This is a genomic window from Georgenia sp. Z1344 (genome assembly GCF_049856295.1).
In the GTDB taxonomy this organism is placed as follows: Bacteria; Actinomycetota; Actinomycetes; order Actinomycetales; family Actinomycetaceae; genus JB111.
Genome location: NZ_JBNDMZ010000005.1, coordinates 205514 through 263184, shown reverse-complemented (window position 1 = coordinate 263184; position 57671 = coordinate 205514). Strand labels below are relative to the sequence as shown.

53 protein-coding genes and 1 tRNA gene (1 of these 54 cut by a window edge) are annotated in these 57671 nt (G+C 74.2%); 36 read left to right on the top strand and 18 right to left on the bottom strand.

The features are described from left to right. On the bottom strand, positions 1-34 hold the start of the coding sequence (locus ACPYO6_RS07515; protein WP_425714235.1) for a S8 family serine peptidase. 3356 nt of this gene lie to the left of the window's left edge; 34 of the gene's 3390 nt are visible here — the first part of the coding sequence; the start codon lies at positions 32-34; the stop codon falls past the left edge of the window. 218 nt (positions 35-252) lie between these two features. Between ACPYO6_RS07515 and ACPYO6_RS07510 the strand changes: the two genes are divergently transcribed. Continuing rightward, positions 253-1569: a M20/M25/M40 family metallo-hydrolase gene (locus ACPYO6_RS07510; RefSeq protein ID WP_425714234.1), complete on the top strand. Its 1317-nt coding sequence runs from the start codon at positions 253-255 to the stop codon at positions 1567-1569. A 36-nt stretch (positions 1570-1605) separates the two neighbouring features. Here ACPYO6_RS07510 and ACPYO6_RS07505 read toward each other — a convergent pair whose 3' ends face one another. Continuing rightward, on the bottom strand, positions 1606-1830 hold the full coding sequence (locus ACPYO6_RS07505) for a DUF5703 family protein (protein ID WP_425714233.1): 225 nt from the start codon (positions 1828-1830) through the stop codon (positions 1606-1608). 99 nt (positions 1831-1929) lie between these two features. On the opposite strand from ACPYO6_RS07505, the gene ACPYO6_RS07500 reads away from it, so the two are divergent. Next, positions 1930-2232, top strand: a complete 303-nt coding sequence (locus ACPYO6_RS07500; RefSeq protein WP_425714232.1) for a DNA primase — start codon at positions 1930-1932, stop codon at positions 2230-2232. A 30-nt stretch (positions 2233-2262) separates the two neighbouring features. Here the strand turns inward: ACPYO6_RS07500 and ACPYO6_RS07495 are convergent, their stop codons facing one another. Further along, on the bottom strand, positions 2263-3231 hold the full coding sequence (locus ACPYO6_RS07495) for an aldo/keto reductase (RefSeq protein ID WP_425714231.1): 969 nt from the start codon (positions 3229-3231) through the stop codon (positions 2263-2265). Between the two features lie 57 nt (positions 3232-3288). On the opposite strand from ACPYO6_RS07495, the gene ACPYO6_RS07490 reads away from it, so the two are divergent. The 3 genes from ACPYO6_RS07490 (at position 3289) to ACPYO6_RS07480 (ending at position 6447) form a co-directional block, all read left to right on the top strand. Continuing rightward, positions 3289-4152 carry an undecaprenyl-diphosphate phosphatase gene (locus tag ACPYO6_RS07490; RefSeq protein WP_425714230.1) on the top strand — a complete coding sequence of 288 codons (864 nt, stop codon included), beginning with the start codon at positions 3289-3291 and terminating at the stop codon, positions 4150-4152. Positions 4153-4219: 67 nt separating this feature from the next. Then, entirely contained in the window at positions 4220-5500 is a 1281-nt protein-coding gene (mshC, locus tag ACPYO6_RS07485; protein WP_425714229.1) for a cysteine--1-D-myo-inosityl 2-amino-2-deoxy-alpha-D-glucopyranoside ligase, read from the top strand. 74 nt (positions 5501-5574) lie between these two features. Then, positions 5575-6447 (top strand): VOC family protein, encoded by an 873-nt coding sequence (locus ACPYO6_RS07480; RefSeq protein ID WP_425714240.1) that lies wholly within the window; start codon positions 5575-5577, stop codon positions 6445-6447. Between the two features lie 82 nt (positions 6448-6529). On the opposite strand, the gene ACPYO6_RS07475 is transcribed toward ACPYO6_RS07480, so the two are convergent. Further along, positions 6530-7432, bottom strand: coding sequence for a PAC2 family protein (locus tag ACPYO6_RS07475; protein ID WP_425714228.1), 903 nt, complete (start codon positions 7430-7432; stop codon positions 6530-6532). 49 nt (positions 7433-7481) lie between these two features. Here ACPYO6_RS07475 and ACPYO6_RS07470 point away from each other — a divergent pair, with 49 nt between their 5' ends. Continuing rightward, entirely contained in the window at positions 7482-8165 is a 684-nt protein-coding gene (locus ACPYO6_RS07470; RefSeq protein WP_425714227.1) for an HAD family hydrolase, read from the top strand. Positions 8166-8327: 162 nt separating this feature from the next. Here the strand turns inward: ACPYO6_RS07470 and ACPYO6_RS07465 are convergent, their stop codons facing one another. Continuing rightward, entirely contained in the window at positions 8328-9179 is an 852-nt protein-coding gene (locus tag ACPYO6_RS07465; RefSeq protein WP_425714226.1) for a RecB family exonuclease, read from the bottom strand. A gap of 80 nt (positions 9180-9259) precedes the next feature. Here ACPYO6_RS07465 and ACPYO6_RS07460 point away from each other — a divergent pair, with 80 nt between their 5' ends. The 7 genes from ACPYO6_RS07460 (at position 9260) to ACPYO6_RS07430 (ending at position 17567) form a co-directional block, all read left to right on the top strand. After that, positions 9260-10087: a site-2 protease family protein gene (locus tag ACPYO6_RS07460; RefSeq protein ID WP_425714225.1), complete on the top strand. Its 828-nt coding sequence runs from the start codon at positions 9260-9262 to the stop codon at positions 10085-10087. Between the two features lie 11 nt (positions 10088-10098). Then, a complete protein-coding gene (locus ACPYO6_RS07455; RefSeq protein ID WP_425714224.1) occupies positions 10099-11415 on the top strand; it encodes a tRNA (adenine-N1)-methyltransferase in 1317 nt (438 codons plus the stop codon). A gap of 64 nt (positions 11416-11479) precedes the next feature. Continuing rightward, positions 11480-13267, top strand: coding sequence for a proteasome ATPase (gene arc / locus ACPYO6_RS07450; RefSeq protein WP_425714223.1), 1788 nt, complete (start codon positions 11480-11482; stop codon positions 13265-13267). Between the two features lie 7 nt (positions 13268-13274). Continuing rightward, on the top strand, positions 13275-14849 hold the full coding sequence (gene dop, locus ACPYO6_RS07445) for a depupylase/deamidase Dop (RefSeq protein ID WP_425714222.1): 1575 nt from the start codon (positions 13275-13277) through the stop codon (positions 14847-14849). Between the two features lie 83 nt (positions 14850-14932). Then, complete coding sequence (locus tag ACPYO6_RS07440) at positions 14933-15121, top strand: ubiquitin-like protein Pup (RefSeq protein WP_425714221.1); 189 nt, start codon at positions 14933-14935, stop codon at positions 15119-15121. Next, a complete protein-coding gene (pafA, locus tag ACPYO6_RS07435) occupies positions 15118-16527 on the top strand; it encodes a Pup--protein ligase (protein ID WP_425714220.1) in 1410 nt (469 codons plus the stop codon). Before ACPYO6_RS07440 ends, pafA begins: the two co-directional genes overlap by 4 nt. Then, entirely contained in the window at positions 16524-17567 is a 1044-nt protein-coding gene (locus tag ACPYO6_RS07430) for an FKBP-type peptidyl-prolyl cis-trans isomerase (protein WP_425714219.1), read from the top strand. Before pafA ends, ACPYO6_RS07430 begins: the two co-directional genes overlap by 4 nt. An 89-nt stretch (positions 17568-17656) precedes the next feature. Here the strand turns inward: ACPYO6_RS07430 and ACPYO6_RS07425 are convergent, their stop codons facing one another. The 7 genes from ACPYO6_RS07425 to ACPYO6_RS07395 form a co-directional block, all read right to left on the bottom strand. After that, on the bottom strand, positions 17657-18175 hold the full coding sequence (locus tag ACPYO6_RS07425; RefSeq protein ID WP_425714218.1) for a DUF7507 domain-containing protein: 519 nt from the start codon (positions 18173-18175) through the stop codon (positions 17657-17659). 2 nt (positions 18176-18177) lie between these two features. Next, a complete protein-coding gene (locus ACPYO6_RS07420) occupies positions 18178-19158 on the bottom strand; it encodes a hypothetical protein (protein WP_425714217.1) in 981 nt (326 codons plus the stop codon). Beyond that, positions 19155-19943, bottom strand: coding sequence for a signal peptidase I (locus ACPYO6_RS07415; protein ID WP_425714216.1), 789 nt, complete (start codon positions 19941-19943; stop codon positions 19155-19157). Before ACPYO6_RS07415 ends, ACPYO6_RS07420 begins: the two co-directional genes overlap by 4 nt. Continuing rightward, positions 19940-20854, bottom strand: coding sequence for a hypothetical protein (locus ACPYO6_RS07410; protein WP_425714215.1), 915 nt, complete (start codon positions 20852-20854; stop codon positions 19940-19942). Before ACPYO6_RS07410 ends, ACPYO6_RS07415 begins: the two co-directional genes overlap by 4 nt. Beyond that, positions 20851-21462 (bottom strand): hypothetical protein, encoded by a 612-nt coding sequence (locus ACPYO6_RS07405; protein ID WP_425714214.1) that lies wholly within the window; start codon positions 21460-21462, stop codon positions 20851-20853. The genes ACPYO6_RS07410 and ACPYO6_RS07405 overlap by 4 nt, the downstream gene beginning before the upstream one ends. A gap of 87 nt (positions 21463-21549) precedes the next feature. Further along, positions 21550-22224 carry an alternate-type signal peptide domain-containing protein gene (locus tag ACPYO6_RS07400; protein ID WP_425714213.1) on the bottom strand — a complete coding sequence of 225 codons (675 nt, stop codon included), beginning with the start codon at positions 22222-22224 and terminating at the stop codon, positions 21550-21552. A 496-nt stretch (positions 22225-22720) separates the two neighbouring features. Continuing rightward, positions 22721-23323 (bottom strand): hypothetical protein, encoded by a 603-nt coding sequence (locus ACPYO6_RS07395; RefSeq protein WP_425714212.1) that lies wholly within the window; start codon positions 23321-23323, stop codon positions 22721-22723. A 153-nt stretch (positions 23324-23476) separates the two neighbouring features. Here ACPYO6_RS07395 and hisF point away from each other — a divergent pair, with 153 nt between their 5' ends. After that, entirely contained in the window at positions 23477-24247 is a 771-nt protein-coding gene (gene hisF, locus ACPYO6_RS07390; RefSeq protein ID WP_425714211.1) for an imidazole glycerol phosphate synthase subunit HisF, read from the top strand. 43 nt (positions 24248-24290) lie between these two features. On the opposite strand, the gene ACPYO6_RS07385 is transcribed toward hisF, so the two are convergent. From ACPYO6_RS07385 to ACPYO6_RS07375, 3 genes are all read right to left on the bottom strand, one after another. Next, entirely contained in the window at positions 24291-25085 is a 795-nt protein-coding gene (locus ACPYO6_RS07385; protein ID WP_425714210.1) for a ferritin-like domain-containing protein, read from the bottom strand. Between the two features lie 10 nt (positions 25086-25095). Further along, positions 25096-26067 (bottom strand): hypothetical protein, encoded by a 972-nt coding sequence (locus ACPYO6_RS07380; RefSeq protein ID WP_425714209.1) that lies wholly within the window; start codon positions 26065-26067, stop codon positions 25096-25098. 89 nt (positions 26068-26156) lie between these two features. Continuing rightward, positions 26157-26864 carry a TIGR03085 family metal-binding protein gene (locus tag ACPYO6_RS07375; protein WP_425714208.1) on the bottom strand — a complete coding sequence of 236 codons (708 nt, stop codon included), beginning with the start codon at positions 26862-26864 and terminating at the stop codon, positions 26157-26159. A 77-nt stretch (positions 26865-26941) separates the two neighbouring features. On the opposite strand from ACPYO6_RS07375, the gene hisI reads away from it, so the two are divergent. From hisI to ACPYO6_RS07310, 13 genes are all read left to right on the top strand, one after another. Beyond that, positions 26942-27343 (top strand): phosphoribosyl-AMP cyclohydrolase, encoded by a 402-nt coding sequence (gene hisI, locus ACPYO6_RS07370; RefSeq protein WP_425714207.1) that lies wholly within the window; start codon positions 26942-26944, stop codon positions 27341-27343. Then, positions 27340-28917, top strand: coding sequence for an anthranilate synthase component I (locus ACPYO6_RS07365; protein WP_425714206.1), 1578 nt, complete (start codon positions 27340-27342; stop codon positions 28915-28917). The genes hisI and ACPYO6_RS07365 overlap by 4 nt, the downstream gene beginning before the upstream one ends. Next, positions 28914-29735 (top strand): Trp biosynthesis-associated membrane protein, encoded by an 822-nt coding sequence (locus ACPYO6_RS07360; RefSeq protein ID WP_425714205.1) that lies wholly within the window; start codon positions 28914-28916, stop codon positions 29733-29735. The genes ACPYO6_RS07365 and ACPYO6_RS07360 overlap by 4 nt, the downstream gene beginning before the upstream one ends. A 42-nt stretch (positions 29736-29777) precedes the next feature. Continuing rightward, positions 29778-30140, top strand: coding sequence for an HGxxPAAW family protein (locus ACPYO6_RS07355; protein ID WP_425714204.1), 363 nt, complete (start codon positions 29778-29780; stop codon positions 30138-30140). Continuing rightward, entirely contained in the window at positions 30137-30949 is an 813-nt protein-coding gene (gene trpC, locus ACPYO6_RS07350; protein WP_425714203.1) for an indole-3-glycerol phosphate synthase TrpC, read from the top strand. Before ACPYO6_RS07355 ends, trpC begins: the two co-directional genes overlap by 4 nt. 107 nt (positions 30950-31056) lie before the next feature. Next, complete coding sequence (trpB, locus tag ACPYO6_RS07345; RefSeq protein WP_425714202.1) at positions 31057-32295, top strand: tryptophan synthase subunit beta; 1239 nt, start codon at positions 31057-31059, stop codon at positions 32293-32295. Further along, positions 32292-33098, top strand: a complete 807-nt coding sequence (gene trpA / locus ACPYO6_RS07340; RefSeq protein WP_425714201.1) for a tryptophan synthase subunit alpha — start codon at positions 32292-32294, stop codon at positions 33096-33098. The genes trpB and trpA overlap by 4 nt, the downstream gene beginning before the upstream one ends. Next, on the top strand, positions 33095-34138 hold the full coding sequence (gene lgt, locus ACPYO6_RS07335) for a prolipoprotein diacylglyceryl transferase (protein ID WP_425714200.1): 1044 nt from the start codon (positions 33095-33097) through the stop codon (positions 34136-34138). The genes trpA and lgt overlap by 4 nt, the downstream gene beginning before the upstream one ends. 294 nt (positions 34139-34432) lie before the next feature. After that, the gene (gltB, locus tag ACPYO6_RS07330; RefSeq protein ID WP_425714199.1) at positions 34433-38971 is read left to right on the top strand and encodes a glutamate synthase large subunit; all 4539 of its coding nucleotides are present in this window, start codon (positions 34433-34435) and stop codon (positions 38969-38971) included. After that, positions 38964-40457 (top strand): glutamate synthase subunit beta, encoded by a 1494-nt coding sequence (locus ACPYO6_RS07325; RefSeq protein WP_425714198.1) that lies wholly within the window; start codon positions 38964-38966, stop codon positions 40455-40457. Before gltB ends, ACPYO6_RS07325 begins: the two co-directional genes overlap by 8 nt. 167 nt (positions 40458-40624) lie before the next feature. Then, positions 40625-42055: a pyruvate kinase gene (pyk, locus tag ACPYO6_RS07320; RefSeq protein WP_425714197.1), complete on the top strand. Its 1431-nt coding sequence runs from the start codon at positions 40625-40627 to the stop codon at positions 42053-42055. Between the two features lie 93 nt (positions 42056-42148). Continuing rightward, positions 42149-42230, top strand: a tRNA-Leu gene (locus tag ACPYO6_RS07315). A 142-nt stretch (positions 42231-42372) separates the two neighbouring features. Then, positions 42373-43071 carry an ANTAR domain-containing response regulator gene (locus tag ACPYO6_RS07310; RefSeq protein ID WP_425714196.1) on the top strand — a complete coding sequence of 233 codons (699 nt, stop codon included), beginning with the start codon at positions 42373-42375 and terminating at the stop codon, positions 43069-43071. 78 nt (positions 43072-43149) lie between these two features. On the opposite strand, the gene ACPYO6_RS07305 is transcribed toward ACPYO6_RS07310, so the two are convergent. Next, a complete protein-coding gene (locus ACPYO6_RS07305) occupies positions 43150-43620 on the bottom strand; it encodes a hotdog fold thioesterase (RefSeq protein WP_425714195.1) in 471 nt (156 codons plus the stop codon). Continuing rightward, positions 43617-44966, bottom strand: a complete 1350-nt coding sequence (locus ACPYO6_RS07300) for an MFS transporter (protein WP_425714194.1) — start codon at positions 44964-44966, stop codon at positions 43617-43619. The genes ACPYO6_RS07305 and ACPYO6_RS07300 overlap by 4 nt, the downstream gene beginning before the upstream one ends. A gap of 88 nt (positions 44967-45054) precedes the next feature. Between ACPYO6_RS07300 and polA the strand changes: the two genes are divergently transcribed. Next, entirely contained in the window at positions 45055-47763 is a 2709-nt protein-coding gene (gene polA, locus ACPYO6_RS07295; protein ID WP_425714193.1) for a DNA polymerase I, read from the top strand. 5 nt (positions 47764-47768) lie between these two features. On the opposite strand, the gene ACPYO6_RS07290 is transcribed toward polA, so the two are convergent. Further along, positions 47769-48584 carry a class I SAM-dependent methyltransferase gene (locus tag ACPYO6_RS07290; protein WP_425714192.1) on the bottom strand — a complete coding sequence of 272 codons (816 nt, stop codon included), beginning with the start codon at positions 48582-48584 and terminating at the stop codon, positions 47769-47771. A gap of 122 nt (positions 48585-48706) precedes the next feature. Between ACPYO6_RS07290 and ACPYO6_RS07285 the strand changes: the two genes are divergently transcribed. The 8 genes from ACPYO6_RS07285 (at position 48707) to ACPYO6_RS07250 (ending at position 57561) form a co-directional block, all read left to right on the top strand. After that, a complete protein-coding gene (locus ACPYO6_RS07285) occupies positions 48707-49153 on the top strand; it encodes a hypothetical protein (RefSeq protein ID WP_425714191.1) in 447 nt (148 codons plus the stop codon). Positions 49154-49160: 7 nt separating this feature from the next. Beyond that, positions 49161-50903: a hypothetical protein gene (locus ACPYO6_RS07280; protein ID WP_425714190.1), complete on the top strand. Its 1743-nt coding sequence runs from the start codon at positions 49161-49163 to the stop codon at positions 50901-50903. Positions 50904-51134: 231 nt separating this feature from the next. Next, entirely contained in the window at positions 51135-52619 is a 1485-nt protein-coding gene (gene rpsA / locus ACPYO6_RS07275; protein ID WP_425714189.1) for a 30S ribosomal protein S1, read from the top strand. Positions 52620-52798: 179 nt separating this feature from the next. Continuing rightward, on the top strand, positions 52799-53422 hold the full coding sequence (locus tag ACPYO6_RS07270) for a hypothetical protein (protein ID WP_425714188.1): 624 nt from the start codon (positions 52799-52801) through the stop codon (positions 53420-53422). A 74-nt stretch (positions 53423-53496) separates the two neighbouring features. Continuing rightward, positions 53497-54096: a pyroglutamyl-peptidase I gene (locus tag ACPYO6_RS07265; RefSeq protein WP_425714187.1), complete on the top strand. Its 600-nt coding sequence runs from the start codon at positions 53497-53499 to the stop codon at positions 54094-54096. Positions 54097-54190: 94 nt separating this feature from the next. Further along, the gene (gene coaE, locus ACPYO6_RS07260) at positions 54191-55561 is read left to right on the top strand and encodes a dephospho-CoA kinase (RefSeq protein WP_425714186.1); all 1371 of its coding nucleotides are present in this window, start codon (positions 54191-54193) and stop codon (positions 55559-55561) included. Positions 55562-55824: 263 nt separating this feature from the next. Continuing rightward, positions 55825-56715, top strand: coding sequence for a hypothetical protein (locus tag ACPYO6_RS07255; RefSeq protein WP_425714185.1), 891 nt, complete (start codon positions 55825-55827; stop codon positions 56713-56715). Positions 56716-56823: 108 nt separating this feature from the next. After that, complete coding sequence (locus ACPYO6_RS07250) at positions 56824-57561, top strand: hypothetical protein (RefSeq protein ID WP_425714184.1); 738 nt, start codon at positions 56824-56826, stop codon at positions 57559-57561. The last annotated feature ends 110 nt before the right edge of the window (positions 57562-57671 follow it).

Below are 57671 nucleotides of genomic sequence, written 5' to 3'. Positions count from 1 at the left end.
GGAGCGCGGAGGAGGCCGCGGCCACACCCAACATCCGTCCACCTCCCCGTCGTGCTCTGGAAGCTGGAAGGGTGGACACGCGTTGAACCTCCGGTACATAGAGATGACGATCGACATCGACCGTCATGGTGCGCATCACATCATGCACCGTCCGCCGGAGGTCGTGTCACGAATCGGTCTCCGAGATCACCAGGGAAGGTTGCGAAATGGTCACGGCCGTCGCGCGGTGTCGTCGGAGGTAGGTTCGTCGGCATGACCGACCGCATCACGCCCGAGGACGAGGTCCTCGAGATCTGCCGCGACCTCATCCGCATCGACACCTCCAACTACGGCGACGGCTCCGGCCCCGGCGAGCGCGCGGCCGCCGAGCACGTGATGTCCCTGCTCACGGAGGTCGGGTTCGCCCCCGAGCTGGTCGAGTCGGCCCCGCGGCGCGCCAGCGTCCTCCTGCGCATCCCCGGCGAGGACCCCACCCGCGGTGCGCTGGTCCTCCACGGCCACACCGACGTCGTGCCGGCGGCGAAGGACGACTGGAGCGTCGACCCGTTCGGCGCCGAGGTGAAGGACGGGATGGTCTGGGGCCGCGGCGCGGTCGACATGAAGAACATGGACGCGATGATCCTGGCGGTCGTCCGCTCGATGGGTCGGGACGGCTGGCGTCCGCCGCGGGACCTCGTCGTCGGGCTCCTCGCGGACGAGGAGGCCGGCGGGAAGTTCGGCGCGCACTGGCTGGTCGACAACCGCCCGGACGTGTTCGAGGGGGCGACCGAGGCGATCAGCGAGGTCGGCGGCTTCTCCGCGCAGATCGCCGGGCAGCGCGTCTATCTCCTGCAGACCGCGGAGAAGGGGCTCGCCTGGCTCAGGCTCGTGGCCGAGGGGCGGGCCGGTCACGGCTCGCAGGTCAACGAGGACAACGCGGTCGCGCACCTCGCCGACGCGATCTCCCGCATCGGCCGCCACGAGTGGCCGCTGCACCTGACGAAGACGGTGCGCGCGCTGTTCGACGGCGTCGCCGACCTCACCGGGGCGACCTACGACCCCGAGGACCCCGCGAGCATCGACGCGATGGTCGAGCAGTTCGGTCCGGTCTCCCGGTTCGTCGGCTCGACGATCCGCACGTCGGCCCACCCCACCCAGCTCGACGCCGGGTACAAGGCGAACGTCATCCCCGGCACCGCGACGGCCGCGATGGACGTGCGCCCGCTGCCCGGGCACGAGGCGGAGGTGCGGGCCACGCTCGAGGAACTCGCGGGGGAGCGGGTGCGCATCGAGGATATCCACACCGACGTCGGACTCGAGGTGCCCTTCTCCGGCGGCCTCGTCGACTCGATGGTCGCGGCGATCGACGCCGAGGACCCGGGCTCGACGGTCCTGCCGTACATGCTCTCCGGCGGGACGGACAACAAGGCCCTGTCCCGGCTCGGCATCACCGGCTACGGGTTCGCCCCGCTCCGCCTCGACCCCGAGCTCGACTTCGCCGGCATGTTCCACGGCGTGGACGAGCGGGTCAACGTCGACGCCCTCACCTTCGGCGCCCGCGTGCTCGAGCGCGTCATCCGCACGAGCTGAGCTCTCCGCCCGCCTTGTCCTCGTCGAGAGTGCGGCTCAGCCCTCGGCGAGCGTCGAGGCCACCCGCATGGCGCGCCGACGCAGGACCACCTTGCGCAGGCCGCCCTCGTAGAGAACGGAGCGCGCGAGCTCCCAGCGGCCGTACTCGGCCTCCGCGGTGAGCAGGCGACGCGCGTCCGAACGCCCGACGTCCGGGGGGATCGTCACGGTCCGGAACTCGTAGAAGGTGTCGCTCGCGTAGGTCGAGCCCGCTCGGGCCATGCCGCCTCCTCGGTACGTCGGTGCCGCCCGGCCGTGCGACCGGTTCGACCATCCTGGCCCAGGCTGGCACTTCGCGCGCGCACCGCTAGGCTCGGTCTCATGGCAACCGACCCGCGTGCAGCCCTGGACCGTCTCGTCGCTGCGCTCGAGGAGCACCACCTCGCCGCCGCGGCGGCGCAGGACCCCGACTCCCCGCGCGTGGTCGCGGCCGCCTCGACGATCGCGGAGGTGTTCGTCACGTACGACGACGCCCTGTTCACCGCGTACGGCGTCGACCTGCCGTTCGACCTCTACGACGATGACGACGAGGACGACGACGACTACTACGACGACGACGAGGACGACGACCTCGAGGACATCGACGAGGACGACGACGAGCAGGACGACGACGACCGTCGGTAGCACCCCGCCGCCGCGGCATGGCCCCGGGCCTCAGAGGCGTTCGGGGTAGCCGACCTCGATCCCGCTGATCTCGTCGAGCGCGCGCTGGATCGAGTCCGGCAGGTCGAGCGCGGCGCCGGCCAGCGTCTGGCGCAGCTGGGCGATGCTCGAGGCCCCGACGAGCGAGACGTCGACCCCCGAGCGGACCGACCACGCGAGGGCCACCTCGGCGGCGGAGACCCCGAGGCCGTCGGCCGCCGTCGCGACCGCCTCCGCGATCGAGGCCGAGCGCGTGTCGAGGTACGGCTCGACGAAGCCGCGCAGGTGCGCGGAGGCCGCCCGGGACGACGGCGGGATGCTCGAGCGGTAGCGGCCCGCGAGCACGCCCCGGCCGAGCGACGACCAGGCGATGACCCCGATGCCGAGCGCCTGCGCGGCGGGCAGCAGCTCGCGCTCGATGCCGCGCTGGAGCAGCGAGTGCTCGACCTCGACGGCGGCCAGGTGCGGCGCGGGGAGCAGCTGCCTGGCGAGCGTGGCCGCGTGCGCGGTCGTCCACGCGGGGTGGTTGGCGAGGCCGACGTACCGGGCCCGCCCCGTGCGCACGGCGTGGTCGAGCGCGCCGAGCGTCTCCTCCAGGGTGGTCTCGGGGTCGGGGCGCTGGACGAGCCACAGGTCGACCCGGTCGGTGCCGAGCCGGGCGAGCGACGCGTCGAGCTCGGTGAGCAGGGCCGCCCGTGAGGCGTCGACCATACCGGTCCCGCCGCGGACCCGGGTGCCGGCCTTGGAGACGACCACCACGTCGTCGCGCACGTGCCGGCGCGCCAGCTGGTCGCCGAGGATCTCCTCGGCGACGCCGTCCGCGTAGGACGCCGCCGTGTCGATCACGGTCCCGCCCGCCTCGAGGAACGCATCGAGGTGCTCGGCGGCGTCGTGCTCGTCGGTGTCCCGTCCCCAGGTCATGGTCCCGAGGCCGACGGCGGACACGGCGAGGCCCGTGGCCCCGAGGCGGGAGGTGCGCATGGCGTCACGGTAGCCGCCGACCCGGGCGGTCCCCGGATGCGGATACCGTGTCCACCCGTGACATGGTGGGAGACGATCGTCCTCGGGATCGTGCAGGGACTCACGGAGTTCCTGCCGGTCTCGTCCTCGGCGCACATCCGGATCTTCGGCGAGCTCCTGCCGTCCGGGGTCGACCCGGGGGCCGCCTTCACCGCGATCAGCCAGCTCGGCACCGAGGCCGCGGTCGTCGTCTACTTCCGCAAGGACATCGCGCGGATCATCTCCCACTGGTTCCGGTCGCTGCCGGTCGGACCGTGGAAGCGGCAGCTGCCCGCGAGCGACCCGGACGCCCGGATGGGCTGGTTCGTCATCGTCGGCTCGATCCCCATCGGGGTCCTCGGCCTGCTGCTCGAGTCATGGATCGACACCACCTTCCGCCACCTGTTCATCACCGCGGCGATGCTCGCGCTGTTCGGCGTGCTGCTGCTGGTCGCGGACCGCACGGCGAAGCAGGTCAAGACGCTGGACCACCTGTCCTGGCGCGACGCGATCCTCCTCGGCCTCGCGCAGTCCCTCGCCCTCGTCCCGGGCGTCTCCCGCTCCGGCGCGACGATCACGATGGGGCTGTTCCTCGGCCTCACGCGCGAGACGGCGGCCCGGATCTCGTTCCTGCTGGCCATCCCGGCGGTCGTCGCCTCCGGCTTCTACAAGCTCGTCTCCGACGTCCTGCTGAGCGACGCCCCGCCGGCACCGGGGGAGCCGAGCCTGTTCGCCACGTTCCTCGCGACGGTCGTCGCCTTCGTCGTCGGCTACTGGGTCATCGTGTGGTTCCTCAAGCTCGTCTCCACGCGCACCTACCTGCCCTTCGTCGTCTACCGGATCCTCCTCGCCGTCGCGATCGTCGCCCTCGTCCTCGGCGGCGTCATCTCCGCGACCCCCTGAGCGCGGAGGGAACGCGCCCGCGCGGACGGGCACCGTCCGCCGGGCCGATCCGAACTAGGGTCGAACGGTGAGGTCCTGGTCCGCTCCCGTCGTCCCCGAGCTCCCCGACCGTGGCGGGGAGGTGCGCCTGACCCCCACCGTGGGACTGCCGCCCGGCGGCTCGCCCGAGCCGCAGGACGAGTCCACCCGTCGCCTCTACGTCTGCGGCATCACGCCCTACGACGCCACGCACCTCGGCCACGCCGCCACCTACGTCGGTTACGACCTGCTCGTGCGGGCGTGGCTCGACGCGGGCGTCGAGGTGGCCTACGTGCAGAACGTCACCGACGTCGACGACCCGCTCCTCGAGCGCGCCACCGCCACGGGCGTCGACTGGCGCGCCCTCGCCGAGGAGCAGACCGACCTGTTCCGCTCGGACATGACGGCTCTGCGGGTGGTCCCGCCGAGCGCGTACGTCGGCGCGGTGGAGTCGATCGACCTCGTCGTCGAGGCCGTGAGCCGCATGCTCGCCTCGGGTGCCGCCTACCGCGTGCCCACGCCCGACGCCCTCGACGACGACGCGGCCGGCGACGTGTACGCCGACCTCTCGGCCGACCCGAGCTTCGGGACCGTCTCCGGCATGTCCCGTGCGGAGATGCTCGAGGTGTTCGGCGAGCGCGGCGGCGACCCGGAGCGCCCCGGCAAGCGCGACGCCCTCGACCCGCTGCTGTGGCGGGTGGCGCGGGAGGGCGAGCCCGCGTGGGACGGCGCGGGGCTCGGCCGCGGTCGCCCCGGCTGGCACATCGAGTGCGCGTGCATCGCGGCCGTCCACCTCGGTCTCCCGATCGACGTCCAGGGCGGCGGCAGCGACCTGCTGTTCCCCCACCACGAGATGTCCGAGTCGCACCTGCGCGTCCTCGCCGACCGCCCCGGCGCGGTGCGGCTGCACGCCCACGGCGGGATGGTGGCCTACGAGGGCACGAAGATGAGCAAGTCGCTCGGCAACCTCGTGCTCGTCTCGCGCCTGGTCGAGGCGGGGGAGGAGCCTGCGGCCGTCCGGCTCGCGCTGCTTGCCGGGCACTACTCCGCGGACCGCGAGTACTCCGACCAGGTGCTCGAGCGGGCGAAGGAGCGGCTCGCCACGTGGCGCGCCGCGATCGCTGCGGCTTCGGCCGACGGCGCGCGGGAGCGTGCCGTGCTCGACGGTGTCCGGGCGGCGCTCCGCGACGACCTCGACTCCCCGCGTGCGCTCGGCGTGGTCGACGACTGGGCCCAGGAGGTGCTGAGCGGCGCCGGGGAGGACGGGGCGCCGGGGACGCTGGTCAGGGACGTCGTCGACGCCCTGCTGGGGGTCGACCTCGGCGTGTGAGGGGGACCCCACCCGCGATGTGGCGTGCGGCGCTGGAATAAGTTGATGCTTCAACTAGTTTTGCCGGTATGACGATGACCCGCCCCGAGCTCGAGCTCCTGCCCGCCACGACGACCATGGGGACCGTGCGCCTGCGTGTGCGCGACCTCGACGCCGTCGTGCGCTTCTACGAGGACGGCGCCGGTCTCGTCCGCGTGGGCGAGGGGCCCGGCAGTGTCCAGCTCGGCCTGCCGGCAACGGAGGCGTCGCCCGCAGAGGTCCTCATGGAGATCACGCACGCCCCCGACCTGCCGATGCGCGCGAGCGGTACCGCCGGGCTCTTCCACACGGCGATCCTCTACACCTCGCCCGCGGACCTCTCGGCGGCCGTCCTGCGGCTCGCCCGCGCCGGCGCCCGCTTCACCGGGTCGTCCGACCACCTCGTCTCCGAGGCGTTCTACTTCGACGACCCGGAGGGCAACGGGGTCGAGCTCTACGTCGACCGCCCGCGCGACCAGTGGACCTGGACGAACGGTCAGGTGGAGATGGCGACGATCTTCCTCGACCCCAACCAGTACCTCGCCCGCCACCTCGACCGCGAGGAGGGCGTCCCCGTCGGCGCGACCGTCGGCCACGTCCACCTCCAGGTCGGCGACACCGGCACCGCCCGCCGCTTCTACGTCGACACCCTCGGGTTCGAGGCGACCTTCGAGTTCCCCGGGCAGGCCCTCTTCGTCTCCGCCGGCGGCTACCACCACCACATGGCGATGAACGTGTGGGGGAGCCGCGGCGCCGGGTTCCGCGCCCCCGCGCTCGGTCTCGGCCGCTCGATCCTCGAGCTCGGCGACCCCGAGGCCGTCGGTGCGGCGGCCGAGCGGCTGCGCGCGGCCGGTCACCAGGTCGACGACGACGGGGCAGCCCTCGAGGTCGACGACCCGTGGGGCAACCGCCTGCGCCTCGTGGGCTGACCCGAGGACGACCGACGCCCGGCCGGCTCTGCCACGTGCGGTGCCGGTCGGCGCAGCGCCGTCGTGCCCTGGAGCGCCCCGGTCACATGCCGGTCGGCGGCGTCGTGCCCGTGCCCTTGCCCGGGCTGCCGCCGTCGCGCCGGCGCAGGTAGCGCTCGAACTCCCGCGCGATCGCCTCGCCGCTCGCCTCGGGCAGCTCGGCGGTGTCCTTGGACTCCTCGAGCATCTCGACGTACTCCGCGACGTCGGAGTCCTCCTGCGCGAGCTCGTCGACCGCCCGCTGCCACGCGACGGCGTCCTCGGCCAGGTCGCGCAGGGGCAGCGAGATCCCGACGAGGGTGTCGAGGGCCATGAGCAGCGCGAGGGTGGCCTTCGGCGAGGGCGGCTGCGAGACGTAGTGCGGGACGGCCGCCCACATCCCGACCGAGCGCAGCCCGCGCGCCTGGCCGAGCGCGCCGAGCACGCCGACGATCCCCGTGGGCCCCTCGTAGTCCGGGGCGGACAGCCCGAGCGACTCCTGCAGCTCGCGGTCGTCCGTGGCCGACTGGACCGGGATCGGGCGGGTGTGCGGGACGTCGGCCAGCAGGGCGCCGACGGTGACGAGCGTGCGCACGCCCGCCGCGTCGAGGGCGTCGAGGATCTCGGCGCAGTACCGCGACCACCGCATCGACGGCTCGACCCCCTGGACGAGCACGAGCTGCTCCCCGGTCGTCGGGGAGGTGGCGAGCACCACCTCGGTGACGGGGAAGGTGAGGGCCCGGAAGCCGTCGGGGCCGCGCTCGATCCTCGGCCGGTTGACCTGGAGGTCGTGGAACTCCTCCGGGTCGAGGACCGTGAGGGTCTCGGTCTCCCACTCCGTGGCGATGACGGAGAGCGCGGACGTGGCCGCGGAGCCCGCGTCGTTCCAGCCGTCGAACGCCGCGAGGGCGATGAGGCCGTCGCCCGGCGGCAGTGCGTCGTCGGGCCGTGTCGTGTCGTCCTGCATACGGCCCAGGGTAGGTCTCCCGCGCGGGAGCGCCGGGTAGGGTCGGTCCGTGACGATCCCCGATCTTCCCGAGGCCGTCCTGTGGGACATGGACGGCACCATCATCGACTCCGAGCCCGTGTGGTTCGTCCATCAGAAGGCGCTCATCGAGGAGCTAGGCGGGCGGTGGAGCGACGAACGGTCGCAGGAGCTCCTCGGGCTCAACCTCGAGGACGCCGCGCGGGTGATGATCGACGAGGGCGGGATCGACGCCGAGCCGGCCACGTTCCTCGACGAGCTCGTCGGGCGCGTGGTCGCGCACGTGCGTGCCGAGGGCGTCGACCGGCGCCCCGGCGCGTTCGAGCTCATCGCGCAGCTGCGCGAGGCGCGCGTGCCGCAGGCGCTCGTCACCGCCTCCTACGCGCCGTTCGCCGAGACCGTCGCGGAGCTCGCGGGCGGCTTCGACGTCGTCGTGCCCGGTGACCGGGTCGAGCGCGGCAAGCCGGACCCGGAGGGCTACCTCCTCGCCGCGCGACTGCTGGGCGCGGACATCGAGCGCTGCGTCGCGATCGAGGACTCGCCGAACGGGCTGCGGGCCGCGCGCGCGTCGGGCGCCCGCTGCCTCGGGGTCCCGCACATGTCGACGATCCCCCACGCCGCCGGGCTCTCGCGCGTCGCCAGCCTCGCGGACGTCGACCTCGAGACGATCCGGGACATCGGGCTCGGCCGGGCGGTCGACCTGCTCGCCGCCTGACGCGCCGGCACCTCCGCCGGGGCCGGCAGGACCGCGAGGTCCGCTCCCGCGGCAGGACCGTGAGGTCCGCACCCGCGGCAGGACCGTGAGGTCCGCACCCGCGGGAGGACGTGTGAGATCTGCGCCCTCGGGAGGACGTGCGAGGTCCGTGCCCGCGGGCACTCAGGCGCGGCGGACGGTCAGCAGCCGCTCGATCCCGGTGGCCGGGAGCTCGGGCGGCTCGCCCCCGAACTGCGGGCACCGGTCCTGGAACGAGCACCACGGGCACAGCTTGGACGGGCGGGGCGGGAACACGCCGCTGACGGCGGCCTCCTCGATCCGCCCCCAGATCTGCTCGATCCGCTCCTCGGCGGCGAGCAGGTCCCGCTCCTCGGGGTCCACGGTCAGCGTGCGGCCGTCGGCGAGGTAGACGATCTGCAGGCGGCTCGGCGCCACGCCGGTCGAGCGCCACAGCACGAGCCCGTAGAACATCAGCTGGAACGTGGCCTCGCCCGCGAACCGCGCCGACGGCGACTTGCCCGTCTTGTAGTCCACCACCCGGGTCGCGCCCGCCGGGGAGCGGTCGAGCCGGTCGACGATGCCGCGCAGCAGCACCCCGGAGCCGAGCTCGGCCTCGACGTGCATCTCGCGGCCCGCCGGTTCGAGGCGGCGCGGGTTCTCCATCCGGAAGTACTGGGAGACGAGCGCGCGGACCTGGTCCATCCACGCGTCGGCGTCCTCCGGCGATGTGAACAGCGAGTCGAGCCGCGAGTCCGCCGTGCGGATGTCCTGCCACGCCGGGTCGACGAGCGAGAGCGCCACCGGCTCGGTGCGCTCGGGCGCCGGCTGGTCGTAGAGGCGCTCGAGGACCGAGTGGACGACCGTGCCGCGGGTCGCGGCCGGCGAGGGCGGCTCGGGCAGGCGGTCGACGACGCGCAGGCGGAACATGAGCGGGCACTGCTCGAAGTCCTTGGCCCGCGACGGGGACAGCGCGGCCCGGGTGGGGGTGCGGCGGGGGGCCGGGGAGGTGGGCATGTCCGCAGGCTAACGACCGGGGCCGACACCGCCGTGGACCGGGCGACGCGCCTGTGGAGAAGGTGTGGTGGGCTGGTGCTGTGGACCCCGAGCCCCGCCGCACGCCCGGCCTCGTCGTCGCCCGGGTCGCGGGCGCCCCGGTCGTCCTCACGTGGAGCTGGCTCGGGCTCGTCGCCGTCGTCGCGCTCGTCTACGGACGGATCCTCGCCCGCCCCGAGCAGTCCGGGCTCGTCATGGGGCTGCTCGCCGCCCTCGCCGTCACGATCGCGGTCCTCGTCCACGAGCTCGGGCACGGGCTGACCGGCGCGGCGGTGGGGATGCGGCCGCGCGAGTTCGTCCTCACCTTCGTCGGCGGCCACACGTCCTTCGACGGGACCGGGCGTGGGCCGTGGGCGTCCGCGGCCGTCACCGCCGCCGGTCCGGCCGGGAACCTGCTCCTCGCCGGCGTGGGGTACCTCCTCGCGCCGCTGGCCGAGGGGAGCTCGCCGTGGGAGGCCGCCCTCGACGTCGGCGTCGTGATGAACGTGGTCCTCGCCGTGTTCAACCTCGTCCCGGCCCTCCCGCTCGACGGCGGCCGGCTCTGGCTCGAGGTCGGCGAGGGGCTGACCGGGCGGCCGCTCGCCGGCCTGCGGGCGCTCGGCGTGCTCGGCTGCCTGCTGGCCGTCGCGGTCGTCGGTGTCGCGGTGCTGATGTTCGCCCGGTTCGGCGGCTGGGCGGGGCTCGTCGTCGTCGCGGCCGCCGCCTCGGCCGGGGCCACCCTGTGGTCGGGCGGGGCGCGGGCGGTGCGGGACGCCGGCCGGCTGAGGCGCGAGCGCAGGGACGCCGGCGAGCACGACCTCGCCCACGAGCACGACGACCCCCACGGTGACACCACCGGCCACGACCTCCCCCCGGGGGACCGCACGTAGACTGCCCCGCCGTGACCACCGAGCCCGAGACCACGCCCGAGAGCGCCGACCGGCCCGCCGGACCGGGGCACCGCCGCGGCCCGTTCCGGGCGGGGGAGCGGGTCCAGCTCACCGACGTCAAGGGTCGCCACCACACCGTGCACCTCACGCACGACGGCTACTTCCAGTCCCAGCGCGGCTCCTTCCACCACCGCGACCTCATCGGCCGCGACGAGGGCACCGTCCTCGCCACCCCCACCGGCCACGACCTGCTCGCGCTGCGGCCCCTGCTGTCCGACTACGTCATGTCGATGCCGCGCGGCGCCGCCGTGGTCTACCCCAAGGACGCCGGGCAGATCGTCCAGATGGGCGACATCTACCCGGGCGCCCGCGTGGTCGAGGCCGGCGTGGGCTCGGGCGCGCTCAGCATGTCGCTGCTGTCCGCGATCGGCGAGACCGGCACCCTCCACTCGGTCGAGCGGCGCCCGGAGTTCGCCGAGATCGCCGAGGCCAACGTCGACTCCTGGTTCGGGGGCCGCCACCCCGCCTGGACCGTGACCGTCGGCGACCTCGCGGACGTGCTGCTCGACGCCGAGCCCGGCAGCGTCGACCGGATCGTCCTCGACATGCTCGCCCCCTGGGAGAACATCGGTCCGGCCGCCCACGCGCTCGCGCCCGGCGGCCTGCTCATCGCCTACGTCGCGACCACCACCCAGCTCAGCCGGGTGGTCGAGGACCTTCGGGGCAGCGGCCGCTTCACCGAGCCGCGGCCGTGGGAGGCGATGGTGCGCGGATGGCACGTCGAGGGGCTCTCCGTGCGCCCCGACCACCGCATGGTCGCCCACACCGGCTTCCTCGTCACCGCCCGCGCGCTCGCCGACGGGTCCGCCCCGCCGCAGCGCACGCGTCGCCCGGCGAAGGGGGCCGGGCCGCTCGGCGCCGGCGCGCACGGCCACGCGGCCGACCTTGCCTCGGGGGCCGGTCCCCGCCCGGCCTCCGACGACGAGACCCGCGACACCACGCCCGACGACGCCGCACCCCCGGCCGTCGACCCGCCCCGCACGTCGACCCATGCCCGGACCTCCCGCCACGCCCCGCCCGTGGGCGTGGACTCCGGGGCGCCCGAGGGCGACGCCAAGGGCTGGGCCGCCGCGCTGTCCGCGGGCGAGCGCACGATCTCGGTGAAGAAGCTCCGGCGGGTCGGCAGGGACGTCCGGCGTCGTGCCGAGATCGAGGAGTCCGGCTACGCGTCCCGTCCCGCCGCACCCGAGGAGAACACGACGGCCGGGACCGGCGCCGACGACGCTGCAACCCACGCCCCGGACGAGGGTGCGACGACCGAGGAGTGACCTGCACCCTGGCGACCTGGGCCGTTCGGCATACGCTGGATGTCTGCCACGTGACGGGAGCGGAATGACGCAGGAGATGTACTCAGAGGCGCGGGCGCGCGAGCTCGAGCAGCAGGCGATCTCGCTCGCCGGCAAGAACGAGCGGCTCTCGGAGTCCCTCGGCAAGGCGCGCCAGCGCCTCATCGAGCTCCAGGAGCAGGTGGACTCGCTCACGGCGCCGCCGAGCACCTACGGCACGGTCGTCGAGGTCCAGCCGGTCGACCGGTTGGCCGACGTGCTCGTGGGCGGCCGCCTCATGCGGCTCACCGTGTCCACGGTCGTGCCCGTCGGGGCGCTCCTGCCGGGCCAGCGCGTCGTCCTCAACGACCAGCTCGCGATCGTCGCCGCCGCCGGCTACGAGCCCAACGGCGACGTCCTGTCGGTCAAGGAGGTCCTCCCGGAGCACCGGGTCCTCGTCGTCGGACGGGGGGAGGACGAGCGCGTCCTGTCCGTCGGCGGCGTGCTGCGCGAGACGCGGCTGCGCCCCGGGGACCTCGTCCGCGCCGACCTGCGCACCGGTTTCGTCCTCGAGCTCGTCCCGCGCGCCGAGGTCGAGGACCTGCTCCTCGAGGAGGACCCGGACACCGAGTACGCGGACATCGGCGGGCTCGGCCCGCAGATCGAGCGCATCCGCGAGGCCGTCGAGATGCCGTTCAACCACCCCGAGCTCTACGCCGAGCACGGGCTGCGCGCCCCGCGCGGCGTGCTGCTCTACGGCCCGCCCGGGAACGGCAAGACCCTCGTCGCCCGCGCCGTGGCCACCTCGCTCGCGCGGTCCGCGGCCGAGGACTCCGGCGCCGGCCGCGCCCACTCCTACTTCCTGTCCGTCAAGGGGCCGGAGCTGCTCACCCGCTACGTGGGCGAGACCGAGCGGCAGATCCGTGTGATCTTCTCGCGCGCCCGGGAGAAGGCCCGCACCGGCGTGCCGGTCATCGTCTTCTTCGACGAGATGGAGGCCCTGTTCCGCACGCGCGGCTCGGGCGTCTCGTCCGACGTCGAGACGACGATCGTGCCCCAGCTGCTCGCCGAGATCGACGGCGTCGAGGCCCTCGGCAACGTCATCATCATCGGCGCCTCCAACCGCGAGGACATGATCGACCCGGCGATCCTGCGCCCGGGCCGCCTCGACGTGAAGATCCGCATCGGTCGCCCCGACGCGGCCGGCGCCCGCGAGATCGTCTCGAAGCACCTGACCCCGGACCTGCCGATCCACGACGACGAGCTCGCCGCGCACGGCACGCCCGAGGCCGCGGTCGAGGCGATGGGGTCCGCGATGGTCGACGCGATGTACCTGCGGGACGAGTCCACCGCGGTGATGGAGCTGACCTACGCCTCCGGGGGCACGCGCGTCCTGCACGTCGGCGACCTCACCTCGGGCGCCATGCTCGCCTCGGTGGTCGACCGGGCGAAGAAGCACGCGATCCAGGACCTCGTGGCCGGTCGCGGCCGCGGGCTGCGCACCGAGCACCTGCTCGCCGGCCTGCGCACCGAGATCGGCGAGAACGAGGCCCTGCGCACGGCCATCAAGCCCGCCGACTGGGCGCGCGTGTCCGGCGCCGACTCCGAGCCCGTCACCGCGATCCGCCAGCTCCCGGGGCGGCGCAGGGGCGCCGCCGCGGAGGGCGGCGGTGCCGTGGAGGGCGGTGCTCCCGTCGTCGTCGGCCCGGACGGAGCCACGAGCCAGGGCCCGACGACGAACGGCCCCGCGCCGACCGTCGCCCGTCCGGAGTACCCGGATGCGGCCGAGGCCACGGCGCGGCGGGGGAGCGGACGCCCGATCGACGACGTGCCCACCACCGGCGGCTACCTGTGAGCGCGTCATGACCGTCCGCCGCGTCATCGGCACCGAGACCGAGTTCGGCGTCCTCGACCACACCGACCTCGGCGCGAACGCCGTCGCCCTGTCCACCCGCGTGGTCCTCGCCTACCGCGGCGCGGACGGCACGGCGGCCCACCCGAGCGCCCGGTGGGACTACGTCACCGAGGACCCGCTCAACGACCTGCGCGGGCACCGGATGCGCCGCGCGTCGGCCCACCCCTCGCTGCTGACGGACGACCCGGACCGGCCCGCGCCGGCCGGCCCGGCCCAGCAGGTCGAGCGGCCGAGCGCCGAGGAGCTCGACCTCCCGGTCGCGAGCAACGCCCTGCTGACGAACGGCGCCCGCCTCTACGTCGACCACGCCCACCCCGAGTACTCCGGCCCCGAGACCGTGGGCCCGCTCGAGGCGCTCGTCCACGACCGCGCCGGCGAGCGCGTGGCGGTGCGCGCGATGCACGCCGACGGCCGCGAGGGCCTCACGCTGTACAAGAACAACGTCGACGGCAAGGGCGCCAGCTACGGCACCCACGAGAACTACCTGCTCGCCCGCGACGTCGACCTCGGCGACCTCGTCCGGTACCTCACGCCGCTGCTCGTCACCCGCCAGGTCGTGGCCGGCGCGGGCCGGGTCGGCCTCGGGCAGCGCAGCGAGCGGCCCGGCTTCCAGATCGCCCAGCGCTCGGACTACGTCGAGAACGACGTCGGGCTCGAGACGACGTTCAACCGCCCGATCGTCAACACGCGCGACGAGCCGCACGCCGACGCCGGCCGGTACCGGCGCCTGCACGTCATCGGCGGCGACGCCAACCTCTTCGACGTCCCGTTCGTGCTGCGCACGGGCACCGTCGCCCTGCTTCTGTGGCTCCTCGAGCGCGGCTCCGTGCCGATCGGCCTCGACACCCTGACGATCGCCGCCCCGGTCCCCGAGGTCCAGCGGATCAGCCACGACCCGACGCTGCGCCATAGGATCGCCATGCGCGAGGGACCCGACCGCACGGCGCTCGACATCCAGCGGATCTACCGCGACATCCTCGCGGGCGCGGTCGACGAGTGCGGGGGTCCCGACGCCGAGACGACCCAGGTCCTCGAGCTGTGGTCGCGAGTGCTCGACCGGCTGGCCACGGACATCGACTCCGCGGCGCCCGACGTCGAGTGGGTGGCCAAGCGCCAGCTCCTCGAGCGGATGCGGGAGCGCGACCAGCTCCGCTGGGAGGACCCGCGCCTGGCCGCGCTCGACCTCCAGTGGCACGACCTGCGCCCCGACCGCTCGATCGTCGCCCGCCTCGACGCGGCCGGCCGCGTCACGCGGCTCGCCGACCCCGAGGACGTGCGGCGCGCCGAGCACGCCCCGCCGGAGGACACGCGCGCCTACCTGCGCGGCGAGGTCCTGCGCCGGTACCCGGACCAGGTCACCGGCATCGGCTGGGCGAGCATCGTCCTCGACCTGCCCGGCCGCGAGCGGCTCGCCCGCATCACGCTGCCCGAGCCCGCCCGGGGGACCCGCGGCCTCGTCGGCGACCTCCTCGACGCCAGCCCGGACGCCGGGGTGCTCCTCGGCCGCCTCACCGGCGGCTGACCGCCCCGACGCCCCACCCGCGAGACACACGACCACCCCGGCCGCCGCGCCCGACGCCCGGGGACGACAGGAAGGAACTCGACATGTCGGAGCAGGACCAGACCCGCCCGCGCCGCCCGGAGCCCGCGGGCGACGACGGCCCCGCGCCCGCGCCGGCCCAGCGCGCCGAGCAGGTCGCCCGCGTCGACGACATCCTCGACGAGATCGACTCCGTCCTCGAGACGAACGCGGAGGCCTTCGTCCAGGGATTCGTCCAGAAGGGCGGGCAGTGACGCCCGGCGGGACCCCGCCCGCCGACCACCCGCTGCGGCGCCTGTTCGGGGTCGAGACCGAGTACGGCCTGGCCTTCTCCCCGGAGGACCCGGCACACGTCCTCGGCCCGGACGACACGGCCCGGCACCTGTTCCGGCCGGTCGTCGAGCGGGGACGTTCGACCAACGTCTTCCTCCGCAACGGCGCGCGGCTCTACCTCGACGTCGGCTCGCACCCGGAGTACGCGACCGCCGAGTGCGACGACGTCACGGACGTCGTCGTCAACGACCGCGCCGGCGAGGCCATGCTCGCGTCGCTGGCCGAGCGGGCCGAGGGGGCGCTGGCCGCCGCCGGCACGCCCGGGACGCTGCACCTGATGAAGAACAACCTCGACTCCCAGGGCGCGTCCTACGGCTGCCACGAGAACTACCTCGTGCGGCGCCGGCGCGACTACCGCGCCACGGCCGAGTCGCTCGTCACCTTCTTCGTCACGCGCCAGGTGCTCACGGGCGCCGGCCACCTGCGCCGACGCCCCGACGGGAGCGTGCGCTGGGCGTTCTCCCAGCGCGCGGACCAGACCTGGGACGCCGTGTCGGCGGCGACGACCCGGTCCCGACCCATCATCAACACGCGCGACGAGCCGCACGGCGACGCCGAGCTCTACCGCCGCATGCACGTCATCGTCGGCGACTCCAACGTGGCGCCCACGACCACGCTGCTCAAGGTCGGCTCCGCCGAGCTGCTCATCGCCTGTGTCGAGGACGGCCTGCGGCTCGACGACCTCGAGCTCGCCGAGCCCATGCGGGCGATCCGGGAGATCAGCCACGACATCGATGCGCGCGTGGAGGTCGAGCTCGCCACCGGGCGGCGGCGCACCGCCGTCGACCTGCAGTCCGAGATGCTGACCCGGGTTCGCGACCACGTCGACCGCCGTGGCTGGGCGCCCCTGCTGTCGGAGGGTCGGCTCCGCGCGCTCGACCTGTGGGAGCGCGGCATCGCCGCCCTGAGGGCCGGCGACCTCACGCCGGTCGCGACCGAGCTCGACGTCGCCGCGAAGCGCGCGCTCATCGACCGGTACTGCGCGCGCAACCGGGTCGCGCTCGACGACCCGCGGGTCGCGCGCCTCTCGCTCGCGTACCACGACATCACCGCCCATGGCCTGGGCCAGCGGCTGCTCGCGGGCGGGCTGCTCGCCGCCGTGGGCACGGACGAGGACGTCGAGACAGCGAAGGAGGTCCCGCCGTCGACGACCCGGGCCGCGCTGCGCGGCCGGTTCGTCGGCGCAGCCGAGGACGCCCGCCGCGACATCGCGGTGGACTGGGTCCACCTCAAGCTCGTCGACGGCGCCGCCCGGTCGGTCGCGCTCAAGGACCCGTTCGCCGCCGTCGACGACCGGGTGGACGCGCTGCTCGCGGAGCTCGCGTGAGCCGAGCCGCGAGGGGACCGGTGGCCCGACGGGCCGCCGTCCTCGCGTGCGCCGCGGCGCTCGGGCTCGCCGCCTGCGGGCCGGACGAGGGCGGCGGCGCCCGCGAGGCGACGTCGGACTCGATGTCCGAGGCCGCGGCGACCGGGGTCGAGGGTGTCTCGGTGGCCGGTGCGCCGGGCCACCCCGTCGTCGTCATCGACACCCCGCTCGCCGTGGGCGACCCGGTGGCGTCCGTCGTCGACCCGGGCGACGGCCGCGCGCTGACCGCCGGCGGACCGGCGCTGCTCAGCGTCGCCGCGTGGGACGGGACGACCGGCCAGAGCTCCTCGCGCGAGGAGGTCGTCGCGCCGCGGCTCGCCACCGTGTCCGAGGCAGACGTCGGCGCGACGCTCGCCGAGATCCTGCCCGGCGTGCGGGAGGGCGGCAGGGTCGTCGTCGCCGAGCCCGTCGACGTCGAGGGGGCGCTGACGATGCAGGTCGTCGTCGTCGACGTCCTTCCGACCGTGGCCGGCGGGTCGCCGTCCGAGAGCGCGTCGGGGGAGACAGGGTCGCAGGGTGCCGGGGCGGAGTCCCCGACCGGGGGCGAGTCGCCGTCCGGTGGTGGTGAGTCCCCGACGGACGGGAGCGGGTCGCCGACCGACGGCGGGGGCGCGCCCGGTCCGACGGTCGGCACCACCGCCGACGGCGCCCCGGTCGTCGGGATCCCCCCGGGCGACCCGCCCGCCGACCTGCAGAGCCGGGTCGTGGTCGAGGGCGACGGCACGACCGTGCGGCCGGGGCAGGACCTCGTGCTGCAGACGCTGACGATGGACTGGGAGACCGGCGAGGTGCTCTCGTCGAGCTGGGCCGACGGGTCGCCGTCGACCGCGGTGGTCGAGGACCTCGGCGAGGGGGTCCGGCTCGCGCTGCTCGACCGGCGCGTGGGCTCGCGCATCCTCGCCGTCGTGCCGCCGGGTCTCGGCGACGGGGAGCACACGCTCGTCGTCGTCGTCGACGTGCTGGCCGCCTCGGGCGGGGACGACGTCGTCCGCCAGGACTGAGTCTCTCCGCGGTGAGGTCGGCGTCCGCGGTGGGCTCGGTGCCCTCGACCGGGCCGGGGGGATGGAGCCCGGCCGAGGGCACGAGCCGGTCAGTCGGTCGTGAACGTCGTGGTGACGGTGCAGACCATCTGCTCGGTGGGGACGAGTGCGGCCAGCGGGCACTCGATCGCGGCGCCGCCGGAGTCCGTGAGCGCGATGTCGGTGACCTCGACGTCGCCCGAGTTCGTCACGAGGTAGCTCCAGCTCACCTCGGCCCCGGCGGCGACGAGCTCGGGGAGCGGGTCGTGGACCTCGATCGTCAGCTCGGGAGTGCCCGGGTCCTCGGCCGGTGCGTCGTCGACCGGGGTGTCGATCGGTGCGGGTGCGGGTGCGGTGGCCGGTGCCGGTGCCGGATCCGGTTCGGGACGCGGCTCCGGAACCGGTGCGGGTGGAGCGGCACCGGCGCCGGAACCCCCGGGAACGGGCGCCGGCGCCGGATCGGGGGCGACGACCGAGCCGTCGCCGGGGGAGTCGCCGGTGTCGGCGACGGCGGGCGGGGCCACGCCCCACGCGAGCAGGGCGGCCGCGGCGAGGAACCCGCCGGCGGTCAGCGTGCGTGCGGAGCGCATGGTCACTCACCCGTCCCGTCGGTGTCGGCGTGAGCCGCGGTGGCCCGGCGATGGGCGGCGCGGGCGAGCGCGCCGGCGCCGACCAGTCCGGCAGCGAGGGCGATGGCGGTGCCGAGGTCGGGGCCGGTCTGAGGCAGTGCGACCGGTCCGGCGGCGCGGGGGCCCGCGACCGGCATGCGCGACTGTGTCGTGCCGCCGGTGACCCCGCCGGTCGGACGAGGTGCGGAGGTATCGGTCGGCGTCGGCACGGTTCCGTCCGGGCATGTCGTCCCGGCGGTGGTCGCCGCCTCGCCGGCGTCCGTGTCGGTCGCTGCACGGTCCTGGGTCTCCGCGCCGGTCGTCGTCGCGGCGGCGGTGGCCGCCTCGCCGGCGTTCGTGTCGGTCGCTGCACGTTCCTCGGTCTCCGCACCGGTCGTCGTCGCGGCCCGGTGCGCCGTCGGGACGGCGTCGGGACAGGTGGTGACCGTGCTGCCGGTGTCGCCCCGCATCGTCACGCGGACCGCCAGGTTCGCCGCGCGGCGGCCCACCTCGGAGTAGTTTCCCGACGTGGCCTCGACGGGGAAGTCGAGCTCGAGGGGGACCGTGACGATCTCGCCGCGGGCGATCTCCGTCTCCAGCAGCGAGGTGTCGGTGCCCGCGAGCACGGCGAGCGGCATCTCGTTGACGGTGACGTCGTCGAAGAACTGGTCGAGCTCACCGTCGAGGTTGACGTCGACGACGTCGATCGTCATCGTCGCGTCGGTCGGACCGTCGTTGCGGACCCGGAACGCGCGCTGGATCGCGTCACCCGGGACGATCACCTCGTCGAACATCCGCACGGTCACCTCGGGCGCGAACCCGGTGCCGACGTCGATGACGATCGGATCGGTCCCGGTGCTGGGCTCGTCGGCGCCGGCCGGTGTGCTCACGACCAGACCCACGGTGAGTGCCAGCGTGCCGAGCGCGGCGGCGCGGGTACGCAGCCCTGTGCGGAGGGCGCTCACGTCGTCACTGCCTCGGTGCGACGGCGGGACCGCCGCGAGGTCGACGGGAGGGGGGAGTTTCCTGCGGGGGTCGCGGTGCCGGTCAGGTCGTCCGAGGTGTCGGCGCCGGGCGCGGGGGCGTCGTCCGGCTCGTCGGACGCGTCGGCGGAGGGTGCGGGGGCGTCGTCCTCTCCTCGGTCGTCCGTGCCGGCGTCGTCCGCCGGTCCCGGTGCGGGCGTCCCGAGCTCGGCGTCGTCGTCGCCCTTCTTCCGGCCGCCGAGGACGGACGAGAGCACGATCCAGGCGAGGACGGCAATGGCCGCCCCGCCGAGCCACGGCCGGACCTCGGGCTGCGTGAGGTGGCCGACCCACGGCACCCCGTAGATCACGCGGCCTTGGATCTGCTCCATCGTCACCGGGTCGTCGACCGAGCCGTTGGCGTCGCCCTGGGTGGTCACGCCCATCGTCCCGTCCTGGCCGATGGTCACGCCGATGATGCGGTGGGTGACGAGGGTCGGGTCGCCGGACACTGGCTGGATGGTGACGACGTCGCCGACCACCGGGTCGGTGTAGTCCGGGTCGACGACCACGACGTCGCCCGGGGAGTAGGTGGGCTCCATCGAGCCGGAGAGGATCGTCAGCGGGACCCAGCCCATAAACCTCGGGACGATGAACGCGGCGGCCGCGACCGTGACGGCGAGGACGGCGACGACCGCGACGAACCCACGCACGATCCCGGACCACAGCTCTCGGTTGCTCGAGCGGGTGCCGACGGCGTCGCGGGTGCTGGGACGGGTGGTGTTCATGGCGTGACCTCGATGACGGGGGTGAGGACGACGTCGACGTCGTCGCGGGTGAGGGTCTCGTGGGCGGTGACGGTCCACGGCGTGCTGACGGCGAGGTCCCCGCCGTCCGAGGTGCCGGTCGCCGTCACGTCGCCCGTGTGATCGGTCGTGACGGTTTCGATCTCGAGGCAGAACAGCTCAGCGGTGCCGGGCAGCTCGATCGGGGTGCCGTCGTCGACCGGGAGGACGGCGTCGCTCTCGGCGCACCGCTCGGGCGCATCGACAGTGCGCGCCTGGACCCGGAGCACGAGCCCGGGAACGGCGGACTCGAGGGTGAGCTCGACCGCTGCGAGGTCGTGGGGTGAGAGGTCGTTGGCGACGACGGCCGCCCCGCGACCGTCGAACCTGATCTGGTCGACGAGCTCCTGGGGGAGCGGGACGACGACAGGGTCGATCTCGATCTCGGGCTCAGGGGGCGCGGCGGCATCGGGCTCGGGGGAGGCGTCCTCACCGGAGGTTCCGTGCTGTCCGGAACTCACAGGGCCGTCGGCGGACTCGCTCGGCACCGCGTCGCCCGCTGGGTGAGTGCTGTCGCTCGAGGACTCGGGGGGTGCGTCGCTCGGCGACTCGGCGGGCCCGTCGCTCGCGGACTCGGATGCGCCGGCACTGGGCGACTCGCCCGCGTCACTCCGGGACCCGGGGTCGTCGCCCGAGGTCCCGGCACCATCGGTGGGGGAATCGGCGCCGTCGCTCGCGGATTCCTCGGCCGTGATCGACAGGGTCGGGTCGTCGTCGTAGCGGAGGACGTCGATCGACCCCTCCCCGCTCGCGCTCGCCGTCCACAGGGCGAGCGTGCCGGCGGACGCCGCGGCGCCGAGGGCACCGGCCGTCGCGAGGGCCAGAAGTGCCCGGGTGCGTCGGGGGGCGGTCATGACGTCTGCTCCAGCGTGAGCTCGGCCCGCACCGTGAGGAGGTCGAGGTCGTCGGGGTCACCCGTCCGCAGGGGGTGCGGGTTCTCGACGAGGACGTAGACGAACCAGTCCGCGCTCCCGTCGAGACCGTCGGGCAGGTCGGACTGCGTGAGCGACGAGACCTTCCCGGTGGGTGCGTCCGACGGGCTGCGCACGAGTCCGGGGATGCTGCCAGCGGCGACGGCGGCATGGGGGTCGGCGATCGCGGGGTCGGTCGAGACGAACCACTGGTACGGGTAGTCGAGCTCGGCGTCCACCGTGACGTCGACGGTGGCGTCGGCGGTGAGGTTGTCGCCGTCGAGCGCGAGGTCGAAGGCCTGGACGGCCCACGCACGCTCGCCCGACCCGAGGACGTCGGGATCGGCGTTGTCGGGGTGCGGGGTCCAGGTGAGGGAGCCGAGGGCTACCGCGTCGAGGTCTCCGGACGCGATCGTGCCGGCGGTCCCCGCAGCGCCGGCGCTCCACAGCGCGTAGCTGCCCGCGCCGCCGAGCGCGGCCGCGACGAGGGCGGCTCCGGCCAGCAGGACGCCGGGGGCGCGTCGCGCGGCGGTGGGTGATTCGGGGGACATCGTTCCTCGGGTCTCGTGGAAGGGGAGTGCGAGGGGGTGAGACTCCCGGCCGGCCCGCGCGGGCCGGCCGGGAGTCTCAGGTGATCGTCAGATCGCCGGGTGCGGGTACATGCTCTGCTCGAGGGTGATCTCGAGCGAGCCGAGCTCGGTGATGTCGTTGACGCTCACGCGGTCGCCCGTGTCCTCGTCGAAGACGCCGAGGATGACGACGGTCAGCTCGGACTCGCGCGGCAGCACGGTCCAGAACGGGTCGTCGGAGCCGTCCTCCTGGCCGACGCCGTCGGCCTGGAAGCCGAACTCCCGGTCGTCGCCCAGCTCGAGGCCGGTCGCGATCCAGCTGTTCGTGCTGTTGTTGTAGACGCCGTACTCGACGGACAGGCCCTCGAACTCGGCGGTCGCGCCGTCGGCGGGGCCGACCGTGAGGTGGGCGCGGAGGTTGTCACCGTGCAGGTCGACGAGCACGTCCTGCGCACCGACGACGACGTCGCCGGGGACGACGCGGTAGTCGCCGTTCATGTTGGCGATCGTGTGGCCCCAGTCGTGCCGGGGGAAGGGGATGTCCCAGACGATGAACGGGACGCGGTTGAGCGTGGCGTCGTACCACTGGAAGTCGCCCTGGGCCTCGACCTCGAGGTTACCGGCCTGGATCGTGCCGGCATCGACGGACGTGTCGTCCGACCAGAGGGCGAACGTGCCGCCCGAGCCGAGGGCGACAGCTGCGGCAGCGGCGCCGGCGAGGACGCCGACAGTCTTCTTGCGCACGATGGTGCTCCATTCATGGGTTAGGGGTGAAACGGGGGATGAGGGGGGATGCCGACGCATTCATGTGCCGGCGGTCAGAAAGGTAGCAGCGCAATTCATTTGCGCAAGGCATGCCGGATTCTCCGAAATGACACCGAACTGCGCTGTGTCCAGCTCGTGATCTCCCGTGATCCTGCGGTTTCCCGGAGCTTCCGGTGGCCGTGTCGAGCTGCGTCGAGGGCGTGAAACCGGTGTAGTCCCACCGTTTCTGGCCTGTTGTTCAGCGGCATCTGGACGCCGTCTCGACGCTCGCTGGGCGTGGAACTGCCACAACTCGCAGTCGCTCAGCGCTCGAGTCGGCACATTCTGGCAATTGTCTCGCGGGTCGGGGACGGTTACTCGACGGGTATTCGGCGCGGCCAGCGCGAATGCTCGACAAATGCCCGATCAATGACGACCTGTGAACGACGAATGAATGGCAGGAATCGCCGAGTGACATGCTCGAGATGCGCGCCGGTCAACGCGCTGCGGTGAGCCTCAGGTCCGCGTGCTCGGTCGGGTCCGTCTGTGCGATCGCCGCGTCCTCCTGGCGGGCCCAGGTGTCCCACCACGAGGAGACGTCGCCCTCGCGGGACTCGGCGCGTGCCCGGCGGACGCCCGCCGGCTCGTCGAGCCACACGAGTGCGTCGAGCAGCTGATGGAGAAGAGTCGTCCCGCACCCCTCGACCACGACGACGTCCGGGAGCGCGTGGCCCGGCGCGGGGATGACCCGGTCGGCCCCGGGGGCGGATCGCAGCCAGTCCCAGGTCGGCGCTGTGCCGGCCGAACCGCGCCGAAGGGCATCGAGCATCGGCCGCACGGCCACGACGCCGGCGAGCAGGCCGGACCAGCCCGGGTAGTGGTCATCGAGGCGCACGAGCTCGACCCGACGCGCGGATCCCGTGCCCTGGCCCCCGTCGCCCCGTCCCTCGAGCAGCGCCACCACGTCGCTCGCGAGGGTCGACTTGCCGGCGCCGGAGCGCCCGTCGATCCCGACGACGACCACCCGCGGGGTCCCCTCGTCGTCGTGCTCGAGGCGGTCCCTGGCGAGCGCGGCGACGGCGTGGGCGGGCGAGGACATGGCGAGCCAACCTACCGGGCAGCCGCGTCCGTGGTGGTACGCCGCCGCCTCCCGTCCCGGCAGGCACCTGTGCACCGGACATGCAGGGTCTCCGGTCCCGCCGCTCGGTACCGTGGAGGACGAGGCGCCGTCGGTGCCACCGGGAGGAGCACCATGTCGTTGGCGGTTCGCGTCATCCCCTGCCTTGACGTCGCCGGGGGGCGGGTCGTCAAGGGCGTGCGGTTCGAGGGGCTGCGGGACGCCGGCGACCCGGTCGAGCTCGCCCGCCGGTACGACGCGGACGGGGCCGACGAGCTCACCTTCCTCGACGTCTCGGCCTCGGTCGAGGAGCGGTCGACCACCTACGACGTCGTGGCGCGCACCGCCGAGGAGATCTTCGTGCCCCTGACGGTCGGCGGGGGAGTGCGCACCGTCGACGACGTCCACCGCCTCCTCACCCACGGCGCGGACAAGGTGAGCGTCAACACCGCCGCCGTCGCCCGCCCCGAGCTCATCTCCGACGTGGCCGACCGGTTCGGCTCCCAGGTCCTCGTCCTGTCCGCCGACGTCCGCCGGGTGACCGGGGACGTGTCGACCGACTCGGGCTTCGAGGTGACCACGCACGGCGGCCGCCGCGGGACCGGAACGGACGCGCTCGAGTGGTGCGTGCGCGCGGCCGAGCTCGGCGCCGGCGAGATCCTCCTCAACTCGATCGACGCGGACGGCACCGAGGCGGGTTTCGACCTCGAGATGCTCACCACGTTCCGCCGCGAGGTCCGGGTGCCCCTCATCGCCTCGGGCGGGGCCGGCGCGGCCGAGCACTTCGCGCAGGCCGCCCACGCGGGGGCCGACGCCGTCCTCGCCGCCAGCGTCTTCCACTTCGGGACCCTGACGATCGGCGGCGTCAAGGACGCGATGCGTACCGCCGGCGTCGAGGTGCGCTGACCCGGTCCAGCCGCTCCGGCGGGCTGAACGCTCCGGTCGGGGCCTACGCGGGCACGCCCTCGGCGTCGAGCGCGTCGTCGAACACGGTGACGCCCTCCATCCCCGGCAGCCGCGCGATGTTCTGGTCGATGCGGCGCACCTCGGCGCGGCCGTCGGGCCCGCTGAACAGGTGGCCCATGACGTGTCGGACCTCGGTCTGCCCCATGATGCTCGTGCCGACCGGGCGCCAGAACCTCTCCAGGGTGAGGCGGGCGACCCTCCGGGCCGGCTCGCTCTCGGCCAGTCGGGCGCGGGCCTGGGTCGCGTAGAACGCCACGTGCCGCGTCTCCTGCTGCGCGATCCTTCGCAGGAGGACGGCGAGGACGGGGTGCCGCTCGAGGTCGGCCATCCGGCGGTACGCGGCGACGGCGGACCACTCGTTCGCCGCGCCCCACAGCATGTGGGTGGCCACGAAGTCCTGACCCACGAGGTTGGCGAGCACCGACTGCTTGAGGGAGGACAGCGCCTCGCGCCAGCCGAGCTTCGTCCGCTTCGCCTTGAGCTCGTCGTAGTCGACCGTGACGTCGTGCGCCGCCAGCACGGTGGCCAGCGCCTCGCCGTGCCAGAACTCCTCGCGGTTCCACATCGTCATGAAGCCGGCCACCTCGCGCTCGCGGCTCGACGGCGTCACCAGCAGGTCCCGCAGGTAGCAGACCGTGTGGTACTCGACGTCGCACATGTAGCGCAGGCAGCGCAGCGAGTCCTCGGGGAGCGGGTCGTCGCGGAACGCGGACACATCGAGGTCCTCGTACCGGACCGGCGTGCTGTCCGCGGCGTAGGTGTCGATGTCGAAGGCCATCGCGGGCTCCTCAGCTGATGCCGGCGCCGACGGGGGCGCGGTCGGTCGGTGTGCGTGGTGCGTGGGCCCGGTGCCCGGAGGCAACGGGCGGGACGGGAGGGACGAGCGGACGCTCCCGGCGCAGCGCGGTGGCGAGCGGACCGTGCCCACCGAGACCGGGCAGCGCGCGGACCGGGGCGTCGGCGTCTCGGACCACCTCGTCCCGGCCGCCGCCCGCGAAGAGCGTGCGCAGGAACCGGTGGCTCGCCCGCGCGCGCAGCGCGCCCGGGCGCAGCGGGTGGAACCCGCGGGTGAGGAGTGCGCGGGTGAGCCTGACGGCGAGGTCGTCGCCGCCCAGCCGCATCGCGGCCTCCGCGCGGTAGAAGCTCACGTGCTCGAGACGCCGTGCCCGCAGCGGGGCGAGGAGCTCGTCGAGGGCGCCCCGTGCGAGGCCGGCGACCCGGTAGTGGGCGGCGAGCACCGCGCTCTCCTCGGACAGGCCGCGCACCGCGTGCAGGGCCGTCGTGGGCTCGCCCACGAGCGTCGTCCAGACCGGCTCGACGTGCTGGGCGAGCAGGTCCTGGACGTGGGCGAGGCGGTCGAACCGGGTCGACGGCGCGGCTGCGTCGTCGTCGGCCGTGGGCGGCGGGGAGCCGAGGGCGCGGTCGAGGCGCTCCGCGAACCAGTAGCGGTCGTGGGCCCAGGTGGTGAGGAAGGCGGTGTAGCGCGCCTCGCGGGAGGTCGAGGTCGCCAGGACGCGGCGCAGCGTGCTTGTCGCGGTGCGCTCGACGTCCCGCAGGTAGGTGAGGGCGAACCGGACCGACGGGTGGAGATCGGTCGGGCCGAGGGGTGGGGGGTCCGGCGGGCGGTGGTCCCCGAACGCCGTCCGGGTGAACGCCCGCACGTCGAACGACGTCGAACGGACGGGAGCGACCGTGCCGTCGGCGCTGTGCAGGAGGCCCGGCCGCGCGTTCGTCGGAGTCGTTCGCAGGTCGGTCAGCACATGTCGAGGCTAATCGCTGACCGGCAAGGAGGCGTTGGTCAGCCGGCCGAGGAGTGGCTGGTTCCGGCGGGTCGACCGGCACCTGGTCGCTACGCGGGCATGCCCGCGGCGTCGGTATCGGCGGGGTCACCCGTGAGACCGGCGAGGAACCGGTCGATCGTCCCGGGGCGGCCCTCGAGCGTGACGTGGGCGGCGCGGCGGCGACCGTTGGCGTGCAGGGCCAGCTCGACCGGGTCCCCGACCACGGCGACCGCGTCCGCGCCGCGGCGCACGGTCGCGCGCGGCCCACCGGGGACCACGAGGACGACCCCGGTGCCCGCCGTGCGGTACATGAGCCCCGCGGTCGACGAGACCCGCTGCCACAGCTCGCGCAGGAGGTCGGGGCCGATGTCGTCGCGCGGCTCGGCCGGGCCGGAGGAGCCGTCCGCCCCGCGCGGGCCCCGGCGCACGTCCTCGTGGTGGACGACGAGCTCGACGAGGTTGGTCGCCGACTCCGCCCAGCGCACCGGTGACCAGCGCGGACCGCCCGTGGCCACCCGCGCGGCGAGAGCGCGGTAGCCGATCGGGTCGAGGGCGTCGGCGACGATCCGCTGCAGGTGCGGCTCGCGGCCGGGCTCCGCGCGCGAGAGGACGTCGCGCACCATGAGGTCCGGCCGCCGCTCACGCAGCACGAGGTGCGCGGCGAGGTCGACCACGCGCCAGCCGGCGCACAGCGTGGGGGCGTGGGGGTCGGCCTGGGCGAGGGTGGACGCGAGAGCGGCCCGCTCGACGGCCACCGGTCGTTCGTCGTCGGTCACGTGAGGACGGTCCCACACGGGGACGCCGGCGCGCACCCTCCACCGGGCCGCGTCCCGCACCGTGGCACCATGACCGGGTGCCCGACCTAGACGACCCGACCACCGGCCCCGCACCCGCCGGCGGTGTCCTCGACCCGGCCATCGCCGAGCGCCTCACGCGCGACTCGCACGGCCTCGTGTGCGCCGTGGTGCAGGACGCCACGACCCGCGACGTGCTCATGGTGGCCTGGATGAACGACGACGCCCTGCACCGCACGCTCACCACCGGCCGCGCCTGGTACTGGTCGCGCTCGCGGGGCGAGCTGTGGCGCAAGGGCGACACCTCCGGGCACGTCCAGCACGTGCGCTCGGTCGCGCTCGACTGCGACGCCGACGCCCTGCTCGTCACCGTCGACCAGGTCGGGCCGGCCTGCCACACCGGGGCCACGAGCTGCTTCGAGGCGGGCGGCCTGCTGCCGCTGTCCGGGGCCACGCGATGACCGCCGTCGACCCCGTCGACCCGGTCGAGCTCACCTGGGGCGAGACGTGGCCGAGCCTGCCCCGCTTCCGCGAGCTGGCCGCGCACCGCCGCGTCGTCCCCGTCGTCCGCCGGCTCCTCGCCGACGACGTCACGCCGATCGGCGCGTACCGACGCCTCGCCGCCGGCCGCCCGGGCACGTTCCTCATGGAGTCCGCCGAGGCCGGCCGCTGGTCGCGGTGGAGCTTCGTCGGCGTCGGCTCGAGGGCCACCCTCACCTCGCGGGGCGGCCGGGCCGCCTGGCGCGGGGACGTCCCCGCCGGCATCCCCACCGAGGGGCCGGTGCTCGAGGTCCTCGAGGCCGCGCTCGAGGTGCTCGGCACGCCCGCGATCCCCGGCCTCCCGCCCCTGACCGTCGGGTTCGTCGGCTCGCTCGGCTGGGACGTCGTCCACTCCTGGGAACCCACGCTCCCGCGCCGGGCCCCGGCCGACGACGACCTGCCGGAGGTGGCCCTCTGCCTCGCGAGCGACCTCGTCGCCCTCGACCACGCCGACGGGACTCTGTGGCTCGTGGCCGACGCCGTCAACACCGACGGCTCGGACGAGCGGGTCGACGAGGCGCACGCCGACGCCGTCGCCCGGCTCGACGCGATGCAGGCCGACCTCCTCGCGCCCGCCCCGGCGCACGCGTCCGTGCTCGACCCCACCGCGGCGATGCCCGAGGTGACGGCCCGGTTCGCCGACGAGGAGTTCATGGAGGCGGTCCGCGTCGGCAAGCAGCGCATCGTCGACGGCGAGGTCTTCCAGGTCGTCCTCTCCCAGCGCCTCGACGTCACCACCGACGCCGACCCGCTCGACGTCTACCGGGTGCTGCGGACGGTCAACCCGAGCCCGTACATGTACCTCTTCGCCCTCGACGACGGCGCGGGCGGCGTCCTCCACGTCGTCGGCTCCTCGCCCGAGACGCTCGTGCGCGTCACCGGTGACGAGGTCGTCACGTTCCCCATCGCCGGCTCCCGCCCGCGCGGCGCGAAGCCCGCCGAGGACCGCGCCCTCGCCGAGGAGCTGCTCGCCGACCCCAAGGAGCTCTCCGAACACGTCATGCTCGTCGACCTCGCGCGCAACGACCTGTCCAAGGTGTGCCGGCCCGAGACCGTCGAGGTCACCGAGCTGATGGAGATCAAGCGCTTCAGCCACATCATGCACATCAGCTCGACCGTCACCGGACGACGGCGCGACGGCGTGACCGCTCTCGACTGCCTGCGCGCGACCTTCCCCGCGGGCACGCTCTCGGGCGCCCCGAAGGTCCGCGCCACCGAGATCATCGACGAGCTCGAGCCCTCCCGCCGCGGTGTCTACGGCGGCGTGGTCGGCTACCTCGACCTCGCCGGCGACGCCGACCTCGCGATCGCCATCCGCACCGCCGTCCTCCACGACGGGCGCGCGTCGGTGCAGGCCGGGGCCGGCATCGTGGCCGACTCGGTCCCCGCCACCGAGCTCGAGGAGGCCACCAACAAGGCCGCCGCCGCCGTGCGCGCGGTCCGCCTCGCCGCGCAGCTGCGCCCCGCGCCTCGCGGCACGGCAGGGGAACGGTGACGTCCGCCGACGCCCCGCGCACCGCGGCCGACACCCCGCCCACCGCGGGCACGCCCAGCGGCCTCGGTCGCGGGCAGGCGGTCCTGCTCGTCCTCCTGCTCGTCGGGGCGACCCTCCTCGTCGCCCTGCCCACGTGGTCGACCGGCACGGTCCGCACGGCCACCGGTGAGGTCGATCTCGCCGCGACCGGCATGTCCGGGGCGCCCGCGGTGTGGGCGGGCGCACTCGTGGCCGGGGCGGCGGCGCTGTTCGCCTCGCTCGCGCGCCGGGTCGGGACGGTCGTCGCCGGGCTCGCCACCGTGGCCGGCGGGGTCGTCGTCGGCATCGGGGCGGTCGGCGCCGCGCGCGACCCGGGCTCCCTCCTGCTCGCCGAGGCCCGCCTGCACACCGGCACCAGCGCGCCCGACGTGGGGTCGGTCGCCGCGCAGCCCTGGCCCTGGGGCGCGGTCGTCACCGGGCTCCTGCTCGTCGTCGTCGGGCTCCTGATCCTCACGCGGGCGCACCGCTGGAGCGCGGCCGGCCGCCGGTTCGAGCGCGGAACCGCCCCGGGGTCCACGCGCGGGACGGGCACCACCCCGGGCACGACGACGGACGACGCGGTGCGCGAGGCGTCCGTCGACGACGCCGGCACCCCCTCCGACGACGACACCCCGGCCCCCAGCGCCGCCGGCACCGCCACCGGCCGCCCCTCGTCGCCTGCCGCCACCCGCGCGGACACGGGCTCGGCCTCCGCCGCGGCCGACGCCGAGCGGGACCGGTTCGTCGACGACTGGGACGCGCTCGGACGCGGCGAGGACCCGACCGCGGACCACCGGTAGGCTCGGGCCCGACGTCCCCGACCCGAACGTGAAGGAGCAGCCGTGAGCGGCACGAGCCTCGAGCAGCACCGGACCGGCTACCGCCTGCCCGTCGCCGCACCCCCGCACAACGAGGGCAAGACCGTGGCCGCCTGGTCGGTCATGCTCATCGTCACCCTCGGCGTCCTCGTGTCCTGCGTCGGGCTCATCCTCGACATCCCCGTGCTCACGTGGGTGGCAGGGCCGATCGTCGTCGTCGCGGCCCTCGTGGTCGGTCTCGTCCTGCGCCTGTCCGGCCAGGGTCAGCCCCGCCGCAGCGAGCCGGCGCGCGACTGGTACGAGGTCGAGGAGCAGCCCCGCGCGACCGACGCGGACGCCCGCGGCGCGCACGAGCGCGACTCCGTGGCCGACGGGGCCGCCCGATGAACGTCCTCGACGACATCGTCGCCGGCGTCCGCGAGGACCTCGCCCGCCGGGAGGCGGAGCTGCCGCTCGACGCCGTCAAGGAGATCGCGGCCCGCCGGCCCGCCGCGCTCGACGCCGTTACCGCCCTGCGCGGCGACGGCTCGGTGACGATCATCGCCGAGTGCAAGCGCCGCAGCCCCTCCAAGGGCTCGCTCGCGGACGTGCCGGACCCGGCCGTGCTCGCCGCCGCCTACGCCGAGGGCGGGGCCGCCGCCATCTCCGTCCTCACCGAGGAGCGCCGGTTCGGCGGCTCCCTCGCGGACCTCGACGCCGTGCGCGCCGCGGTCGACGTGCCCGTGCTGCGCAAGGACTTCGTCGTCACGCCCTACCAGGTGTGGGAGGCGCGCGCCCACGGGGCGGACATCGTCCTGCTCATGGTCGCCTCGCTCGAGCAGACCGTCCTCGAGTCGCTGGTCGAGCGGGTCCACTCGCTCGGGATGACCGCGCTCGTCGAGGCGCACGACCGCGAGGAGGCGCTGCGCGCCCGCGACGCCGGCGCCCGCGTCATCGGCATCAACGCGCGCAACCTCAAGACCCTCGAGGTCGACCGGGCCGTGTTCGCCCAGGTCGTCGACGTCGTCCCCGACGGCATCGTCACGGTCGCCGAGTCCGGCGTCCGCTCCGTCCGCGACGTCCTCGACTACGCCCGCCAGGGCGCCGACGCCGTGCTCGTCGGCGAGGCCCTCGTCACCCAGGCGGACCCCCGCCGCGCCGTGTCCGACTACGTGTCCGCCGGCGCGCACCCCTCCCTCAGCAACGGCACGAACTGACCGTCGGGGACAGGGGCCGCCCGCCGGACGGCCCACGCACCACCGGCCGGACCGCCGCGCCCGGCCGCGCACGATCGGGCGCCGCGCGCCCGGAAGGAGATCGACGCGTGCAGTACACCGACGACCCGGGCAAGCTGTCCGAGGCCCACGGCCCCTACTTCGGCCAGTTCGGCGGCAGGTTCGTCTCGGAGGCACTCATCGTGGCCCTCGACGACCTGACGGCCGCCTGGGAGGAGATGAAGGGCTCGCCCGAGTTCGCCCGGGAGATGGGGGAGCTCGCCGCCTCCTACATCGGTCGGCCGTCCCTGCTGACGGACGCGCCGCGGTTCGCCGAGCACGCCGGCGGGGCCCGGGTCCTGCTCAAGCGCGAGGACCTCAACCACACCGGTTCCCACAAGATCAACAACGTGCTGGGCCAGGGCCTCCTGACGAAGAAGGTCGGCAAGACCCGCGTCATCGCCGAGACCGGCGCCGGCCAGCACGGGGTGGCCACCGCCACGGCCGCCGCCCTCATGGGCCTCGAGTGCACGATCTACATGGGGGCGGAGGACGTGCGCCGCCAGGCGCTCAACGTGGCCCGCATGCAGCTCCTCGGCGCCGAGGTGGTCTCCGTGACCAACGGGTCGCAGACGCTCAAGGACGCGATCTCGGAGGCGTTCCGCGACTGGGTGACCAACGTCGAGACCACGAACTACGTCTTCGGCACCGCGGCAGGCCCGCACCCGTTCCCCGAGCTCGTCCGCGACCTGCAGAAGGTCATCGGCGAGGAGGCCCGCGAGCAGGTCCTCGCGCTCACCGGGCGCCTGCCGGACGTCGTGACCGCCTGCGTGGGCGGCGGCTCCAACGCGATCGGCATCTTCAACGCCTTCCTCGACGACGAGGGCGTGCGCCTGGTCGGGCTCGAGGCCGCGGGCGACGGCGTGGAGTCCGGCCGGCACGCCGCCGCGATCGGCGGCGGGCGACCCGGCGTCTTCCAGGGATCGCTGTCTTACCTCCTGCACGACGACGACGGGCAGACGATCGACTCCCACTCGATCTCCGCCGGCCTCGACTACCCCGGGGTGGGCCCCGAGCACGCCTGGCTCGCCGATCTCGGCCGCGCCGAGTACCAGCAGGTCACCGACGCCGAGGCGATGGACGCGTTCGCACTCCTCTCGCGCACCGAGGGGATCATCCCCGCGATCGAGTCCGCCCACGCGCTCGCCGGCGCCCTGCGCATCGGCCGCGAGTGGAAGGACGCCGGCGGCGAGGGCGAGCCGCCGGTCATCCTCGTCAGCCTCTCCGGGCGCGGGGACAAGGACATGGAGACGGCGATCGAGTACTTCGACCTCGGAGGCGAGAAGTGAGCAACGTGACCGCGGGGGAGCGGATCGACGCCGCCCTCGACCAGGGGCGCGCCGCGCTCGTCGCCTATCTGCCCGCCGGCTACCCGGACCTCGCCACGTCGGTCGAGGCCGCGCGCGTCGCCGTGGACAACGGCGCCGACGTCGTCGAGCTCGGCCTGCCCTACTCGGACCCGTCGATGGACGGTCCGCTCATCCAGCGCGCCACCGAGGACGCCCTGAGCAAGGGGACCCGGACGCGCGAGGTGCTCTCCGCCGTCGAGCAGGTCGCCGCCACCGGCGCGGCCGTCCTCGTCATGACGTACTACAACCCGGTCTTCGCCTACGGGGTCGAGCGGTTCGCCGCCGACCTCGCCTCCGCCGGCGGCGCCGGCCTCATCACGCCCGACCTCGTCCCCGAGGAGGCCGGCCGCTGGACGGCCGCGGCCGACGAGCACGGGCTCGACAAGGTCTTCCTCGTGGCCCCCGCCTCCTCCGACGCGCGCCTGGCGACCGTGTCCGCCGCCTCGCGCGGGTTCGTCTACGTGGCCAGCCGCATGGGGGTCACGGGCGTTCAGGACAGCCTCGCCGGCGGCGGCGCCGAGCTCGTCGCCCGCACCCGGGCCGCCGGCGCCGAGCGCGCCTGCGTCGGCATCGGCGTCTCGGACCGCGCGCAGGCCGCCGAGGTCGCCGCCTACGCCGACGGGGTGATCGTCGGCTCCGCCCTCATCAAGGCGCTCGGGTCCGGCGGGGCGGCGGAGGGACTGAGCGCGCTCGGCGCCCTCACCGCCGAGCTCGCCGAGGGCGTGCGGGAGGGCCGGGCGTGACCGGCGCGGCCGCGCTGCTCGCGGACGGCGCGGCGAGGGCCGCGACCTTCGCCGCCGAGCGGGGGATCCCGAGCCCGCCGGACAACGTCCTCAACCTCGGCCCGCTGCCGCTGCGGGCCTACGCGATGGCGATCATCGCGGGCGCGATCCTCGCCTGGTGGATCCTCGACCGCCGATACACGTTCAAGGGCGGCCCGGCCGAGACCGCGCTCGACATCGCGCTGTACTGGATGGTGCCCTTCGGCATCGTCGGCGCCCGGATCTACCACGTGGCCACCCACCCCTCGGACTTCTTCGGGCCGGACGGCAACCTCCTCGACGCCCTGAAGATCTGGGAGGGCGGCCTCGGCATCATGGGCGCCGTCGTGTTCGGTGCCCTCGGCGCGTACATCGGCCTCACCCGGCGCGGCCTGCGGATCGGCCCGTTCGCCGACGCGCTCGCCCCCGGCATGCTCGTGGCCCAGGGTGTGGGGCGGCTCGGCAACTACTTCAACCAGGAGCTGTACGGGACCGCGACCGACCTCCCGTGGGGCCTGCGCATCGACCGCGAGCTGCCCGAGCTCGTCCACCCCACGTTCCTCTACGAGGGGCTGTGGAACCTCACCGGCGCGATCGTCGTGGTTCTCGCCCAGCGGCGACTCCGGCTCGACGGCGGACGCGTCTTCTGGCTCTACGTCATCATCTACCTCACCGGCCGCACGCTCACCGAGTCGCTGCGCACCGACCCGTCGGTGCTCATCGGCGGCATGCGGATCCACCAGATCATCGCCATCGCCGGCTGGGTGATCGGCGTCGCCATGATCGTGTGGCTCACGCGCCGCGCGAGGGCGAAGCCGGACCGCGACGAGATCTGGCTGCCCGGCCGCGGGCCTCTGGCGGACGCGGCGGTCGCCGGGGACGCGGGCTCGTCGTCGTCGGGCACGTCCGTCGAGGTCGCCTCGGACGACGACGAGACCTCCGACGACGAACCCGACGCTGACTCACCCGACGGCGATGCACCGACCGACGAGCAGGCCTCGTCGGGGGACCGGTCCGTCTGATCCGTCGGGGCGAACGCCCGACCGTCGGCCCCGTGCTGAGCCGCACTCTCGACAGTTGCTCGGGCTTGACCGGCGCGTGACCTGACCGAGGGGCTAGGTCCCGAAACATGCTCGAAACATCGGTGAAACGCCCGCGTCGACCCGCGTGATTCTGCCGCGGAATTCCGCCGTTCCATGGTCCGTCCTTAGTATTGCCACGGAAGGGTCAAGTCCGCCTACTGTGTGTCCGCCCCACCCGGTGGACGTGCCGGGTCACGACCCCGGGCGCCGTGGCGCCCAGAGGGAGGACGGACGATGGACCTGCCCGGGACCCCCGCACCCACCGGCCTGTACGACCCGGCGAACGAGCACGACGCCTGCGGCGTGGCGATGGTGGCCACGACCCGCGGTCGGCCGGGTCGGGACATCGTCGACGCCGCGCTGACGGCGCTCGTCAACCTCGACCACCGCGGCGCCGTCGGCGCCGAGGAGGCCACCGGGGACGGCGCCGGCATCCTCCTCCAGGTGCCCGACGCGTTCCTGCGCGCGGTGGTTCCCTTCGACCTGCCCCCGGCGGGCGCCTACGCCGTCGGCATCGTCTTCCTCCCGCAGGTCGGCGCCCGCTCCGAGGCCGTCGCCCGCGTCGAGGAGATCGCGGCCGAGGAGGGCGTCGAGGTCCTCGGCTGGCGCTCCGTCCCCGTCGACGACTCGATGATCGGGCCGACCGCCCGCGCGACGATGCCGACGATGCGGCAGCTCTTCGTCGCGGCCGACGGGCTGACGGGGATCGACCTCGAGCGCAAGGTGTTCCGCCTGCGCAAGCGGGCCGACAACGCCGGCATCTTCCTCGCCTCGCTCTCCCCGCGCACGATCACCTACAAGGGGATGCTCACCACCGGCCAGCTGCGGCCGTTCTTCCCGGACCTGTCCGACGAGCGGCTCGTGTCCTCGGTCGCGCTCGTCCACTCCCGGTTCTCGACCAACACGTTCCCCAGCTGGCCGCTCGCGCACCCCTTCCGGTACGTCGCGCACAACGGCGAGATCAATACGGTGCGCGGCAACCGCAACTGGATGGCCGCCCGCGAGGGGACGCTCGCCTCCGACCTGCTCGGCGACCTCGAGCCCCTTCTGCCGATCACGACCCCCGGCGCATCGGACTCCGCCTCCTTCGACGAGGTGCTCGAGCTCCTCCACCTCGGTGGCCGCTCCCTGCCGCACGCCGTCCTCACCATGGTCCCCGAGGCATGGCAGAACCACGAGTCGATGCCGCCCGCGCTGCGCGCGTTCTACGAGTACACCGGCACGATCATGGAGCCCTGGGACGGACCGGCGGCCATCTGCTTCACCGACGGCACCGTCGCCGGGGCCGTCATGGACCGCAACGGGCTGCGCCCCGGGCGCTGGTGGGAGACCGCCGACGGCCTCGTCGTCCTCGCCTCGGAGTCCGGTGTCCTCGACCTCGACCCCGCCGACGTCGTGCGCAAGGGCCGCCTCGAGCCCGGCGCGATGTTCCTCGTCGACACGGAGGAGGGGCGGATCGTCCCCGACGCCGAGATCAAGGCCTCCCTCGCCGGCGCCCACCCGTACCAGGAGTGGCTCGACGACGGACTCGTCAGGCTCGAGGCGCTCCCGGAGCGCGAGCACACCGGCCACTCCGCGGAGTCCGTGGTGCGCCGCCAGCAGATGTTCGGCTACACCGAGGAGGAGGTCCGCGTCCTCGTCCGGCCGATGGCCGCCACGGGCGCCGAGGCCATCGGGTCCATGGGCACGGACACCCCGCTCGCCGTGCTCTCGGCGCGCCCCCGCCTGCTCTTCGACTACTTCACCCAGAGCTTCGCGCAGGTGACGAACCCCCCGCTCGACTCGATCCGCGAGGAGCTCGTCACCTCCCTGGTCGGCGCCATCGGCCCCGAGCCCAACCTGCTCGACGAGGGGCCGGAGCACGCCCGGAAGATCGTCGTGCCGTTCCCGACGATCGACAACGACCAGCTCGCGAAGATCCGGCACGTCGACCGCGCCCGGCGGACGGGCCGCGGGTTCACGGCGGTGACGATCTCCGGCCTCTACCCGGTGGCCGGCGGGGGAGCGGCGCTCGAGGCGCGCCTGACCGAGATCTTCGACGAGGTCGACGCCGCCGTCGAGGCCGGGGCGAGCTTCGTCGTCCTCTCCGACCGCGACGCAACGGCGGCGCTCGCGCCGATCCCCTCCCTCCTGCTCACCTCGGCGGTCCACCACCACACCCTGAGGCGTCGGACACGCACGAAGATCTCCCTGCTCGTCGAGGCCGGCGACGTCCGCGAGGTGCACCACGTGGCCCTGCTCGTCGGCTACGGGGCGGCTGCCGTCAACCCGTACCTCGCGATGGAGACCGCCGAGCGCCTCGTCGCCGACGGCGACGTCGTCGGGGTGACCGGGCCGCAGGCGGTCCGGAACGTCATCACGGCGCTCGGCAAGGGCGTCCTCAAGGTGATGTCGAAGATGGGCGTCTCGACCGTGCCGTCCTACCGGGGCGCGCAGCTGTTCTCCGCCGTCGGCCTCTCCGAGGAGCTGGTCGCCACCTACTTCACCGCCACGTCCTCGCCGCTCGGCGGAGTGGGCCTCGACGTCCTCGCGGACGAGGTCGCGGCCCGGCACGCCGTGGCCTACCCGCCCTCGGGGCTCTCGCCGGCGTACCGCGAGCTCGAGACCGGCGGCGAGTACCAGTGGCGCCGCGACGGCGAGCCCCACCTGTTCGACCCGGAGACCGTCTTCCGGCTCCAGCACGCCACGCGGACCCGGCGGGCCGACATCTTCCGGCAGTACACCGACCGGGTCGACCAGCAGGCCGAGCGGCTGATGACGATCCGGGGTCTCCTGCGCCTGCGCACGGGCGAGCTCGACCCGGTCCCGATCGACGAGGTCGAGCCGGTCAGCTCGATCGTCAAGCGGTTCTCGACCGGCGCGATGAGCTACGGCTCGATCTCCGCCGAGGCGCACGAGACCCTGGCGATCGCCATGAACCGGCTCGGCGGGAAGTCGAACACCGGGGAGGGCGGGGAGGACGTCGAACGGCTCCACGACCCCGAGCGGCGCTCGGCGATCAAGCAGGTCGCCTCCGGCCGGTTCGGCGTCACCTCCGAGTACCTCACCGCCGCCGACGACATCCAGATCAAGATGGCCCAGGGCGCGAAGCCGGGGGAGGGCGGACAGCTGCCCGGCCCCAAGGTCTACCCGTGGGTGGCCAAGACGCGGCACTCGACCCCCGGCGTCGGCCTCATCTCGCCGCCCCCGCACCACGACATCTACTCGATCGAGGACCTCGCCCAGCTCGTCCACGACCTGAAGAACGCCAACCCCTCTGCCCGGGTGCACGTCAAGCTCGTGTCGACCGTCGGCGTCGGGACGGTCGCGGCGGGCGTGTCCAAGGCCCACGCCGACGTCGTCCTCGTCTCCGGGCACGACGGCGGGACGGGCGCCAGCCCGCTCACCTCGCTCAAGCACGCGGGCGGCCCGTGGGAGCTCGGGCTCGCCGAGACGCAGCAGACGCTCGTGCTCAACGACCTGCGGGACCGGATCGTCGTCCAGACCGACGGCCAGCTGAAGACCGGGCGGGACGTCGTGATCGCGGCCCTGCTCGGGGCCGAGGAGTTCGGGTTCGCCACGGCGCCCCTGGTCGTCTCCGGCTGCGTGCTCATGCGGGTCTGCCACCTCGACACCTGCCCCGTCGGCGTGGCCACCCAGAACCCCGAGCTCCGCGCGCGGTTCACCGGGCGGCCCGAGTTCGTCGTCACCTTCTTCGAGTTCCTCGCCCAGCAGGTCCGCGAGCTGCTCGCCGAGCTCGGCCTGCGCTCGCTCGAGGAGGCGGTCGGCCGGGTCGAGCTGCTCGACCCGGACCGCGCCGTCTCGCACTGGAAGGCCTCGGGGCTCGACCTCGCGCCGCTCCTCGAGCGCGTCGAGCCCGCGGCCGGCTCGGCCCTCCACCACACCCAGGCCCAGGACCACGGACTGGACGCGGCGCTCGACAACGAGCTGATCCGGCTCGCGGAACCGGCGCTCGAGCGCGGCGAGCCGGTGCGTGCCGAGCTGGCGGTCCGCAACGTCCACCGCACGGTCGGCACGATGCTCGGTCACGAGGTCACCCGCCGCTACCGGGGGGCCGGGCTGCCGGACGGCACGATCGACCTCACCCTGCGGGGCTCGGCGGGCCAGTCCTTCGGCGCCTTCCTGCCGCGCGGCGTCACCCTGCGCCTGCTCGGGGACGCCAACGACTACGTCGGCAAGTCCCTGTCCGGCGGCCGCATCGTCGTCACCCCGGACGAGAGGTCGGCGCTCGTGGCGCAGGACAACGTCGTGGCCGGGAACGTCATCGGCTACGGCGCCACGTCCGGCGAGATCTTCCTGCGCGGGCGCGTGGGCGAGCGGTTCGGTGTCCGACTCTCCGGCGCGACCCTCGTGGTCGAGGGCGTCGGCGACCACGCGGCGGAGTACATGACCGGCGGCACGATGCTCGTGCTCGGCCCCACCGGGCGCAACGTCGGTGCCGGCATGTCCGGCGGTGTCGCCTACGTCCTCGACCTCGACACGTCCCTGCTCAATCCGGCCGCCGTCGCCGCCGGCGACCTCCTGCTCGCCGAGCCGGACACCGACGACCTCGCCGTCGTCGTCGACCTCCTGCAGCGGCACGCCGGGCTGACGGGATCCACCGTCGCGGCCGCCCTGCTCGACGACCGCGCCGCCCTGCCGCGGCGCCTCACCCGCGTCCTGCCCCGCCAGTTCGCCGCGGTCTCCGCCGCGCTCGAGCGGGCGGCCGAGGACGGACTCGACCCGGCCGCGCCCCAGGTGTGGTCCACCATCATGGAGGCGACCCGTGGCTGACCCCAGAGGATTCCTCGACAACCGCGAGCGCGAGCTGCCCGCGAGGCGACCCGTGCCCGTCCGGATCCGCGACTACCGCGAGGTCTACGCCGAGCGGGGCGCGGACCCCTCGTTCCGGCCCGCCCTCACCCGGCAGGCGGGCCGCTGCATGGACTGCGGCGTCCCGTTCTGCCACAACGGGTGCCCGCTGGGGAACCTCATCCCCGAGTGGAACGACCTCGTCCGTCGCGGCGACATGGCGCGCGCCGCGGAGCGCCTGCACGCGACGAACAACTTCCCCGACTTCACCGGGCGGCTGTGCCCCGCCCCCTGCGAGACGGCGTGCGTGCTCGGGATCACCGAGCCCGCGGTCACCATCAAGAACGTCGAGCAGTCGATCATCGACCACGCGTTCGACGAGGGGCTCGTCACCCCGCAGGTCCCGCACCGGCTCACCGGCCGCACGGTCGCCGTCGTCGGGTCCGGCCCCGCGGGCCTGGCCGCCGCCCAGCAGCTGACCCGGGCCGGCCACACGGTGGCCGTCCTCGAACGGGCCGACGCGATCGGTGGCCTCCTGCGGTACGGGATCCCCGAGTTCAAGATGGAGAAGGCCCACCTCGACCGGCGCCTCGAGCAGATGCGCGCCGAGGGGACGATCATGCGGCCGTCGACGGACGTGGGTGGAACGGGGGAGGGCGCGCTCTCGGGCGAGGACCTCCTCGAGCGCTACGACGCGGTCGTGCTCGCCCTCGGGTCGACCGTCCCGCGCGACCTGCCCGTCCCCGGTCGTGAGCTCGCCGGCGTCCACCAGGCGATGGAGTACCTGCCGCAGGCCACGCGGGTGGTGCACGGCGAGACCGTGCCGGACCAGATCACCGCCACGGGCCGGGACGTCGTCATCATCGGCGGCGGAGACACCGGGGCCGACTGCCTCGGGACCGCGCTGCGCCAGGGCGCCGCCTCGGTCACCCAGCTCGAGATCATGCCGCGCCCGGACGAGGACCGTCCCGAGGGTCAGCCCTGGCCCACCTATCCCATGCTGTTCCGGGTCTCCTCGGCGCACGAGGAAGGCGGCGAGCGCGTGTACTCCAGCTCGACCGTGGAGCTGCTCTCGGACGGCTCGACCGGCGAGGGCGCCGTCTCCCACCTCCGGCTGTCCGAGGTGACGTTCGAGGACGGACGCCCCGTCCCCACGCCGGGCACCGAGCGGGTGATCCCGGCCGGGCTCGTGCTGCTGGCGATGGGGTTCGTCGGCGTCCCGACCGGCGGGATCGTCGAGCAGCTGGGCGTCGCGGTCGACCCGCGCGGCCGGATCGAGCGCGACGCCGACTTCGCCACCTCCGTCCCCGGCGTGTACGCGGCCGGCGACGCGGGGCGCGGGCAGTCGCTCATCGTGTGGGCGATCGCCGAGGGTCGCTCGGTCGCGGCAGCCGTCGACCGGCACCTGCGCGGCACCACGGACCTGCCGGCGCCCGTGCTGCCCACCACGGTCCAGGTCGCCGTCTGAGTCGGGGTCCGAGCCCCCGGCCGGGCCGGCGCCACGGTCCCTGCCCGGCGGTCCCGGGTGCGCACGGACGCGCGCACCCGGGACCGCCGGGCGAGACATCTCCCGACCGGTCCGCCTCACACGGCCCGCGGCGCGCCCGGGGCCGGGAGGTCACTAGGCTGGGAGCCATGCGTAGAGCAAAGATCGTCTGCACCCTCGGACCCGCCACCGACAGCCCCGAGAAGATCCAGGAGCTCGTCGACGCGGGCATGGACGTCGCCCGTATCAACCGCAGCCACGGGATCGCCGAGGAGCACGAGCAGGTGATCCACCGCGTCCGTGCCGCCGCCGACGCCGCGGGACGCCCGGTCGCCGTCCTTGTCGACCTGCAGGGCCCGAAGATCCGCCTCGGCAACTTCGTCGACCGAGAGGTCCAGCTCGCCGACGGCGCCACGTTCACCATCACCACGGAGGACGTCGAGGGCACCGCCGAACTCGCGTCGACCACGTACAAGGGCCTCCCGGGCGACTGCCGCCCCGGCGACCGCATCCTCATCGACGACGGCAAGGTCGCGGTCCGCGTCGTCGAGGTCGACGGCCCGCGCGTCGTCACCCGGGTCGAGGTCGGCGGTCCGGTGTCCAACCACAAGGGCCTCAACCTGCCCGGCGTCGCCGTGTCGGTCCCCGCCATGTCGGACAAGGACACCGAGGACCTGCGCTGGGCGCTCGGCCTCCCGGTCGACTTCATCGCACTGTCCTTCGTGCGCAACGCCGAGGACGTCCGCATGGTGCACGACATCATGGACGAGGAGGGCCGCCGGCTCCCCGTCGTCGCGAAGATCGAGAAGCCGCAGGCGGTCGACGCCCTCGAGGAGATCGTCGACGCGTTCGACGGCATCATGGTCGCCCGCGGCGACCTCGGCGTCGAGCTCCCGCTCGAGGACGTCCCGCTCGTGCAGAAGCGGGCCGTCGAGATCGCCCGCCGCCGCGCCAAGCCGGTCATCGTCGCCACCCAGGTCCTCGAGTCGATGATCGAGAACCCGCGGCCGACCCGCGCGGAGGCCTCCGACTGCGCGAACGCGGTGCTCGACGGCGCCGACGCGGTCATGCTCTCGGGCGAGACCTCGGTGGGCAAGTATGCGATCGAGGCCGTCCGCACGATGGCCCGGGTCATCGAGCACACCGAGGAGCACGGCGGCGAGCGCATCGCCCCGCTCGGCTCGACCCCCGCCACCCGCTCCGGCGTGCTCACCCGTGCCGCCGCGGAGATCGCCGCCACCCTCGACGTCAGCTACCTCGCGACCTTCACGCAGTCCGGTGACACCGCCCGCCGGATGTCCCGCCTGCGCTCGCCCATCCCGCTGCTGGCCTTCACGCCGTCCGCGGAGACCCGCAACCGGCTCGCGCTGTCCTGGGGCGTGCAGCCCTACCAGGTCGAGGGCGTCAAGCACACGGACGAGATGGTCGACCAGGTCGACACCTTCCTGCGGGACAATGGGCTCGCGAGCAACGGCGACCCCGTCGTCGTCGTCGCGGGCATGCCGCCGCAGAAGGTCGGCAGCACGAACTCGATCCGCGTCCACCGGATCGGGGAGCGGTACCGCGCCACCGACGCGTGACGTCCGGAACCGGCTCGGCCCGCCCACGACGGGCCGGGCCCGGGTCGGGGCATGATGTGCGACGCCCCCGCGCCCCTGGGCGCGGGGGCGCGCGCTCCCGTGGTGGAATCGGCAGACACACCGCACTCAAAATGCGGCGCTGAGAGGCGTGCGGGTTCGAGTCCCGCCGGGAGCACCGACGTACCAGGTCAGGGCAGGTTCTTGACCGTCCCGTGACCCCGCGCGTCCCGGGCGCACCTCTGTGCACGCCCGACGCGCGGCATGACTCACATGCGCGCGGATCGCGCCGTGATCCCGCCGTGTCCTAGGCTGTTGTCGTGACCACGACCGACAGCTCCGCGGGCGACGACGCCCGGACGGACAACCAGACCACCGAGCCGGACGACCTGGCGGACATCCTCACGTCCGCCCCCGAGGCGGTGGACGAGCCCGAGCGCGAGGGCCGCCGCGTCGTCGTCGCGGAGGACGAGACCCTCATCAGGCTCGACATCGTGGAGACGCTGCGCGACGCCGGCTTCGAGGTCGTCGGGGAGGCGGCCGACGGCGAGCAGGCCGTCCGACTCGCCGCCGAGCTCGAGCCCGACGCCGTCGTCATGGACGTCAAGATGCCGGTGATGGACGGCATCACCGCCGCCGAAAAGATCATGGCGGACCGCACGTGCGCGGTCGTCATGCTCACCGCCTTCTCCCAGAAGGAGCTGGTCGAGCGCGCCCGCGAGGCCGGGGCGATGGCCTACGTCGTTAAGCCGTTCACGCCGGCCGACCTCGTCCCCGCCGTCGAGATCGCCGTGAGCCGGCACGAGGAGATCATCGCGCTCGAGTCCGAGGTCGCGTCCCTGGTCGACCAGTTCGAGACCCGCAAGCGCGTGGACCGTGCCAAGGGCCTCCTGCAGACGAAGATGGGCCTCTCGGAGCCCGAGGCCTTCCGCTGGATCCAGAAGACGTCGATGGACCGACGCCTGACCATGCGCGAGGTGGCCGACGCCGTCATCGAGCAGGTCGGTGGACGCGGCTGACGCCGAGACCACACACACCCGTCCGACGACGCCCGGCCCGCGCGGCCGGGCGTTCGTCGTTCGCGGGACCGGCCACGCTCAGGCGCGGGCAGCCACGAACTGGCAGGTGAGCCGGGCCGAGCACAGGAGGCGTCCGGCCTCGTCGCGCACCTCGATCGCGTAGCTCGACGCCCGGCGGCCCTCGTGCAGCGCGCGGGCGGTCGCGGTCACGCTGCCCTCGCGCGCCGACCGGTGGTGCGTCGCGTTGAGGTCGACCCCGACGGGCAGGTGGCCCTCGGGCGCAGCGATCATGGCCGCCACGCTGCCCACCGTCTCGGCCAGCGCCGCGCTCGCGCCCCCGTGGAGCAGCCCCATCGGCTGGGTGTTGCCCTCGACCGGCATGGTCGCCTCGACGAGCCCGCGCTCGGCGCGGGTCACCTCGATGCCCATCCGGGCGGCGAGACCGACCCGGGTGCGGTCGGCCACCTGGGCGAGGTCGACCGCGGTGGGCGCGTCGTCGTCGGACCCTGGTCCTGAGGGCTGCCGGTCGGTGCGGCTGTGCTCCGTCACCCCTGGATGGTCCCACGGGCCGGGTCGGCCCCCGGCCGCCCGTCCACCTCGTCGTCGACCCGGACGAAGCGGGCGGCGACCGCCGCGACGCCGACGAGCAACGCCGGGTAGAGGCATGTGTAGACGCGGAACGCGAGCCCGGGGGAGTCCCCGGGGGAGTCCCCGCCGGAATAGCCGAACAGGGGGTCGAGCGAGGCGAGGGCGAGGCCGCCCAGCGCGCCGGTGAGCCGGGCGAAGACGCCGAACGTCCCGAGGAAGACGCCCTCGCGGTGGAGGCCGGTGCGGCGGGCGTCCCGGTCGAGCACGCGGGCGGTGACGAGGTCGGTCGTGGCGAGCACGCCGCCGTAGCCGACCCCGACGACGGCGGCCGCGGCCACCGCGCCCGGCACCGTGCCGACGAACCACAGCGGGAGGAAGGAGAGCGCGAGGAGGGTGAGGGCCCAGCGCCATGCCCGCGGCGCGCCGGTCCGGCGGACGAGCGACGCCCAGGCGGGCAGGACGGCGGCGGCGACGAGGATCGCGGCGGCGAGCACCGGCGTGGTCGAGGCGACCGGCTGCTCGAGCGTGTAGCGCATCCACAGCTGGATGCCGGAGAGCAGGAGCCCGAGCGCCGCCCCGTAGGCGGCGGTGGTCAGGCCGACGAGCCAGAGCTCGGGGGTGCGCAGGACGCCGCCGATCGCCGAGACGAACGGGGTGGGTGGCTCGGCCTGGACGGCGTCGTCCTCGCGGACCGTCAGCACCATCGCCCCCATGACGAGCAGGGCGACGACGCCGAGCAGGATCGCGGTCCTCGTGAAGCCCTCGGGGCCGTGCTCGCTGCCGAGCCACCGCGTGGTCAGGGTGGGTGTGAGCGCCACGGAGATCACCATGGCGGCGAGCTGGAAGGCCTGGCGCATCGCGTTGACGACGGAGCGTTCGGACTCGGTGCGGAACAGCTCGGGCAGGAGGGCGGTGTAGTTCGCGTTGTAGAGGGAGTCCGCGGCCTCGGTGAGGATGACGAACACGGCGAACCAGGCGACCAGCGCCGCGCCGTCGAGGGTGGCCGGGGCCGAGAACAGGGCGACGAACACCGCGACGAGCGTCGGCACCGCGACGAGGAGCCAGGGCCGTCGGCGCCCGAGGCGCGTGCGCGTGCCGTCCGAGAGGTGGCCGAAGACGGGGTTGTCGATCGCGTCGACGATCGCGTAGACGACCATGACGATCGCGTACGCGCCCGCGTCCATGCCGAGGGTGTCGACGTAGTACAGGAGGATCGAGCCGCGCACGAGGTTGATCGGGAGCGAGGACCCGAACATGCCGGCCGCGTACGCGAGCCGGCGGGAACCGGGGACGCGGGGCTCGGGCACCCGCCCAGCCTGCCAGGAGGCGCGAGGTGCGGCGGCCAGGTCCACGCCGCGCAGGTCGACGTCGGCGGGGGGACCTAGGCTGGGCCGGGTGAGCGACACCACCGACCAGGCCGGCACGACCCACGAGTCGACGCAGGGGCGCCTCCTGCTCATCGACGGGCACTCGATGGCGTTCCGCGCGTTCTTCGCGCTGCCCGCTGACAAGTTCGTCAACTCCGCCGGGCAGAGCACGAACGCGATCTACGGCTTCGTCGCGATGATGATCAACCTGCTGACGGACGAGCGGCCCACGCACGTCGCCGTTGCCTTCGACACGCACGCGCCGACCTTCCGGGACGAGGAGTACGCCGACTACAAGGGCGGCCGCGACGCCACCCCGGAGGCGTTCAAGGACCAGGTGCCGCTCATCGCCGAGGTCCTGCGCGCCGCGGGCATCGCCACCCTGGAGAAGGACGGGCTCGAGGCGGACGACATTCTCGCCACGCTCGCCCACGAGGGGTCGGCGGCCGGCATGACCGTGTCCGTCGTCTCCGGCGACCGCGACGCGTTCCAGCTGGTCGACGACCGCGTCACCGTGCTCTACCCGATCAAGGGCGTGAAGACGGTGGCCCGCATGACGCCCGCCGCCGTGGAGGAGAAGTACGGCGTCCCGCCGCACCGCTACCCCGAGATCGCCGCCCTGACCGGGGAGACGGCCGACAACCTCCCGGGCGTGCCCGGCGTGGGTCCCAAGACCGCCGCCAAGTGGATCAACCAGTTCGACGGGCTCGACAACATCGTCGCCCGGGTCGACGAGGTGCCGGGCAAGGCGGGCGCCTCGCTCCGCGAGCACCTCGCCGACGTCCTGCGGAACCGGAAGCTCAACCACCTCCTCACCGACGCCGACGTCGGCGCCGCGCTCGCCGACCTGCCGCCCGAGGACCCGGACCGTGGCGAGCTCACCCGCCTGTTCGACGTGCTCGAGTTCACCGAGCTACGCACCCGGCTGTTCGCCGTCCTGCCGGACGACGGCACGGCGCCCGAGCCCGACGGTCCCGTCCTCGTCGTCGACAGTCCCGAGGAGGGCGGCCTCGGCGCCTGGCTCGCGGACCGGGCGGGCGCCAGGCTCGGCCTGTACGTCGAGGGATCGGGCCGGCCCGGCCGCGGCGAGGCGGTGTCCCTCGCGATCGCCGACGCCGACGCGCACGCCGTGACCGTCGACCTCACCGAGGTCGCGGGCGACGACGAGGCCGCGCTGCGCGCCTGGCTCGCCGACGCCGACGCGCCCAAGTCCGTGCACGACGCCAAGGCGGCCTGGCACGCGCTGCGGGGCGGCGGCCTCGAGCTCGCCGGCGTGACCTACGACCCGGCGCTGGCCGGCTACATCGCCCGGCCGGACGCCCGGCACCTCGAGCTCGCCGACCTGGCGACGGAGCGCCTCGGCCTCGACCTCGACCCGGCGTCGGGCGCCGCCCAGGGGGAGCTCGACCTCTCCCTCGAGGAGGGGGCGGCCGAGGAGGCCCTCGCCCGGCGCGCCCATGCCAGCCTCGCCCTCGTGCCGTCACTGACGGGCGAGCTCGAGGAGGCCGGCGGCACCGGGCTGCTCACGGACCTCGAGCTGCCGGTGCAGCGCGTGCTTCAGGGCATGGAGGACCGGGGCATCGCGGTGGACACCGACTACCTCGACGGGCTCTCGGGGGAGTTCGGCGCCCAGGTCGAGGACGCCGCCGCGGCCGCCTACGAGGCGATCGACCGGGAGGTCAACCTCGGGAGTCCCAAGCAGCTCCAGGAGGTCCTGTTCGATCAGCTCGACATGCCGCGGACGAAGAAGACGAAGACCGGGTACACGACGAACGCGGACGCCCTCGAGTGGCTCCTCGCGCAGACGCAGCACCCGTTCCTCGTGGCCCTCCTGCGGCACCGCGAGCAGATCAAGCTGCGCCAGACCGTGGACGGGCTGCGCGCGGAGGTGCAGGACGACCGCCGGATCCGCACCACTTTCCAGCAGACCGTCGCCGCCACGGGCCGGCTCAGCTCGAAGGACCCCAACCTGCAGAACGTGCCCGTGCGCAGCGAGGACGGGATGCGCATCCGGCAGGCGTTCGTCGTCAGCGACGCGGGGGAGTCGCTCATGACCGCCGACTACTCGCAGATCGAGATGCGGATCATGGCGCACCTGTCCGGGGACGAGGCGCTCATCGAGGCGTTCCGCTCGGGCGAGGACCTGCACGCGTTCGTCGCCTCGCGCGTGTTCGGCGTCGAGGTCGACGCGGTGACGGCCGAGCAGCGCCGGCGCATCAAGGCGATGAGCTACGGGCTGGCCTACGGCCTCAGCGCCTTCGGGCTCTCCCAGCAGCTCGGCGTCGAGGTCGAGGAGGCGCGCTCCCTGATGGAGGGGTACTTCGAGCGGTTCGGCGGGGTCCGTGACTACCTGCGCGGGGTGCAGGACGAGGCGCGGACGCGTGGGTACACCGCGACGATCCTCGGCCGGCGTCGCTACCTGCCCGACCTCACGTCGGACAACCGGCAGCGCCGCGAGCTCGCCGAGCGCATCGCCCTCAACGCGCCCATCCAGGGCTCGGCGGCCGACATCATCAAGGTGGCGATGATCCGGCTCGACGCGGAGATCGCCCAGCGGGGCCTCGCCTCCGACGTGCTGCTCCAGGTCCACGACGAGCTCGTGCTCGAGGTGGCCCCCGGTGAGCGCGAGGAGGTCGAGCAGGTCGTCCGCGACACCATGGGTCAGGCGGCGGAGCTGTCGGTCCCGCTCGACGTCTCGGTCGGCGTGGGCCGAAGCTGGCGCGACGCCGCCCACTGACCCGGCTACGCGGGCCGCTCCGCCACGAGGACGAGGGTGCCGGGCACCAGCGCGCCGCGCTCGGGGCCCCAGCCGCCCCACACGACGTCCCGGCCCGCGGGCCACCGGGGCTCGACGATGTCGACCACCCGCAGACCCGCCGCGACGACGTCGCGCACGTGGTCGCCGACCGTGCGGTGGAACTCCGCGTAGGTCACCGCCCCCGACTCCGTCTCGACGTACGGCCGCCGGTCCCAGTAGGAGCGGCTGACGGTCGTGCCCGCGAGCGTCGGGTCGTCGGGGAACATCCATCGCGCGGGGTGGGTGACCGAGGCGACCCACCGGCCGCCCGGGCGCAGCACGCGGGCCGCCTCGGCGTGCACGCGGTGGGCGTCGGGGACGAACGGGATCGCGCCGAAGGCGGTGAACACGGCGTCCGCGCAGGCGTCGGGCAGAGGGAGGGCGCGGGCGTCCGCCAGGAGGGTCGGCGTGCGGATCCCGGTGGCCCGGTCGAGGTCGCGGGCCGCCGCCAGCATCCCCTCCGCGACGTCGGTGGCGAGGGCCCGCACCCCCTGCGCGGTGAGCCAGCGCGAGCACTGCGCCGCCCCGGCACCGACCTCGACCACGAGCCGTCCACGCAGCCCCTCGATGTCCCCGAGCAGGTGGGCGTCGGCCTCCCGCAGGCCCTCCGGGCACCACACGAGGTCCGCCGCGCCGAGGGTCGAGCCGTGCTCGGCGAGGTACTCGGACGCGTCCGCGGACCAGGCCGCCGCGTTCGCCCGCGCCGCAGCCTCGCCGTCGACGTCGCGAAACCCCGACCAGGGCCCCTCGGATCCGCTCACCGGCCGATGCTCCCACGCTCCCTCGACGGCGGGGGAGCGCTCCACGTCCCGACGACGCATCACCCGTGCGGCGAGGCGCTACCGTCCTGGCAGGGCACCCGCCCGCGGAACCAGGGAGCGACATGAGCACCGGATACGGATGGAACGAGCAGGACCCGTACGCGCACGGGGACCCCCAGGCGCGCGGGGTGTATCCCGAGCACGGCCGCAGCGGGCAGTTCTCCGGCGCCGACCCCTCCTCCGCGGGTTCCCCGGGTGCGGCCCAGCAGCCGTCCGGCGGGCAGAGCTACGGCAACCCGGGCTACACCGGCCAGAACTACGGCGGCCAGAACTACGGCGGCCAGAACTACGCCGGGCAGGCCTACGGCGGGCAGCAGCCCTACGGCGGCCAGAACCTCGGCGGCCCCGACCTCGGGCCGCGCAACGACTACGGCCGCGCGCCGGCCGACACCGACGCCGGTCGCGGTGGGGCGCACAAGGCATCGGTCGCGGCGATCGCCATCTACGTCGGGCTCTTCGTCGGGCTGCCCGTGCTGATCGCGCTCATCGGCGTCGCGGTCGCGCTCTAGGACCGGCGTGGGTGACGCGCGGTTCCGGCCGCCGCCCGGGGGCCGCGACCGGAGGCGTGAGCCCTCGGACCACTACCTGCGCGGCTACGGGATCGAACGCGAGGAGCCCGGGCACGGAGGAGATCGGACGCCCGTGCCCGGTCGGCTCGACAGCTTCGAGCAGCTCACGCGCCGACACCGGCCGGAGGTCGGGCCGACGAGTCCCGCCGGCGCGGGCCATGATCCGTCCGCCCGGCCCGCGGATCCGGCGACCACCTCCGGGCCGCAGCGCGCGACCCGGCCGTCGGGATTCCGCGCCGACGCCCCGCACGCCTCGCGCTACCCCGCGATGCGCGGGGTACGGATCGGCACCCGCACCTACGGGCCGGTCACGCTCGCGCTCGTCGTCGTCCTTCTGCTCGTCGGCCTCGCGCTCTCGTTCTCCACCCTCGTCGGCACGTCGCCCGACCCCGACCCGCCGCCCGGCGGCGGCCCCGCGGACGAGCCCTCCCCGGCGGCGACGGACTTCCCGGTCCTGTGGCAGGCGGAGGTCGCGGCGCTGTCCGATCTCGCGGACGCGCAGCTGCGGGGCAACGTCGACGGATCCTTCGACGACGAGGGGGTGCTCGACTCCGACGGCGCGTGGGCGGTCGTCGCCCAGGACCCGGAGACCCTCGAGGCGGAGCTCGTCGGCGTGGACCCGGGCACGGGGGAGCCCACCTGGACCCGCGCGCTCAGCCACGTGCTGTGCGCGCGCAACCCCGCACCCGGCGGAGACCTCGCGTGCCTCGAGGCGACGGGCACCGACGACGACGGGCTCGGCACCGCGTGGACCGCGCACCTCATCGACCCGACCACGGGGGAGTCGACCGGCACCGCCGAGATCGAGGGCTACCTGTCCTCCCTCTACGTCCTCGGCGACACGCTCGTCGTCCTCGACCAGCCGGCCGGCGGCACCGACGTCGTCCTCCACGGGTACGACGCCGACTCGCTCGAGCCGACGTGGTCGCTCGAGCTCGGCCCCGAGGTCTCCGACGCCATGCTCGCCGGGGACCAGCGGATCGTCGTCGGCGGCACCGGGGAGCGCGGTGACGCGCTGATCGACCGGCCCCGCTGGCGCCCCGTCGCCGAGACCGTGCTCGCGCTCGGGGCGGGGCAGCGCACGGCGATCGTCGACGTCGGTGCCGGTGAGCTCGTCACCGCCCCGCCGTGCACCCGCTTCTCGACCGACGGGTCGACGATGTGGTGCAACGAACCGGGCGCCGGGATCGTCGCCATGGAGGTCGACGGCACCGAGCTGTGGCGCGACCCGCACAACCGGCTCGCGGCGACCACCGCTCTCGACCCGGACACCCGTGTCGTCCCGCTGGTCCTCGACGGCGACCGGCGGCTCCTTCGCTACGACCTCGGGGCGGGCCGCGCCGACTCCGTCCTCCTCGACCCCGGGGTGACCGACACGTTCGCCGGCACGCTCGAGCCGGGCGGTGAGGTCGCCGGCGAGCACGTCCTCGTGCGTGGGGAGCCGGACACGCACCTGCTGAGCGCGGACCGCTCCGACGTCGTCGGCGTCGTCGGGGAGGAGCTGTTCCCCGAGGGCGTGCTCGAGCGCGGGGACACGCTCGTGGTCGACGACGGCGACCTCGTGGCCGTCGACCCCGGGACGGCGGCGGTCGTCGACACGTGGGGTGCGCCGTCCGCCGGCTACCTCGAACCGGTCGGGGACGCCGTCGTGCTGCACGGGAGCGAGGAGCTCGTCCGGCTCGACTGGTGAGCCGGCGGCCGCACGGTGCGTCGTCCGTCGAGGAGGTACCGTCGAGCCGACCCACCGCTCGTGAGGCCCGTCACGAGGTGACGCCGCCGCGCCGTCGTGCTTGTCCCGGTTTGCGAGCGCGGGTACCATTCAACGTCGGCGCCGTCTGTCCGCGCGCACGCGCGGCCCACGAGAACCGCCGTAGTCCCTGTCCGCTCGATCATCCCTGTCCGCATCGGAGTTTCCCTCTACATGACCACCACCACCCCCGCCCCGACCACCCCGCAGGTCGCGATCAACGACATCGGCTCCGAGGACGAGCTCCTCGCCGAGATCGACAAGACCATCAAGTACTTCAACGACGGGGACATCGTCGAGGGCACCATCGTCAAGGTGGACCGCGACGAGGTCCTGCTCGACATCGGTTACAAGACCGAGGGCGTCATCCTCTCCCGCGAGCTGTCCATCAAGCACGACGTGGACCCCGACGAGGTCGTGGCCGTGGGCGACCAGATCGAGGCGCTCGTCCTCCAGAAGGAGGACAAGGAGGGTCGCCTCCTGCTGTCGAAGAAGCGGGCCCAGTACGAGCGCGCGTGGTCGTCGATCGAGAAGATCAAGGACGAGGACGGCGTCGTCACGGGCAAGGTCATCGAGGTGGTCAAGGGCGGCCTGATCGTCGACATCGGCCTGCGCGGCTTCCTCCCGGCGTCGCTCGTCGAGATGCGTCGCGTCCGCGACCTCCAGCCCTACGTGGACAAGGAGATCGAGGCCAAGATCATCGAGCTGGACAAGAACCGCAACAACGTGGTCCTGTCCCGCCGTGCCTGGCTCGAGCAGACCCAGTCCGAGGTCCGCTCGCACTTCCTCAACACGCTGCAGAAGGGGCAGGTCCGCCCCGGCGTCGTGTCCTCGATCGTCAACTTCGGTGCGTTCGTCGACCTGGGCGGCGTGGACGGCCTCGTGCACGTCTCCGAGCTGTCCTGGAAGCACATCGACCACCCGTCCGAGGTCGTCGAGGTCGGCCAGGAGGTCACCGTCGAGGTGCTCGACGTGGACATGGACCGCGAGCGTGTCTCCCTGTCGCTCAAGGCGACCCAGGAGGACCCGTGGCAGACCTTCGCCCGCACGCACGCCATCGGCCAGGTCGTGCCCGGCAAGGTCACCAAGCTCGTCCCGTTCGGTGCGTTCGTCCGCGTCGAGGACGGCATCGAGGGCCTCGTCCACATCTCCGAGCTGGCCCAGCGCCACGTCGAGGTGCCGGAGCAGGTCGCGAAGGTCGGTGACGAGCTCTTCGTCAAGGTCATCGACATCGACCTCGAGCGTCGCCGCATCTCGCTCTCGCTCAAGCAGGCCAACGAGGGTGTCGAGCCGGACTCCGAGGACTTCGACCCCTCGCTGTACGGCATGGCGACCGACTACGACGAGCAGGGAAACTACAAGTACCCCGAGGGCTTCGACCCGGAGACCAACGAGTGGCTCGAGGGCTTCGAGGCGCAGCGCGAGGCCTGGGAGGCCGACTACGCGGCCGCCCACTCCCGCTGGGAGGCCCACAAGGCGCAGATCGCGGCGTCGCGCGAGGCCGAGGCGGCCGGCGACGACGTCGCGGACGAGGTCGTGGACGGTGGCGACGACCTCGCCGCGTCCTACTCCTCCGACGCGCCGGCCGACGAGGCCGCGGGCACGCTCGCGTCCGACGAGGCTCTCGCCGCCCTGCGGGAGAAGCTCACGGGCAACTGACCCGAGAACGCACCAGCGGTCCGACGGACCGTCACCGGACGCCCGGCTCCCTGACGAGGGGCCGGGCGTCCGGCGTTCCCGGGCCCGGCGCCTACCGGACAGGGGTACCCCTCATCCGCGGCGCCCGGCGCCGTGGCCAGGCACTACTCTCGCCGCAGCAGCCACCGAGAGGACCCCTCATGCACACCGACGCCCCCACCTCCGTCCCGTCCGCCACGCGATCGACTGCCGGCCGAGGACGACGCGCGCGCGCCGCCGTCGCCGTCGTCCTGCTCGCCGCCGGCCTCGCGGCGTGCGACGACCCGGTCGGCCCCACCGAGGACCCCACCGTGACCGACCCGACGGACGACCCCGAGGTCGACGCGGCCTACCCGGCCGACCTCGAGATCGAGGTCGAGTCCCTGTCCGGCTCGGTCCCGCCGCCGCACGACTCGCTGGAGACGGTGACCGTGGGCCCGGACGGGATCACGTACACGGCCGGCTCCCGCTACGAGGACGAGCCCCGGTTCACCGAGACCGTCGACGCGCAGGAGGGCGACCTCGAGGAAGTGATGGCGGCCTGGGAGGCGCTCGAGGTCCCCGCGGACACCGGCGACGGGTACGACGACAGCCACTCGTCCGGCGGTGTCGGCGGCTCGTACGTCATCGCCCACGTGTCCGGCACCGGCTACAACTCGGCCGTGACCGGGGACGACGACGCGATCTTCGAGCTCGTCGAGATCGCGCTCGACCAGGTGCCGGCCGAGGTCCGGTCCGAGGGCGAGTCCGCCATCGAGGAGTACAACGCGAGCGACGAGGGCTGACGGGAGACGTTCCCGCAGCACTAGCCTGTCCGGGTGACCGCCGCCCTCGCCCGTCCCTGCCGCGAGGCCGCCCGATGACCTCCGGCACCGTCGTCGTCACCGGTTTCGGCCCCTTCGGGACACACGCCGAGAACCCGAGCGCCGACGTCGTCCGCGCCCTCGGCGCCGACCCGGGAGTCGACGCCGGCGTCCGGCTCGTCACGGAGGTCCTGCCCACCTCCTTCGCCCGCGCCACCGCCCGCGTGCGCGAGCTCGTGGCCGAGCACGAGCCGGTCGTCCTGCTCGCGCTCGGGCTCGCCGAGGACCGCACCGTCCTCACCGTCGAGCGGGTCGGCGTCAACCTCGTCGACGCGCGGATCCCGGACGTCGACGACGACAGACCCGTGGACGTCCCCGTCCGCCCGGGCGGTCCGGACGCCCACCTGGCGACGATCGACGTGCGGTCGGCGATCGCCGCGGCCCGCGGAGCAGGGGTCGAGGCGACCACGTCCGCGAGCGCGGGCCTCTTCGTCTGCAACGCGGTCCTGTACACCGCGCTCGACGCCGCCCGGGAGGCGGGCGCCGACACGGTCGCCGGCTTCGTCCACCTCCCGCCGGCCGGCCACCTCCCGGTCGGCGACGCCACGCGGGCCGTGCGCGCGATCGTCTCCGCGCTGACCCCGGGCGCGCCGTGAGCCTCGGACGTCCGCGCGCGGCCGCGCGGGGGAACGATCGGCCCGGACCCGGCTGGACGCCCGGTCGGCGGGACACGCCGGGACGGGCCGGGGCGTGCTGAGCGTCGGTCTCACCGGGGGGATCGCCGCCGGGAAGTCGACCGTGGCCGCCGAGCTCGTCAGGCTCGGCGCCGTCGTCGTCGACGCCGACGTCCTCGCCCGCCAGGTGGTCGAGCCGGGCACGCCCGGCCTCGCGGCGATCGCCCGGGAGTGGGGGAGCGGGATGCTCCGCGCGGACGGGAGCCTCGACCGGGAGGCCCTCGGCGCCGTCGTGTTCGCCGACCCGGCCGCACTGCGCCGCCTCGGCGAGATCACCCACCCGCTCGTGCTCGCCGAGCACGAGCGGCTCGAGCGCGAGGCGGTCGACGCGGACCCCGGCGCGATCGTCGTGCACGACGTCCCGCTCATCGTCGAGAACGACGTGGCGCACCGGTACCACCTCGTCCTCGTGGTCCACGCGCCCGAGGGACTGCGGGTCCGGCGGATGGTCGAGCACCGGGGGATGACGGCCGAGCAGGCCCGTGCCCGCGTGGCCGCGCAGGCCACGGACGAGCAGCGGCGCGCCGTCGCCGACGTGTGGCTCGACAACACGGGGTCCGAGGACGAGCTCGTCGCGGATGTGCGCCGGGCCTGGCACGGGCGGCTGCGCCCCTACGAGGAGAACGTCCGCACGGGGACGGTCGCCGAGCGCTCCGGCGGCCCGGTGCTGCGCGAGCCCGGGGAGCTCGCGGACCTCGCGGGTGCTGCCGCTCCCGTCGAGCTCACCTCGACAGGATCTCCCACGGAGCGCGGTGATCACCGCGAGCACGGCGATCCCGCCGAGCTCGACACAGGCGGCGGCACGACCGTCGGCCGGCTCTGGGCGTCGACGGGTGCGCGACTCGTCGCGCGACTCGGCGCGGCCCTCGAGCAGGCCGGGGTGGCGGCGGACGTCTCGCACATCGGGTCGACGGCCGTGCCCGGCCTCGCGGCGAAGGACGTGCTCGACCTCCAGGTCGGCGTCGACGACCTGGGGGACGACCGTGTGCCGGACGTGCTCGCCCGCGCCGGGTTCCCCACCCGCCAGGCGGACGGTTGGGACCACCCCCACCCGCCGGCCGACGACCGACCGTGGCCCAAGCGGTTCCACCGGAACGCCGACCCCGGGCGGGCCGTCAACCTCCACGTGCGCGAGACCGGATCGCCCGGCTGGCGCTGGGCGCTGGCCTTCCGGGACGCCCTGCGCGACGATCCCGACGTCCGGTCGGACTACGCCACGATGAAGCGGGCGATGGCTCGGAGCCACGCGGACGACCCCCGCACGGGCGGGTACGCGGAGGCGAAGGAGCCATGGTTCGATCTCCACGGCTCCGCGATCGTCACCGAGCGGCTCGCCACCCACCCCGTGGAACCCGACCTCGACCTGCGGGACCCGGACGCCGCGTGACCGGCGTGTTCGCTGTGCGTCATAGCGTCGCGCCTGGTCACAGGACCGGACCGGATGGGGTGGGGTGCCCTCCCCGTCGAAAGTGCCGTCCGGGGCGCCTGCTTCGCCCTACCTTTCAACCAGTGGCAGACGGAAGGTTCGGCCCGCGAGGATTCGCGGGTGCGGACCGCCGCCACACGGATCACGGACGTTGAGCCGCCCGGGAGCCGGACGCCCCTACCATCCACGCAGGCGCACCCGCCTCGAGACAGAGAGAGAAGCACATGAGCATCTCCATGAACCGCCGCCGTGCGGCGGCCGCCGGAATCGTCCTCCTGGCCGCCTCCGGAATCGCCGCTTGCAGCGATTCCGGCCCGATCGCCCCCACGGGGGAGCCGCCGGCCCCGCCGTCGACGGAGGCCCCGACCACCGACACCCCGCCCACCACCGAGGCGCCCCCGACCACGGAGGAGCCCCCGACCACGGAGGAGCCCCCGACCACGGAGGAGCCCCCGACGACCGAGGAGCCGACCACGGAGGCGCCGCCCGCGAGCGGCGGCGGCGAAGGAGTCAACGTCTCGGGCGAGCTCACCGGACAGGTCCCCGCCGGCGGCTCCGCCACCCTCACCCTCGAGGTCACCGAGCGCGCGGCCGTCGCGATCGGCGCCACCTCGAACGACGGCGGCGACCTGCAGATGGGCATCACCGGCGGCGGCATCGACACGGGGATCGACGACACCTACGGGTACGCCGACATCTTCAGCTTCGACCAGGGCAGCCTCGACCCCGCGATCACGCAGGTCCTCGAGCCCGGCAGCTACACGATCGACATCTCCGAGTTCGGCGGCGACGCCGCGCAGTACCAGGTCGAGGTGCTCTCGGGCACCACGGTGATCCCGGCGGGCGGCACCGCCAACATCGAGGTCTCGGGCTCCGCCGCGACCCTCGCCATCGGCGAGCTGGCCACCGGTAACGAGTCCATCGCGACCAACGGTGACATGGACTCGGTCCTGTGGGCGTTCATCCCGTCCACGCACACCGCCTACGAGGACGACGACGGCGGCGACAGCCTCAACTCGCTCATCACCCTCCCGGGTGAGAGCGTCGAGCCGATCGTCATCGCCGTCAACAGCTACGGCAGCTCTGGTGGCACCACGTCGGTCGGCCTGAGCTGACCCTCCTGACCGCACGCGGCGGCCGGCACCTCGGTGCCGGCCGCCGCGGCGCGCCCGGCTCCTGCCGACGGCGCCGACCCACGACCCCCAACACACGGAGGTAGCACCATGCGAACGACCCGAGCACGACGCGCACTGACGACGACGGCGGCGGTCGCCGCCCTCGGCCTCGTCCTGTCCGCCTGCGGCGGCGAGGAGGAGTCCGAGGAGCCCACCGAGCCCTCGACCTCGGAGACCGACACGCAGGACGACGCGGAGTCCGGCTCCGACGACGCGGACCAGGCGCCGCAGAGCTCCGAGTCGGACTCCGCCGCGGCCGGCGACACCGAGACCGGTTCCGACGGCGCCGCGGGCGGCTCCGGGGAGACCGAGTCCGGGGGCACGCCCGAGATCGGGTCCGACGGTGACACGGGTGCCGACACCGGGGCCGAGGCGCCGCCGGTCGGCGAGCCCCTCACCGAGATCACGGCCGAGCACATGGTGATGACGGCGCACATGATCCCCGAGGGCGACGCGACCTACGCCGAGGTCGTCACCCTCCAGGGCGACTCGATCGCCTACCTCTACGGCGACACCGCGGAGCAGCAGGCAGAGGTCGAGGAGACCATCGAGCTCGACCCGGGCACGGGGGACGAGATCCGCGCGGAGCTCGTCGAGCTCGGCCTGCCCGCGGGCTCCGACATCGACGGACCGCCCGACGAGACCGACGTCGAGATGTACGTCTGGCAGGTCGGGGACATGACGACCGGGACGACCATCGCAGGGAGCGCCGGCGACGCCGAGCTCGACGAGAGCGTCTACGACGTCCTCATCGCCCACGTCCCCGAGGACATGCGCGAGGTCTGACCCGCACGGGACATCGCCCGCGTCGGGCCCGCACGGCCCGCGCCCACGGCGGCGGGAGCGTGTTCCCGCAGAGGGCGCCCTCGCTGTTGTGGACGGGACGACGAAAAAGA

Bases quoted from the DNA above. Each gene is read 5' to 3' on its own strand.
- ACPYO6_RS07270 (WP_425714188.1), top strand. From the start codon at position 52,799: ATGCACACCGACGCCCCCACCTCCGTCCCGTCCGCCACGCGATCGACT.
- ACPYO6_RS07410 (WP_425714215.1), bottom strand. From the start codon at position 20,854: ATGACCGCCCCCCGACGCACCCGGGCACTTCTGGCCCTCGCGACGGCC.
- ACPYO6_RS07480 (WP_425714240.1), top strand. From the start codon at position 5,575: ATGACCCGCCCCGAGCTCGAGCTCCTGCCCGCCACGACGACCATGGGG.
- ACPYO6_RS07475 (WP_425714228.1), bottom strand. From the start codon at position 7,432: ATGCAGGACGACACGACACGGCCCGACGACGCACTGCCGCCGGGCGAC.
- rpsA (WP_425714189.1), top strand. From the start codon at position 51,135: ATGACCACCACCACCCCCGCCCCGACCACCCCGCAGGTCGCGATCAAC.
- ACPYO6_RS07405 (WP_425714214.1), bottom strand. From the start codon at position 21,462: ATGTCCCCCGAATCACCCACCGCCGCGCGACGCGCCCCCGGCGTCCTG.
- dop (WP_425714222.1), top strand. From the start codon at position 13,275: ATGACCGTCCGCCGCGTCATCGGCACCGAGACCGAGTTCGGCGTCCTC.
- ACPYO6_RS07510 (WP_425714234.1), top strand. From the start codon at position 253: ATGACCGACCGCATCACGCCCGAGGACGAGGTCCTCGAGATCTGCCGC.
- ACPYO6_RS07425 (WP_425714218.1), bottom strand. From the start codon at position 18,175: ATGCGCTCCGCACGCACGCTGACCGCCGGCGGGTTCCTCGCCGCGGCC.
- hisF (WP_425714211.1), top strand. From the start codon at position 23,477: ATGTCGTTGGCGGTTCGCGTCATCCCCTGCCTTGACGTCGCCGGGGGG.
- pyk (WP_425714197.1), top strand. From the start codon at position 40,625: ATGCGTAGAGCAAAGATCGTCTGCACCCTCGGACCCGCCACCGACAGC.
- ACPYO6_RS07440 (WP_425714221.1), top strand. From the start codon at position 14,933: ATGTCGGAGCAGGACCAGACCCGCCCGCGCCGCCCGGAGCCCGCGGGC.
- ACPYO6_RS07250 (WP_425714184.1), top strand. From the start codon at position 56,824: ATGCGAACGACCCGAGCACGACGCGCACTGACGACGACGGCGGCGGTC.
- ACPYO6_RS07415 (WP_425714216.1), bottom strand. From the start codon at position 19,943: ATGAACACCACCCGTCCCAGCACCCGCGACGCCGTCGGCACCCGCTCG.
- arc (WP_425714223.1), top strand. From the start codon at position 11,480: ATGACGCAGGAGATGTACTCAGAGGCGCGGGCGCGCGAGCTCGAGCAG.
- ACPYO6_RS07465 (WP_425714226.1), bottom strand. From the start codon at position 9,179: ATGCCCACCTCCCCGGCCCCCCGCCGCACCCCCACCCGGGCCGCGCTG.
- ACPYO6_RS07495 (WP_425714231.1), bottom strand. From the start codon at position 3,231: ATGCGCACCTCCCGCCTCGGGGCCACGGGCCTCGCCGTGTCCGCCGTC.
- ACPYO6_RS07365 (WP_425714206.1), top strand. From the start codon at position 27,340: ATGACCGCCGTCGACCCCGTCGACCCGGTCGAGCTCACCTGGGGCGAG.
- ACPYO6_RS07285 (WP_425714191.1), top strand. From the start codon at position 48,707: ATGAGCACCGGATACGGATGGAACGAGCAGGACCCGTACGCGCACGGG.
- gltB (WP_425714199.1), top strand. From the start codon at position 34,433: ATGGACCTGCCCGGGACCCCCGCACCCACCGGCCTGTACGACCCGGCG.
- trpC (WP_425714203.1), top strand. From the start codon at position 30,137: ATGAACGTCCTCGACGACATCGTCGCCGGCGTCCGCGAGGACCTCGCC.
- ACPYO6_RS07385 (WP_425714210.1), bottom strand. From the start codon at position 25,085: ATGGCCTTCGACATCGACACCTACGCCGCGGACAGCACGCCGGTCCGG.
- ACPYO6_RS07500 (WP_425714232.1), top strand. From the start codon at position 1,930: ATGGCAACCGACCCGCGTGCAGCCCTGGACCGTCTCGTCGCTGCGCTC.
- ACPYO6_RS07265 (WP_425714187.1), top strand. From the start codon at position 53,497: ATGACCTCCGGCACCGTCGTCGTCACCGGTTTCGGCCCCTTCGGGACA.
- ACPYO6_RS07395 (WP_425714212.1), bottom strand. From the start codon at position 23,323: ATGTCCTCGCCCGCCCACGCCGTCGCCGCGCTCGCCAGGGACCGCCTC.
- ACPYO6_RS07505 (WP_425714233.1), bottom strand. From the start codon at position 1,830: ATGGCCCGAGCGGGCTCGACCTACGCGAGCGACACCTTCTACGAGTTC.
- ACPYO6_RS07255 (WP_425714185.1), top strand. From the start codon at position 55,825: ATGAGCATCTCCATGAACCGCCGCCGTGCGGCGGCCGCCGGAATCGTC.